The 57,671-nt window shown below is 62.2% G+C and carries 45 protein-coding genes and 1 pseudogene (1 of these 46 running past the window's edge); 22 read left to right on the forward strand and 24 right to left on the reverse strand.

Going from position 1 to position 57,671, the window contains the following annotated elements; translation table 11 throughout:
• Positions 1-228: 228 nt before the first annotated feature.
• The 4 genes from D8M36_RS09665 (at position 229) to D8M36_RS09680 (ending at position 3,659) form a co-directional block, all read left to right on the forward strand.
• Entirely contained in the window at positions 229-564 is a 336-nt protein-coding gene (locus D8M36_RS09665) for a DUF6507 family protein (protein WP_126848555.1), read from the forward strand.
• A 1-nt stretch (position 565) separates the two neighbouring features.
• Positions 566-2,617 carry a hypothetical protein gene (locus tag D8M36_RS09670; RefSeq protein ID WP_126848557.1) on the forward strand — a complete coding sequence of 684 codons (2,052 nt, stop codon included), beginning with the start codon at positions 566-568 and terminating at the stop codon, positions 2,615-2,617.
• A gap of 203 nt (positions 2,618-2,820) precedes the next feature.
• Entirely contained in the window at positions 2,821-3,216 is a 396-nt protein-coding gene (locus D8M36_RS09675; RefSeq protein ID WP_126848559.1) for a hypothetical protein, read from the forward strand.
• On the forward strand, positions 3,213-3,659 hold the full coding sequence (locus tag D8M36_RS09680) for a hypothetical protein (protein WP_126848561.1): 447 nt from the start codon (positions 3,213-3,215) through the stop codon (positions 3,657-3,659). The genes D8M36_RS09675 and D8M36_RS09680 overlap by 4 nt, the downstream gene beginning before the upstream one ends.
• 136 nt (positions 3,660-3,795) lie before the next feature.
• Here D8M36_RS09680 and D8M36_RS09685 read toward each other — a convergent pair whose 3' ends face one another.
• Positions 3,796-5,613: an alpha-glucosidase gene (locus tag D8M36_RS09685; RefSeq protein WP_126848563.1), complete on the reverse strand. Its 1,818-nt coding sequence runs from the start codon at positions 5,611-5,613 to the stop codon at positions 3,796-3,798.
• A gap of 251 nt (positions 5,614-5,864) precedes the next feature.
• Here D8M36_RS09685 and D8M36_RS09690 point away from each other — a divergent pair, with 251 nt between their 5' ends.
• Positions 5,865-7,568, forward strand: a complete 1,704-nt coding sequence (locus D8M36_RS09690) for a dihydroxyacetone kinase subunit DhaK (RefSeq protein WP_126848565.1) — start codon at positions 5,865-5,867, stop codon at positions 7,566-7,568.
• A gap of 139 nt (positions 7,569-7,707) precedes the next feature.
• On the opposite strand, the gene D8M36_RS09695 is transcribed toward D8M36_RS09690, so the two are convergent.
• From D8M36_RS09695 to D8M36_RS09705, 3 genes are read right to left on the reverse strand one after another with little or no spacing between them, the layout of a single operon-like run.
• Positions 7,708-8,637, reverse strand: coding sequence for a carbohydrate ABC transporter permease (locus D8M36_RS09695; RefSeq protein WP_126848567.1), 930 nt, complete (start codon positions 8,635-8,637; stop codon positions 7,708-7,710).
• Between the two features lies 1 nt (position 8,638).
• A complete protein-coding gene (locus tag D8M36_RS09700; protein ID WP_126848569.1) occupies positions 8,639-9,550 on the reverse strand; it encodes a carbohydrate ABC transporter permease in 912 nt (303 codons plus the stop codon).
• A gap of 12 nt (positions 9,551-9,562) precedes the next feature.
• Positions 9,563-10,813, reverse strand: a complete 1,251-nt coding sequence (locus D8M36_RS09705) for an ABC transporter substrate-binding protein (protein ID WP_074299717.1) — start codon at positions 10,811-10,813, stop codon at positions 9,563-9,565.
• Positions 10,814-10,943: 130 nt separating this feature from the next.
• On the opposite strand from D8M36_RS09705, the gene D8M36_RS09710 reads away from it, so the two are divergent.
• The 3 genes from D8M36_RS09710 (at position 10,944) to D8M36_RS09720 (ending at position 15,540) form a co-directional block, all read left to right on the forward strand.
• Positions 10,944-12,014 (forward strand): ROK family transcriptional regulator, encoded by a 1,071-nt coding sequence (locus tag D8M36_RS09710; RefSeq protein WP_126848571.1) that lies wholly within the window; start codon positions 10,944-10,946, stop codon positions 12,012-12,014.
• Positions 12,015-12,023: 9 nt separating this feature from the next.
• Positions 12,024-12,899, forward strand: a complete 876-nt coding sequence (locus D8M36_RS09715; RefSeq protein WP_126848573.1) for an SDR family NAD(P)-dependent oxidoreductase — start codon at positions 12,024-12,026, stop codon at positions 12,897-12,899.
• 1,147 nt (positions 12,900-14,046) lie between these two features.
• Positions 14,047-15,540, forward strand: a complete 1,494-nt coding sequence (locus tag D8M36_RS09720; protein WP_074299704.1) for a sodium:solute symporter — start codon at positions 14,047-14,049, stop codon at positions 15,538-15,540.
• Positions 15,541-15,560: 20 nt separating this feature from the next.
• Here D8M36_RS09720 and D8M36_RS09725 read toward each other — a convergent pair whose 3' ends face one another.
• The gene (locus tag D8M36_RS09725; RefSeq protein WP_202974889.1) at positions 15,561-16,889 is read right to left on the reverse strand and encodes an MFS transporter; all 1,329 of its coding nucleotides are present in this window, start codon (positions 16,887-16,889) and stop codon (positions 15,561-15,563) included.
• A gap of 232 nt (positions 16,890-17,121) precedes the next feature.
• Between D8M36_RS09725 and D8M36_RS09730 the strand changes: the two genes are divergently transcribed.
• Complete coding sequence (locus D8M36_RS09730) at positions 17,122-19,977, forward strand: FAD-binding and (Fe-S)-binding domain-containing protein (protein WP_164497593.1); 2,856 nt, start codon at positions 17,122-17,124, stop codon at positions 19,975-19,977.
• Positions 19,978-19,994: 17 nt separating this feature from the next.
• On the opposite strand, the gene D8M36_RS09735 is transcribed toward D8M36_RS09730, so the two are convergent.
• Positions 19,995-20,927, reverse strand: a complete 933-nt coding sequence (locus D8M36_RS09735; RefSeq protein WP_126848577.1) for a hypothetical protein — start codon at positions 20,925-20,927, stop codon at positions 19,995-19,997.
• Positions 20,928-21,040: 113 nt separating this feature from the next.
• Positions 21,041-22,732, reverse strand: a complete 1,692-nt coding sequence (locus D8M36_RS09740; protein ID WP_126848579.1) for a PHP domain-containing protein — start codon at positions 22,730-22,732, stop codon at positions 21,041-21,043.
• Between the two features lie 180 nt (positions 22,733-22,912).
• Between D8M36_RS09740 and D8M36_RS09745 the strand changes: the two genes are divergently transcribed.
• Entirely contained in the window at positions 22,913-23,755 is an 843-nt protein-coding gene (locus tag D8M36_RS09745; protein ID WP_126848581.1) for a hypothetical protein, read from the forward strand.
• Positions 23,756-23,827: 72 nt separating this feature from the next.
• Here D8M36_RS09745 and codA read toward each other — a convergent pair whose 3' ends face one another.
• The 3 genes from codA to D8M36_RS09760 all read right to left on the reverse strand — a co-directional run bounded on the left by codA (position 23,828) and on the right by D8M36_RS09760 (position 26,912).
• Complete coding sequence (gene codA / locus D8M36_RS09750; protein ID WP_126848583.1) at positions 23,828-25,063, reverse strand: cytosine deaminase; 1,236 nt, start codon at positions 25,061-25,063, stop codon at positions 23,828-23,830.
• Between the two features lie 106 nt (positions 25,064-25,169).
• Positions 25,170-26,483, reverse strand: a complete 1,314-nt coding sequence (gene codB / locus D8M36_RS09755) for a cytosine permease (RefSeq protein ID WP_126848585.1) — start codon at positions 26,481-26,483, stop codon at positions 25,170-25,172.
• A gap of 171 nt (positions 26,484-26,654) precedes the next feature.
• Positions 26,655-26,912, reverse strand: a complete 258-nt coding sequence (locus D8M36_RS09760) for a hypothetical protein (protein ID WP_065247027.1) — start codon at positions 26,910-26,912, stop codon at positions 26,655-26,657.
• A gap of 147 nt (positions 26,913-27,059) precedes the next feature.
• On the opposite strand from D8M36_RS09760, the gene D8M36_RS09765 reads away from it, so the two are divergent.
• Positions 27,060-28,358, forward strand: a complete 1,299-nt coding sequence (locus D8M36_RS09765; protein WP_126848587.1) for a carboxylate--amine ligase — start codon at positions 27,060-27,062, stop codon at positions 28,356-28,358.
• A 116-nt stretch (positions 28,359-28,474) separates the two neighbouring features.
• On the opposite strand, the gene D8M36_RS09770 is transcribed toward D8M36_RS09765, so the two are convergent.
• A complete protein-coding gene (locus tag D8M36_RS09770) occupies positions 28,475-30,085 on the reverse strand; it encodes an amino acid permease (RefSeq protein WP_074299691.1) in 1,611 nt (536 codons plus the stop codon).
• Between the two features lie 269 nt (positions 30,086-30,354).
• Here D8M36_RS09770 and D8M36_RS09775 point away from each other — a divergent pair, with 269 nt between their 5' ends.
• The 8 genes from D8M36_RS09775 to D8M36_RS09810 all read left to right on the forward strand — a co-directional run bounded on the left by D8M36_RS09775 (position 30,355) and on the right by D8M36_RS09810 (position 38,871).
• A complete protein-coding gene (locus tag D8M36_RS09775) occupies positions 30,355-31,722 on the forward strand; it encodes a glutamine synthetase family protein (protein ID WP_126848589.1) in 1,368 nt (455 codons plus the stop codon).
• Entirely contained in the window at positions 31,715-32,449 is a 735-nt protein-coding gene (locus D8M36_RS09780; RefSeq protein WP_074299687.1) for a gamma-glutamyl-gamma-aminobutyrate hydrolase family protein, read from the forward strand. Before D8M36_RS09775 ends, D8M36_RS09780 begins: the two co-directional genes overlap by 8 nt.
• Positions 32,446-33,804 (forward strand): aldehyde dehydrogenase family protein, encoded by a 1,359-nt coding sequence (locus D8M36_RS09785; RefSeq protein ID WP_074299685.1) that lies wholly within the window; start codon positions 32,446-32,448, stop codon positions 33,802-33,804. Before D8M36_RS09780 ends, D8M36_RS09785 begins: the two co-directional genes overlap by 4 nt.
• 32 nt (positions 33,805-33,836) lie before the next feature.
• Positions 33,837-34,634: a 3-oxoacyl-ACP reductase gene (locus D8M36_RS09790; protein ID WP_034371421.1), complete on the forward strand. Its 798-nt coding sequence runs from the start codon at positions 33,837-33,839 to the stop codon at positions 34,632-34,634.
• A gap of 33 nt (positions 34,635-34,667) precedes the next feature.
• Complete coding sequence (locus D8M36_RS09795; RefSeq protein ID WP_065247021.1) at positions 34,668-35,399, forward strand: FadR/GntR family transcriptional regulator; 732 nt, start codon at positions 34,668-34,670, stop codon at positions 35,397-35,399.
• A gap of 257 nt (positions 35,400-35,656) precedes the next feature.
• A complete protein-coding gene (locus tag D8M36_RS09800; RefSeq protein ID WP_074299684.1) occupies positions 35,657-37,024 on the forward strand; it encodes an ABC transporter permease in 1,368 nt (455 codons plus the stop codon).
• Complete coding sequence (locus D8M36_RS09805) at positions 37,021-38,238, forward strand: FtsX-like permease family protein (protein ID WP_126848593.1); 1,218 nt, start codon at positions 37,021-37,023, stop codon at positions 38,236-38,238. Before D8M36_RS09800 ends, D8M36_RS09805 begins: the two co-directional genes overlap by 4 nt.
• A 9-nt stretch (positions 38,239-38,247) precedes the next feature.
• Positions 38,248-38,871 (forward strand): ABC transporter ATP-binding protein, encoded by a 624-nt coding sequence (locus tag D8M36_RS09810; protein ID WP_016663589.1) that lies wholly within the window; start codon positions 38,248-38,250, stop codon positions 38,869-38,871.
• A 257-nt stretch (positions 38,872-39,128) separates the two neighbouring features.
• Here D8M36_RS09810 and D8M36_RS09815 read toward each other — a convergent pair whose 3' ends face one another.
• The 6 genes from D8M36_RS09815 to D8M36_RS09840 form a co-directional block, all read right to left on the reverse strand.
• Complete coding sequence (locus D8M36_RS09815; RefSeq protein WP_074299682.1) at positions 39,129-41,585, reverse strand: choice-of-anchor M domain-containing protein; 2,457 nt, start codon at positions 41,583-41,585, stop codon at positions 39,129-39,131.
• 131 nt (positions 41,586-41,716) lie between these two features.
• The gene (locus D8M36_RS09820; protein WP_074299680.1) at positions 41,717-42,097 is read right to left on the reverse strand and encodes a hypothetical protein; all 381 of its coding nucleotides are present in this window, start codon (positions 42,095-42,097) and stop codon (positions 41,717-41,719) included.
• A gap of 43 nt (positions 42,098-42,140) precedes the next feature.
• A complete protein-coding gene (locus tag D8M36_RS09825) occupies positions 42,141-42,923 on the reverse strand; it encodes a hypothetical protein (protein WP_074299678.1) in 783 nt (260 codons plus the stop codon).
• Positions 42,920-43,435: a hypothetical protein gene (locus tag D8M36_RS09830; protein WP_065247013.1), complete on the reverse strand. Its 516-nt coding sequence runs from the start codon at positions 43,433-43,435 to the stop codon at positions 42,920-42,922. The genes D8M36_RS09825 and D8M36_RS09830 overlap by 4 nt, the downstream gene beginning before the upstream one ends.
• A gap of 72 nt (positions 43,436-43,507) precedes the next feature.
• A complete protein-coding gene (locus D8M36_RS09835; RefSeq protein WP_065247012.1) occupies positions 43,508-44,758 on the reverse strand; it encodes a hypothetical protein in 1,251 nt (416 codons plus the stop codon).
• A 26-nt stretch (positions 44,759-44,784) separates the two neighbouring features.
• The gene (locus D8M36_RS09840; protein ID WP_065247011.1) at positions 44,785-45,123 is read right to left on the reverse strand and encodes a hypothetical protein; all 339 of its coding nucleotides are present in this window, start codon (positions 45,121-45,123) and stop codon (positions 44,785-44,787) included.
• Between the two features lie 229 nt (positions 45,124-45,352).
• On the opposite strand from D8M36_RS09840, the gene D8M36_RS09845 reads away from it, so the two are divergent.
• Both D8M36_RS09845 and D8M36_RS09850 read left to right on the forward strand, forming a co-directional pair.
• Positions 45,353-46,594, forward strand: a complete 1,242-nt coding sequence (locus tag D8M36_RS09845) for a Tm-1-like ATP-binding domain-containing protein (protein ID WP_074299676.1) — start codon at positions 45,353-45,355, stop codon at positions 46,592-46,594.
• Between the two features lies 1 nt (position 46,595).
• The gene (locus D8M36_RS09850; protein WP_074299675.1) at positions 46,596-47,423 is read left to right on the forward strand and encodes a phosphoenolpyruvate hydrolase family protein; all 828 of its coding nucleotides are present in this window, start codon (positions 46,596-46,598) and stop codon (positions 47,421-47,423) included.
• A 53-nt stretch (positions 47,424-47,476) separates the two neighbouring features.
• Here the strand turns inward: D8M36_RS09850 and D8M36_RS09855 are convergent, their stop codons facing one another.
• Entirely contained in the window at positions 47,477-48,418 is a 942-nt protein-coding gene (locus D8M36_RS09855) for a restriction endonuclease (RefSeq protein WP_074299673.1), read from the reverse strand.
• Between the two features lie 253 nt (positions 48,419-48,671).
• Between D8M36_RS09855 and D8M36_RS09860 the strand changes: the two genes are divergently transcribed.
• Positions 48,672-49,211 (forward strand): hypothetical protein, encoded by a 540-nt coding sequence (locus D8M36_RS09860; protein WP_126848596.1) that lies wholly within the window; start codon positions 48,672-48,674, stop codon positions 49,209-49,211.
• Between the two features lie 108 nt (positions 49,212-49,319).
• Here D8M36_RS09860 and D8M36_RS09865 read toward each other — a convergent pair whose 3' ends face one another.
• From D8M36_RS09865 to D8M36_RS09890, 6 genes and pseudogenes are all read right to left on the reverse strand, one after another.
• Positions 49,320-50,267: a cation diffusion facilitator family transporter gene (locus D8M36_RS09865; protein ID WP_074299668.1), complete on the reverse strand. Its 948-nt coding sequence runs from the start codon at positions 50,265-50,267 to the stop codon at positions 49,320-49,322.
• Complete coding sequence (locus D8M36_RS09870) at positions 50,260-50,616, reverse strand: ArsR/SmtB family transcription factor (protein ID WP_238638446.1); 357 nt, start codon at positions 50,614-50,616, stop codon at positions 50,260-50,262. The genes D8M36_RS09865 and D8M36_RS09870 overlap by 8 nt, the downstream gene beginning before the upstream one ends.
• 99 nt (positions 50,617-50,715) lie before the next feature.
• Positions 50,716-52,488 (reverse strand): DNA methyltransferase, encoded by a 1,773-nt coding sequence (locus tag D8M36_RS09875; RefSeq protein WP_342342902.1) that lies wholly within the window; start codon positions 52,486-52,488, stop codon positions 50,716-50,718.
• A gap of 310 nt (positions 52,489-52,798) precedes the next feature.
• Positions 52,799-54,026: pseudogene (locus D8M36_RS09880) on the reverse strand (IS256 family transposase).
• Positions 54,027-54,299: 273 nt separating this feature from the next.
• Positions 54,300-56,042, reverse strand: a complete 1,743-nt coding sequence (locus D8M36_RS09885) for an ABC transporter ATP-binding protein (protein WP_126848598.1) — start codon at positions 56,040-56,042, stop codon at positions 54,300-54,302.
• A gap of 14 nt (positions 56,043-56,056) precedes the next feature.
• On the reverse strand, positions 56,057-57,671 hold the 3' portion of the coding sequence (locus D8M36_RS09890; RefSeq protein ID WP_074299730.1) for an ABC transporter ATP-binding protein. 128 nt of this gene lie beyond the right edge of the window; 1,615 of the gene's 1,743 nt are visible here — the last part of the coding sequence; its start codon lies off the right edge, out of view — the gene reads right to left on this strand; its stop codon occupies positions 56,057-56,059.

Here is a 57,671-nt window from a genome sequence, read left to right on the forward strand (position 1 = left end):
CAAGACCACCATGGGCAAAAACGACGAAACCGCCACCAGCGCCCAACAACGCGCCGCCTCCGCCGTCTCCAACATCGGCTAACACCACCACACCACCAACGCCCTGCCGCCCCAGCGGCGGCAGGGCGTTGAGTAAGGCGCTAGTTCTCAAAGCCCATTCAGAATAAATCTCCCGGGCTGAACTGTACGCAAGCTAAAGTACCCTCTCGTCGACTTTAGGAACTTCTCATGTCACACGACATTGTCCCTTCAGGCGTTTCCTCGACTGCACAGCAAACTCAGAACGTCATTAGCGAGCTCGACACGGTTCTCCAAGGTGCTGGAGATGCAGATGCCGCGGCAGTCAGCGCCTTCCAACATAGCCCTTCAACCGCGGAGGCGGTTGCGAATTGCATCGAATACCTAATCGCTTACGAGGTTAGCCTTTGTCGCGAATACGCCGAGACCACGGTCAGTAGCACGATCGGTGCCTGCCACGCCTATGTCGAGGGTGATTCTGCAATGGCATCAGATTCACAAAATGCGCTTACCAGCATTCCGAAACTCGATATACCTGGAGCTTGAAATGATTAGTGTTGCAGATCTACCAGAAATCGATGAGCCGCAGCCCGTCGCGCAAGTCGCCGAGGACTTGAAGACACTCGGCAAGAATGCACTGACAATTGTCATCAACTCAGACGCCGTGTGGCAACGGATGCGCGAGTACTATCACGACAAGAACCAGGACAAGGTTTATGAAGGGCTTAGAAAACCCCGTGCAATCGCAGAAGCTCTGAACGAAAAGTGCACCCAAATACATGGCGTACTAAAATCTTACGCAGAACGCCTCGAGGATCTACAACGGCGCAAGGAAAAGCTTAAAGCTGAGATCGAAGCCGCGATCGCAGAACTCAGGAAAGCCGAAGATCTCGAAGAATACATCGAGCGGCCAGATCCTGATAACCCCGATGAAACTATCAGGGAAGAAAACGAAGAACGACAACGAGCTATCGATAAGGCGGAAGAGACCCTCTCGCGGCTTGCCGGCGAAGTCGAAACTCTACGCAACGACGTGATGCGGGAGGACAGGAGCACAGCAAGCACGATCCGCGCATACTCTAGCGGATCCCATATGCTCGAACAAGCCTCGGACAGCCTCACTCCGCTTAACCTTTTGACCGGCCTCGCCGATAGTCTTGGACCCCTTATTCGGCAGGCACTTCTCTTTAATCCCAATCCCGCAGTATCCATACCCGCCTGGCTAAAATGGGGAGATGACTTTCTCTTTGACTCTGCGGAGCTGGCGTTTGGGCTTAAAGAAACCAATGGCGGTGATCTGGCTAGGGTCTTGACGGAAGCAATTAATGAGCACCGGACACATCGCACAAATTCTTCTATTACGCGCCACACTCTCGCTTGGGCCGAAGGAAAGGCGACCGATTTCCAATACAATCCCGGATACGAGATTGGCTACGGGGCTGGTGAGGTTTCCACCTTTCTTATCCCCGGTGGAGTCGGGGCAGCCGCCAAGGGACTCAAGGGAATGGCCGTTTTCGAGAAAGCTGCAGTCTCGGCAAGCCGGCGTGCTGTCCGACACGCCTCAGCTGAAACTGTGGTGTCCGGTTATGGTGGCGCGATTTCAGAAGGAATGGCCCCCGAACATGCGCCTGCCCCGATCAGTGTATCCGCAGTCGAGTTCTATGACGGACAAGGTCGCCAAGAGCTCATCAACGCAGCCAATACCAACGGTGACGTCGAGCGGGCCAATGAACTTGCTCGCATGTCGGTAGACGAAATCACACTTGAGTACGGCGCCATGAAGTTCGATGGCGGCGGCGACCCACGATCCGCTTACTCAAGTGCCACTGGCTATTCCAACCCTTTCGGAGAGCTACCAAAAGAGTTGTGGACCGGCGACGTGGCACACAATGTGAACACGGGTGCATATGCCGGTGAGACAGACTTCCCCCAGGAGCTTCCTGATCGAATCGACCGCGCGCGGGGGGAAGCACCGGAACCGAAGACAACCGTGACCGACTACGTCAACGATGGTGTACGCGAAGTTCGAGTAGAGGTTGGGCAGAACACCACAATCTACCGCTACACTCCTTATTACGTTGAAACCGAATCGCAATTGAACGAGAAGTTCACGGCGGTCGACCGCAAGGATGGTCCCGCCGCGCGAAGCCGCATGCACGACCTAGGCCGAGTGGATGGCGACCAGGCGGGCCACCTGCAAGCGCATATGTTTAGTCCAAACACGGGAACTGGAAATTACCTCCCCCAAAATGGGGATTTGAACATGGGTGCCTACAAAAATATGGAGGAGATCCAGATGAAGGCTATCCAGGGGAACGATAGTACCGTGAGCAATACTACAAGTGCTTACCTTACCCCCTCGGGCCGTCCCTCTGAATACGATGTCGATTTCGATGTCTTCGACCGAGACACAGGTAAGCAGTGGCTCGAGGGCGACTTTGACTTCAAGAATGAGGCTGGTCAGAAGTTCTACCCCGATCCCGCAAAGTACTCGCAACCTTCTGAGCAACCAAACTTGACGGCCAAAAACATGGGCAACGTGAAGTCGGAAGGAATGGCTAACGGCCCCATAAGGATATCGAACCCTCAAATGCCGTAGCACATTGACTTTCACACTCGCGTATTTTCATAGATTTGTCAGCAATCACCACACATTCCGGTACTGATCTGATTGCAAAAGGCAACAGTGGGATGCCCTCCTTCGCCTTTCGCGATACTCTTCGACCGTATCGCAACCTTCGATCGACCTTTTTCAGGCTGTACCTTCAGCTCAACCTTTCACTCCGCAATTAGGATCTAAACGTGGCACTTATGCAAGCCCCTTGGGCGGGAACTCCCGTTGAACGATACGAGTACTGTGTCCGCAAGGGCCTCGAGAATATTGAACGCCTTGAAGTGCTGACCTCATTTCTTGTGCACACCAAGGCGGGGCAGCTCTTCGACACTTCTCTCGCGAAGTTTGAGGGCGAGGACCCCTACACAGTTGATTTGGCCTTCGCGAAGGACCATAAGAAGCTCCTCCTCGAGCTCTTCCTCGAAAAGCAGGTCTACAAGGACCGTGCAGCAACCCTCGCGGTTCGGTTCGACCGCCACGCCGACGAGTTCAACTACACCTACGTAGACAACTTCGGTGGCGACGAAGAGCCCGTGAGCGCTCGCGAACTGCTCGATCTTGCAGAGGAGCTGAACAAGCAATGACTCAAGACAATCCCGTGAGCAACAACAACAGCTCCACTGTTGAGCAGGAAACCCTGCGCGCACTCGCAGCGGCGGTGCAGCCCGAGGTCCACGACTTCACCCACGAATGGGATGCATTCAGCGTCATCTTCACCGTCGCCGCGGGTATTGATGGCCTCACGCTTCAGCAGATCGATCCGGTTTTCTACTTAGAATCAGGCGCCTTCACCCACGGCGTTTTCTCCCGGCACATGCTGGAGAAACCAGCCGTGAACTACGTGCAGGCACGAGCGAATGGTCGCCCGTTTGAAATGGCCGTAGCGTTCTTCACCTACGACAAAGAATCAAAGGGCATCGAGACTCGCGTGTTCTGGGATAACGAGGCCGTGACGTTCCTCGTGAACCCCGACTCGTGGGCGAGCGTGGCGCAGGCAGCGAATCCCTACCGCGAGAAGAAGGCCTAGGGCGTCTCGCGCGCCACTTCACGCGCCCTAAGCTGCGGCCCGCTGAGAAAAACTACGGGCTCGGCAAACCAATAACGGAGGCGCCCGACGGATCATTTCCGTCGGGCGCCTCCCCTATGCATCAACAGTGACGAGCTCACGCCTTGAGCAGCGTGAACTCCCATCCACCGAGCTTCTGCTCGCCGGCGCGCTCGCCTTCAGCGACGTTCGACAGCACAACCTCGGCGCCCTCGGGCCACACGTCGGAACTAAGCTCAACGGCCTCGCGCGAGAAATTGGCAACGGCGATGAGCGAGGAGGCGTCGGACCCCTCCCCCGCCGTGCCAGACCTGCGCACGGCCCACACACGCGACGGGCCGGACTGGCCGGGCAGACCTTCGCCCATGCTCTCGACCGGGCCGAGCAGCTCGAAGCCGCCAGAGACGAGGAGTGGCTCGCTCTTGCGCAGCGCGATGAGGGCGCGGTAGAACTCGAAAACGGAGCCTTCGACCCCCACCTGGTCGGCGGCGTTGACGCCCTCGGCGGCGGAGGGATTCACTGCGATCCACGGTTCGCTCTCGCCGAAGCCGGCGCCCGAATCCACCGCACCGGTCCACGGCATGGGCGTGCGGGCGTTGTCGCGGTTCATGTCGCTGATGCCGGGCAGGAGTTCCTCGAAGCTGCCGTGGCCGAACTGCTCGGATTCACGCACGTAGTTGAGGACCTCGATGTCGCGGAACTGGTCGAGGCGCTCCCATGGGAAGTTCACCTGCCCGAGTTCCTGGCCCTGGTACACGTACGGGGTGCCGCGGTGCGCGTGGAGCATGCCCGCGAGCGCCTTCGCGCTGCGCACACGCCATGCGGGGTCATCGTCGCCCCAGCGGGACACGGAGCGCGGCTGATCGTGGTTTTCGAAGTAGAGGGAGTTCCAGCCGCCTTCTTCGGCAACTTCGCGATCCCAGCGGGCGAGGTTGCCGGCGAGCTCGTGAAGCGGAAGCGGGCGCGACGGGTTGAACTTGTGCCCTTCGTGCTCGAGGCCAACGTGCTCGAACTGGAACACCATCTCGAGTTCGCCGCGCGAAGGTGTGGAGGTGAGGAGCGCGTCGTGGGTGGTGATCCCGGGGGTTTCACCAACATTGACGAAGGTCTTGGGGTAGCGGTCGAAGACCTCGCGGCGCATTTCCTGCATGAATTCGTGGAAGCGCGGGCCGGTCATGACCATTTCGAAGGCGGAGCCGAGGCCATCCTGGGTGGGCGGGCCGTCGGGGAGGCCTTCGGGCTTCGAGATGAGGTTGATGACGTCCATGCGGAAGCCGTCCACGCCGCGGTCGAGCCACCAGCGCATCATGTCGTACACGGCCTCGCGGACCTCGGGGTTTTCCCAGTTGAGGTCGGGCTGCTTGCGGGAGAACATGTGCAGGTAGAACTGCTCGGTCTTCTCGTCCCACTGCCAGCCGGGGCCGCTGAAGGCGGAGTCCCAGTTGTTGGGTTCGGTTCCGCGTTCGCCGGGCTTGAGGCCTTCAACTTCGCGGGCGTCACGCCAGATGTACCAGTCGCGCTTCGGGTTCGTGCGCGAGGAGCGGGATTCGAGGAACCATTCGTGTTCGTCGCTCGAGTGGTTGACGACGAGGTCCATGACGAGACGGATGCCGTTCGCGTGGAGCTTTTCGATGAGTTCGTCGAAGTCGCCGAGGGTGCCGAACATGGGCTCGATGTCGCGGTAGTTGGCGATGTCGTAGCCGTTGTCGTCTTGCGGCGAGGGGTAGATGGGCGAGAGCCACACGGTCTGGATGCCGAGTGCGGCGAGGTGGTCAACATGGTTGATGATGCCGCGGAGGTCACCGATGCCGTCGCCGTTCGCGTCGGCGAAGGAGCGCGGGTAGATCTGGTAGACGACTCCGTTCTTCCACCAGTCGGGTTGGTCGGCGCCGGGGGCGTCGGCGAGCGGGGGCATGGGGCGTAGGTTTTCGTTCATGGCACCACGATAGTCGTGATTTTTTCTTCGCAAAAGAAAGTCGGGAGAAAAGTTCGGCTCTTTTCGGTGAGGTCTTCGGTCCGACGCTCGCTGCGCCTCACCGTGCCGATATTTTTCACGGCGCTCCCGACACTCTCGCGGCACTCTCGACCGCCGCCACCCGGATCCTGTGTCGCGGTCCCATCAGCGGCGCTGAAGCCCCGGTTGTTACCGTGAAACCACCAGTGCACAACAACCACAGGAGGTTTCCCGTGCCGGCGTTTTATTCAGATTCCGCATCCCCATCCTTCTACGCGCTCACCGCGATCGCCGCGACCGCAGGTGACACCGTCGTCCTTTCGCGCGACCCCTATTTCGTGAGCGCCACGCAGCCCTCGCCCGAGCGCACGGTCGCGCTCGTGAGCGGTGGCGGCGCTGGCCACGAGCCTATGCACGCAGGATTCGTGGGCCGCGGCGGCCTCGATGCGGCCGTCCCGGGCGAGGTGTTTACCTCCCCGCATTCGCGCCAGATTTTCGAGGCGAGCCGCGCCGTGGCGAAGAGCGGCGGCGTGCTCCACATCGTCAAGAACTACACGGGCGATTGCATCAACTTCAATATCGCGGCGGAGCGTCTTTCGGCCGAAGGGATCGAGAGCGCGCAGGTCCTCGTCGATGATGACCTCGGTACCGATTCGGGTGCCGTGGGCCGTCGCGGCATTGCCGGCACGACCCTCGTGGAGAAGGTTCTTGGCGCTGCCGCCGATCAGGGCCTTGGCCTCGCGGAACTCAAGGAGCTCGGTGACGCGCTCGTCGCCGCCACGCGTTCGCTCTCGGTCGCGCGCCGCGCCCACACCTCCCCCGGCGCCGATCACCTCGCGTTCGATGTCGAGGAAGGCACGCTCGAATACGGCGTGGGCATCCACGGGGAAAGCGCGAAGGAAACAATCGCGCAGCCGACGCTTGAAGAGCTCACGCAGCGCATGATTTCCGAGTTGCGCGAGGCCCTCGCCGAGAAGCTCGAGGCGAGCGCGGGCGCGCTGCTCTTCGTCAACGGCCTTGGCGGCCTCGCCCCGCTCGAACTGCTGCACATCCAAACCGCGGCGCACGAAGCCCTCGCGGATGCGGGTGTCAACGTGCGCGTCGCGTTCTCGGGCAACTACACGACGGCGCTCGACATGGCCGGGTTCTCGATCACGCTCACGGCGCTCGAAGAGGAGTGGCTCGAGTACGTGTGTGCTCCGCATGAGACGGCCGCACTGCCCACGCCGCGCCTCGTGCCGGAAGGCTTCGACGTGCACGCGGGCCGCGAGGCCGAAAACGGGGGCGAAGACGCTGCTGAAGATGAAGCTTCGGCTGAGGCGAAGCAGGCGTCGGACTGGCTTTCGATGTTCGTGGAAACGTTCGAGAGTTCCCGCGCGGCGCTCGATGAGATCGACCAGAAGGCCGGCGATGGCGACGTGGGCACGAATCTCGCGAACGCGGCGAAGGCGACTCTCACGCGCGCGAGTGGGAAAGATGCGGATCTTGCGGCCGACCTCAATTCGATTGCGGAGGGCTTCCTCAACGACACGGGCGGCTCTTCCGGTCCGCTGTTTGGCCTCGCCTTCCAGGAGATCGCGGCGGCGGCGAAGAACGGCACCTCACTTGTGGAGGGCGTGAAGGAGGCCCGCGCGGCGGTCACGCGCGTGGGTGGCGCCGAGCCGGGCGACCGCACGATCGTGGATGTGCTCGAGGCTGTTGCAACGTCGGGAGCTGAGAAGCTGGATGCCGCGGCGATCGGCGCCGCCATCGACGGTGCGGAGTCCACGAAGGAGATGTCGAGCGGTCGCGGGCGTTCGAGCTACCTCGGCGATCGCGTGCTCGGCACGCCTGACCCGGGCGCACTCGGCATGGCGCTCGCGCTCGCGCTCGTCGCAGAAGCGGCGGGTGCCGATGTGAAGGCCGAACGCGAGAGGCTCGCCTCCCTCATCGGCTAGGCGCGCGGCACGACGGCGCGGCACGGCGGTCAAGCCGTTCCACTTCATCAAGAAAGTCGCTCCCTGCCCGCATGGCGCGGGTGGGGAGCGACTTTTTCTTCATCGAGAGCAACGCGCACCTGGCATGCGTGCGCCCGATCTACTTGGTCGAGCCTCGCATGACGCCCGAGATGATCCACTTCTGCGCGAAGACGTACACGAGCATCATGGGCGCGATTGCCATGAGGTAGCTCGCGAAGGAAACCGGGTAGTTCGTGTTGAACTGACCCTGGAACACGTACTGCGCGAGCGGCAGCGTCTGCGAGTCGGGGTCGGAGAGGATCACGAGCGGCAGCATGAAGTCGTTCCACGACCACAGGCACGTGAGGATGCCGACCGTCGCGTTCATGGGGCCCATGAGCGGGAACACGATCTTCCAGAACACGGTCCACGTCGAGGCGCCTTCGAGGCGCGCGGCCTCTTCGAGTTCCTCCGGCAGTGACTTCAGGAAGCTCACGTAGAGCAGGATGTTCATCGCGAGCCCGTACACGGTGTACAGGAGGATCAGGCCGGCTTCATTGTCGATGCCGAGCGCGGCCGTCTGCTTCACAACGGGCAGCATGATGATCGGGAAGGGCACGAAGAGCGCCGCCACAAAGAAGTAGTAGAGGAACTGGAAGCTCTTGCGGTGGAGGTTACGCGCGATCGCGTAGGCCACCATCGAGTTCGTGAGCAGCGTGACGATCACGGCGCCGACCGTGATGATCGCGCTCGTCATGAGACGCTTCGGGAACTCGGTGAGGCGCCAGGCCTCCACGAAGTTGTCGAGGTTCCACTGGTTCGGCAGGCCGAAGCCGCTCTCGGCGAGCTCGGGTGCCGTCTTGAACGCGGTCACCACCGCAAAGTACAGCGGCACGAGGATCGTCAGGGAAAGAACGGCCACGAGGGCGGTCGCCCACCAGTTTGTGCGGTGGAGGCGGTAGCGGCGCTTGCGGCGCGGGGGCTTTCCGACGCTTGCTCCGCCCTTCTCGATGCTTTCGTTCGTGGGTGTTTCTGCGGCACCCGGGGTGGGGATCGACTGGGTACTCATGTCAGTTGGCCTCCTTCGACTGGAGGAATCGCAGCTGCGCGAACGACAGCACGATGAGGATGATGAAGTAGATGACGCCGTTCGCCGTCTGGTAGGCGAATTCGCCGCCCTGGAAGCCGTTCTTGAAGATCAGGAACGAGATCGATTGGGTGGCGGTGCCGGGGCCGCCCTCGGTGAGGGCGACGACCTGGTCGAATACGCCGAGGGAGTTCTTGAAGCTCAACACGACGTTGATGGTGAAGAACGGCATGATCAGCGGGAACGTGATTTTCCAGAACTGCTTCCACTTGTTCGCGCCGTCGAGCGAGGCGGCTTCGTAGACCTCTTCGGGCACGGTTTGCAGGCCCGAGATGTAGATGAGGGTCGTGAAGGCGACGCCTTGCCACACGCCCACGAACACGATCGCGAGCCACGCGAGGCTCTCATTGGCAAGCAGCGAGGAGGAGAGCCATTCCCAACCGAGCCACTGGCCAATCAGCGGAATGTTGTTCGTGAACAGGTAGCTGAAGATGTACGAGACGATCAGCACGGGAAGCATGTACGGGAGGAAGAAGATTCCGCGGAAGAGGTTCTTCGCCTTGATCGCCGAGTTCAGTAGGAGCGCGAGAACCATCGCGATGACGTTCGTCGCGAGTGTCGAGGAGATCGCGAAGAGGAACGTGAAGCCGTAGCTTCCCCAGATCACGTCGTCCTGGAACAGGAACTTGTAGTTGTCGAGGCCCACGAAGCGCCAGTCGCCGTAGCCCTGGTAGTTCGTGAACGTGTAGAAGATGCCCTGGATGAGGGGCCATACGAGCAGGGCCACGAAGATGATGATCGCGGGAATGACCATCCACACGTGGGCGGGATCGATTCGCTTCTTTTTTGAGCGAAGTACCGGCGCGGAGCCGGATTTTGTGTGCGTTGCAGACACGGTGGCTTCTCCTTACGCCGTCGCGGCCATGCGCTTCGTGACCTTGTCCCACTGCGTGTCGAGCGTCTTGATGAACGCGTCGATGTTGTGGTCGATCAGGAACTGCTGCATGTAGTTGTTGAGGTTCACTCCCTGGGGGAAGTTGTGGTCGGAGTAGGTCGCGACGAGGTTGTTCGCGAAGTAGTCCTGGAGCCCTTGGAGCGCGGGGTCATCCGGCTCGGTGCCCTTGAGGGTCGGGTAGGCCACCTGCTCCTTGCAGTAGGCGAGCATGTTCTCTTCCCGCATGACGTAGCGGATGAAGTCGAGGGCTTCTTCCTCGTGCTCGGGTTCGACGCCCATCGTGAGGGCCACGTCCACGCCGGAAACCACGCGTGTGTCGGCGGGGTCATCGGCGGGGGTCGCGAAGGTGCCGAGGTTGATGTCGGGGTTGTAGGAGCGGATCGCGGGGATCGCGTAGGTGCCGTGCACGTAGATCGCGGCTTTGCCCTGGGCGAAGCCCTGGTTACCGCCGTTGTAGTCGACCTCGTACTTGTTCTTATTGCCCATCTTGGCGATCTGGTTCATCTTCTCGAGCACGGGGCGGAGGTCGTCGAAGGTCGTGTCGCCCTCGAGGCGCTTCTGGTACCACTCGGCAACGTTCGGAAGGAAGTTACCGGAGATCGACGAGAACATGGGCGCGCCGGTCCAGTTGTCGCGGAAGCCCCAGTAGAACGGGTCCACGCCGCCCGCGGCGAACTCTTCGGCCGCGGCGATGAGGTCGTCCCATGTTTTGGGCGGCTCGATGCCGAAGTCGTCGAAAATATCCTTGTTGTAGATCATGCCCGAGCCGTTCGTGGAGAGCGGCAGGCCGTTGACCTCGCCTTCCGCACCGGCGCCGAGGCTTGGGAGGATCTCGCCAACGGCTTCCTGGACGTCGCCGAGAAGGTCGGTCTTCGCGAAGTCGTAGAACACGCCCGAGCGGGCGATCGAGCCGAAGTTGTAGTCGCCGTTGATCGAAACGATATCGGGCATGTTGTTTTTCACGAGTCGCACGCGCAGCGCCGTGACGTTGTCGGCCTGGAAGTTTTGGCGCACGTGAACGTTGTTCGCTTGCGCGTTGAAGTTCTCGCAAATCGAGTTGAACAGGTCGATGGCCTCGGACTTGAACTGGAAGTATTCGAGCGAGGTGCCGCCCGAGTTCGAGCCGCCGCATCCCGCGAGCGCGCCGAGGGTCCCGAGACCCGCCATGCCCGCGAGGAAGCCGCGACGGGTGGTGGTCGCCATGGTTTCTCCTTGAGGTGCGTCTTCAATGACCCACTTATTTTCGTTATAAAATAAATCTCCGTCAAGCGCATTCCCCGAAGTGGGAGGCAAGTCGCGCTACACCCCGCAGCATCTGGCAAAGTTGAGTACCGTGAACACCCCAACCGTTCCCGAGCGCCTCACGCTCGACACGCTCCCGCCGTCGGCGCGCCGCGTGTACCTTGAGCTGCTCCGCTACGGGCCGCTTCCGCGCACGCAGCTCGCCGAGCGCCTCGGCCTGAGCGCTGCCTCCCTCACGCGCGTCACGACCCCGCTCGTTGAAGCGGAGCTCATGCTGCAGGGCGCCCCCGTTCCGAGCGAGGTGGGCCGGCCCGCAATCCCCCTCTCGGTGAACCTCACGAGCTTCGCCCTCATCGGGGTATCCATCACCCACGAAAGCCTCGTGGCGATCGCCACGGACGCGCGGGCGACCGTGCTCGACTCGCGCACACTCAACCTCACCGACCTGCAGCCGAACGCGGTCCTTCGCGAAGCAGGCGCCCTCATCGCTCAGCTGCGCGCATCGCTGGCCGCCTCCCACCCCGCGCTACCCGTCGCCGGAATCGGCGTGAACATCGGTGCACAGATCGACGGCGGGCGCATCGTCCGCGAAGCCCCGTTCCTCGAGTGGACAAACGTGCGCGCCGCGGATCGGCTCGAAGAGCTCACCGGTCTCCCCGTTCTCATCGTGCATGATCTGACCTCCCTTGCTGAAGCGGAAAACTGGTTCGGCGCGGGCCTTGAGGCCTCGAGGTTCATCGTGGTGACCGTCGGAATTGGCACGGGCTTTGCCCTCGTGATGGACGGGCGGGTGATCACGGACGAGAACACGGGTTTCGGCACGGTCACCGAGGCCATCCGGGGGGCCGACTGGCCTGATTTGAGCGGCGCCCGCCCCCTCACCGCCGAGGAGTCGGCGCGCGCGGCCCGCAAGGTGGGCCGGCTTGTGGGAACGGCCGCAGCGTTCACGATGCCGCAGGCCGTCGTGATTTCCGGCGAGGGCGCGCGGTTCCTCGCCGGCAACGAGGAGGAGCTTGACGCGGGAATCGCCGAAGTGAGGCACGTGAGCGCGAGCGGCCTCGACATTCAACTTCGCGAGCACGATTTCGCCTTCTGGGCGCGCGGCGCAGCGACCGCCGCGATCCAGTGGATCCTCGGCGTGGGCGAGGTGGCTGCTCGCTAGACTCGAAGCATGGCTACAAAGCGCATGGACAGCACGCAAAGCAACCCGAGCCCCCTCACCTCAGAACTGATCGTCATCACGGGCGCCTCCGCCGGCATCGGCGCGGCTCTCGCTCGACGGCTCAGCGATAGCGAGTGCCGCCTGATCCTGCTGGCCCGGCGCGAGGAGAAGCTCAAGCCGCTCGCCGCTGCGACCGGTGCCGCGTACTACCCCGTTGACCTTTCGGATGCCGACGCCGTCGCGGAGGTGTGCGAGAGGATCCTCGCCGAGCACGGCACGCCCGACATCCTCATCAACAACGCCGGCTCGGGGCGCTTCCTCAGCATCGAGGAGACGAGCCCCAAGGAGGCGCGCGAGCAGATGGCGCTGCCCTATTTCGCGGCCTTCGACATGACGCGCGGCCTCATCGAACCGATGCTCGCCCGAGGCGGCGGCACGATCTTCCAGATCAACTCCCCCGTCGCCCAGATCGCGTGGCCCGGCGCCGTGGGATATTCCGCCGCCCGCTACGCCGTTCGCGGCTTCACCGAGGCTCTGCGCCAGGACCTTCACGGCACCGGAATCAACGTCGGTTCACTGACCCCCACGCGCGTCCACTCCGACTACTTCAAGGCCAACCCCAATTCCGAAAAACGCGTGCCCAAGGTTGAGCTGCTCGTGGGCACGATGACCCCCGACGAGGTCGCCGAAGCCGCCGTCCACGCCCTCGAAACGAAGCCCAACAAGGACTCGAACGCCCCGTGGCGCTGGGCGCTCAGCGCCCCGATCGCGCGCGCACTGCCCGCGCCATTCCTGTGGCTTTTCCGGGCCACGGGCCACAAGCGCCCGCGCGGCCGGATCGGGGGCAGGCTTCTCGGGCGGGGCCGACGCCTGCCGCGCGCGTAAGTGTTCCCCTGAGTGAGCATCGAGCGCATCGCCCCGAGAAAAAGAAACCAACGAAGCAGGCTCACTGCACTAGGTTGCGGCGCGGGCACTAGGAGACTGATCGGTTGCTTTCGCTACCTCAGTCGAACGGTCGCCTTACATGCGAAAAGTATTACGGGAAGCGCGAGACACCGGATGCTCCTCCGCTCTAGACTTCACCTATGTCGCGGCTCACATTTTGGAGATTTGGCGGCCTTCCCGCAGCTCTGGCGCTCGCACTAGGCGCACTGGCGGGATGCGCACCCACAGCAGAGCAAGCTACTCCTGCGAGCACTACCGACGCGACACCACGCCCCTCCGTCAAAAACGCGACTCAAGAGAAAGAAAGCGATCCTGCCGGTCAGAAAAAGGATCCACAGAGCCAAGCCCCTCCAAAAGCAGAGTCCAGGAATGTCACCCCGGGGGATCCGCACTTTGCGCTAGAGATACTCCTTGGCACTCCTGGCGCAATAGAAGACCACCCAACACTGCCAAGCGGGGGGACTGCGGAGAGTTATGTTTCTTCCACTACGCCGTTCAAGGTCGAATCTGTGCTAGATAGCAGCGGTCCGCGAACGTTTCATTTTTACTGCACAGAGGAAGCTGCTCAGTTCACTTTCACAACCCAGACAAGTGACCTTGTGCGTTCCGGACCTTGCTCCGCCAATAGGGTCGTAAGCTTCACGCTTCCCGCGAGCGCCTATCGAGACGGAAAATTGGTCCTCAACATCGATTCAAGTATTGCTGGCACACCGGTAGAGGTACTCACGGAGAGAAAAAGCCAATAACACTCAAGATTTTCCTACAGTCATCCATAAGCGGATTTGCAGCCGTCGCTCTATCCTCATCACATCTCGCGACTACCACATGAATAAACGGCATTGGATTTCGTTGACGCCGGGGCCGAGCCTCAACGAGGACCTCGTGCGTGAACTCGTGGCGGAGTCCTCTCTCCTTGTTGTGGAGAAACTGCCTCGGGCACAGAGGCCGATCGATCCGCGCATAAAATTTTCTTCCAAAAACTAGGGATTGCCCGTACGATGGTTTCACGCGCAGCGTTGCGCACCTCCTGGTGAGCGGCGCACAGCTGTTTCTCTTGACCACGACTATGCACGCCCTAGGAGTTTTTATGCAGGTCATCGACATCGTGGTGGTGATCGCGTACCTCATCGCGACCGCCTGGCTCGGTTTGAAGCTCAGCGGAAAACAATCGGACGCCAAGGACTACTTCCTCGGCGGGCGCGACATTCCGTGGTGGGCGGTGTGCCTGAGCGTCGTCGCAACGGAAACGAGTGCGCTCACGGTCATTGGCATTCCGGTCATGAGTTTCGTGGGCGACATCAGCTACTTGCAGCTCGGCTTTGGCTACATCGTGGGCCGCGTGATCGTGGCCTACCTCCTTCTCCCCCGGTACTATGACGGCGAGATGGTCACGGCCTACGCCTACCTCGGGAAGCGTTTCGGTTCGGCCACGCAAACCACGGCGGGCGTCACGTTCCTGTTCACGCGCCTTCTTGCCGACGGTGTCCGCGTTCTCGCTGCGGCCATTCCTCTCAAGATCATTCTCGACGGGCTCGGGGTGCACACGAACTACTTCGTCATCATCGTCGTGCTTGCGGTCGTCACGATCCTCTACACGTTTATCGGCGGCATTCGCGCGGTCGTGTGGGTCGACGTGGTGCAGATGTGCCTCTATGTCGCGGGCGGCCTGCTCGCGATCATCGTGGTGAGCTCCTCGCTCGGCTTTTCGTGGTTCACGGATGCGGTCGAAGCCGGAAAAACGAACCTGTTTATCCTCGGCGAGAACCCGATCAGCGGCGCGTCGGGCCTCATTCCGTCGCTGCTGGGCGGCACCGTGTTCGCGATGGCCTCGCACGGCTCGGATCAGCTGATCGTGCAGCGCCTCCTCGCGTGCCGCACGAAGGCGGAGGCGCAAAAGGCGCTCATCGCCTCGGGCTTCGTGGTGGTTGTGCAGTTCGCGATCTTCCTCGTGGTGGGGCTCGCCCTATGGGGTTGGTACAACCACGCCACACCCGCCGAGCTTGGGCTCACGCGCGACGACGAGATCTTCCCGAAGTTCATCATCGAGGGCCTGCCTGCGGGTGTTTCGGGCCTGCTCCTCGCGGGCATCCTTGCGGCCGCGATGTCGACCCTGTCGTCATCGCTTTCGGCGCTCAGCTCGTCGACCGTCACGGATGTCGTCGCGAAGCTGCGTCGCACGCCCATGACGAAGGACGACGAGCTCACAACGGGGCGCATCGCCACGATCGTGTGGGGCCTTTTGTTCATTTTGCCCGCAACGTTCTTCCGCAGCGACGAGGGCAGTATCGTGGTGCTCGCTCTCGGCATCGCGGGCATTACCTACGGCGGGCTGCTCGGCGCGTTCGTGCTCGGCATCGTCAACAAGCGGGCACGCACGCTCGATGCGAATATCGCGTTCCTGTGCGCGGTGGCAACCAACGCGTTTTTCTTCGTGATGGAGAAGTACGTCGTGGGCGAGGTGTGGATCGCGTGGCAGTGGTATCCGCTGCTCGGTGTGCTCGTCACGCTCGCCGTCGGCGGCCTGCTCTCGCTCAGGCATTCGAGCCCGGCCGAGGTTGAACCCCTCGACCGGGCTGTGTAAGTCGCCGAGCAAAGCCTCGTTTACTCGTGAGCGCCGGGCAGGTGTGCCTGCCAGGCGAGCGCGACCTCCACGAGCGTGAGGATCGCAATCACGGCGCCGCCAATGAGCATCGCCGTGTAGCTGAAGATCGTGCTGAGCGCCGCGAGGAGCATTGGCACGAAGAAGCCGAGGTAGGCAATCGAGTAGAACACGGCGGTGAGGCCGGCAAGGTCGTCGGGCCCGGCGAGGCGCTGAACTTCGCTGAGGCCGGCCACGAGCGCGAGGCCGTAGCCGCAGCCGAGGGTCGCGGCGGCGATGAGGCCGATCGTGAGGCTCGTCGTGGAAGCAGCGCCGGCGGCGAACACTGCGCCGGTCGCCACGATCGCCATCGCGATCACGGAGGCACGCGCGCTTCGATGCGTGTCGATCTTCTTGCCAACGGTTTGAATACCCACGCCGAAGCCGAGGGTCACGGCGGTCATGATGCCCGCGAACGCGATCGGGTAGTCACCGGCGCGGTCTTTGAGCAGGGCGGGAAGAACGGCGTAGGCGGTGCCGCAGGCACCGAAAACCCACGGCGCGACGGGAAGCACCACGCGCAGGAAGCGCTTGTGCGCGGCCTTCGGAACGATGAGCTTCGACATGAGCGTCTCGGCACCCGAAGCGGGTTCATTCTCGGCAGGAAGGTGACCTGGTGTGCGCGTTTCGGGCGCGGTGAAGAGCCACAGACCGGTCACGATCGTGATGAGGATGTGCAGCGCATACGAGGTGCGGGTTGGCCACGGGCCCCACTGCGCGAGGATCGCGGCCACGAGGGCACCGGCAAGGAAGCCGGTAGTAAGGGCGAGCGACGCCCTGCGGGCGCCCGCGGCGGGGTTGGCTCCGGAGGCGTCGGAAATTTCCTTGATCCACGCGGTGCCGATCGCCATCACGAGACCGAGCGCGAGGCCGCAGAGGATGCGACCGATGCCGATCATGAGGGGCGAGCCGGGAGCAAGCATCAACATAAGGCTGCCGAGGAGGCTGAGCGGTGCGGCGGGCAGCAGAATCGGGCGGCGACCGTACACGTCGGAGAGAGGGCCACCGATCATGAGGGCGGGGACGATGCCGAGGACGTAGGCGCCGAGGAGACCGTCGACGACGAGGTCGGAGAATTGCGAGACCTCGCGGTACATGACGAGAAGCGGCGTGAACTCGTTGCCACCCCACGCGATCGCGAAAATCGACGCGGCGACCGGCCACCAGGCACCCGCGGGAAGGTTCGGCAGGGGGCGCGAGTCGGCGGGGAGGGTTTCGGGGGTCGCTTCGAGAACGTGGGCGTGGTCCGACGCCGGGACGGCCGGCATCGAGGCCGTGTCAGTGGCGCTCACTGGCTTAAGTCTCCTTGGGGTACGAGAAATGTGGATGGGATGCGACTTCGCCGGCGCCAGCTCGACTATCTTTACATTCATAACCACTTTACGGCTAGTGTTTCCTTCGTTTTGTATGTCACTTCATAACTACCGAGCGTTGTAGAAACACGCGGAGCACTCCATCACGGAGCGAGGGCCCGCTTTCTCGGGTCTAGGCTTAAGGCGTTGTCTACGCCTACCCGGCGCGCCCATGGAGGATTTCGTGAACACCGCCCCCGCATTCGTCACCGCTGCCGTGCGCGACGAAAGCCGCATCCAGACTCGACTGATCGACAGGGTGGCCGCCGCAAGCGACGCCTCCCACTACCTCTTCACCCCCGAGGCCGTCGTCCTTGCCGATACGGCACGCGAGGTCGCCACACTCCTCAAAGGCGCGAACGCCGCCAAGAGCCCCGTCGCTTTCCGCTCGGGCGGCACGAGCCTCTGCGGCCAATCCGCGAGTCCCCACGTTCAGATCGACGTGCGCCAAAACTTCCGCCACATCGAGGTTCTCGACGAGGGTGCACGCGTGCGCGCCGGATCAGGCGCCACAATCGCGCAGGTCAACGCCCGCCTTCGCCGCTTCAAGCGTCGCCTCGGCCCCGACCCGGCAAGCGAGGCCGCGTGCACGATCGGCGGCGTCGTCTCGAACAACTCGAGCGGCATGGCCTGCGGCACCACGTACAACACCTACAAAACCCTCGAATCGATGGTCATGGTGCTGCCGTCGGGCCTCACCCTCGACACGAGCGACCGCGAGGGGGCCGACGCTCGCCTGCGCACCAAGGCGCCCGAGATTCACGAGGGCCTCTCGCGCCTTCGCGAAAGGGTCGTGTCGAATCCCGAAAGCGTGCGGATCATCCGCGAACGCTTCGCCCTCAAGAACACGATGGGTTACGGCATCAACGCGTTCCTCGATGCCGAGCGCCCCATCGACATCCTCGAAAAACTCGTGATCGGAAGCGAGGGCACGCTCGCGTTCATCGCCGAGGCGACGTTCCGCACGGTCCCAATTCCGGCCCTCACGACGACCGCGCTCGCCGTATTCCCCACGCTCGATGCGGCCACCCGAATCCTGCCCGAGCTCGTGGACTCGGGGGCGGCGACGCTCGAGGTCATGGACTCGACCTCGATCGCGGTGGGCCAGCGGCTCGCCCGCGTGCCCGAGCAAATCCAGGGCTTCGCGCCGAGCACGGAAGCGGCGCTGCTCATCGAGTACCGCGACGATGAGCACGAAAAACTCGCCGCGGCTCAGCGCGCCGGCGAGGAGATCCTGCGCGCCCACGAGCTGCGCTCCCCCGCCGTTTTCTCCGAGGATCCGGTCATGCGCGGGGCCGCATGGGCTTTGCGCAAGGGCCTCTACGCCTCCGTTGCGGGCGCTCGCAAGAGCGGCACAACGGCGCTCCTCGAGGACGTCGTGGTCCCACCCGCAAACCTCGCCGACACATGCGGTGACCTGCACGAGCTCTTCGACGAGCACGGCTATGAGAACTCCGTGATCTTCGGCCACGCGAAAGACGGCAACATCCACTTCATGCTCACCGACCGCTTCGAGAGCGACGCCGCCCGCGAGCGCCTTGGCGCCTTCACCGAGTCGATGGTGGACGCGGTGCTTGCTCGCGGCGGCAACCTCAAGGCCGAGCACGGCACGGGCCGCGCGATGGCGCCGTTCGTGCACCGCCAGTACGGCGACGAACTCTACGAGGTCATGAAGAGCATCAAGCACCTCGTGGATCCCGCGGGGATCCTCAACCCGGGCGTGCTCATCGAGGACGACCCGAAGGCCCACCTTGAGAACTTCAAGCTCAACCCCACGATCGAGGTCGAGGCCGATCGCTGCGTCGAGTGCGGTTATTGCGAGCCGGTATGCCCGAGCAAGGACCTCACGCTCACGCCGCGCCAGCGCATCGTGGTGCGCCGTGCCGAGGAGCGCGCCCGCCAGGCCGGCGATGAGGCAACGGCCAAGGAGCTCGCCAAGGACTACGACTACGAAGGCATCGACACGTGCGCCGTGGACGGCATGTGCGTCACAGCCTGCCCCGTGGGGATCAATACGGGGCTACTCGTCAAGCGACTGCGCCGCGAGAACACGAATGCGGTCGAGTCCGGCGCGTGGAAGGCCGCTGCAGCGTCGTGGGGTGCGATCACGCGCGGCGCCGCGGTTGGGCTCTCGGTTGCGGATAAAGTCCCGGCGCCTGCCGTGGGGGCGGCAACGAGCATTGGCCGACGCTTGCTGGGCGAGGACACCGTGCCAAAGTACACGAAGGACCTGCCGGCCGGAGGGAAGGCTCGCGGCGCCCTCGGCGAGCGCGCAGAGCATCGGGCTGTCGGCTCGAACCTGCCCGGCTGCCTGTTCGGCGCGCCCAATGGCGAGGTCGCGGGCATCTATGTTCCCGCGTGCGTCAACACGATGTTCGGCGGTGCCGCACCGGGTGGGAACGTCGTCTCCGCGTTCGAGACACTCCTCGCGAAAGCGGGCCTTGCGCTTCTCATCCCGAAGGGCATCGACTCGACGTGCTGCGGCACCCCGTGGACGTCGAAAGGCAAAGCCAAGGGGCACGAGGTCATCTCAGCGAAGACCCGAAAGGTGGTGGACGCCGTGCGCGAGCTCGACCTGCCGATTGTGAGCGACGCCGTGAGCTGCACCGAGGGCTTCGCGGCGATCCTCGAGCGCGACGGTGCCGACGTCATCGACGCCGTGCAGTTCACCGCCGAACATCTTCTTGAGCGCCTCGACATCGACCGGTCAAGCGAACACGTGATTCTCCACCCCACGTGCTCCTCCACGCAGATGGGGCTCAACCCCGCACTCCTGCAGGTTGCCGAAGCGGCATACGCGAAGGTCACCGTGCCCGACGCGTGGGGATGCTGCGCCTTCGCGGGCGATCGCGGCATGCTTCACCCCGAGCTCACCGCCTCAGCGACGGCAGCCGAATCCGCCGAAGTGAAAGCTCTCGATGCCGACCACCATGCTTCCCTCAACCGCACGTGCGAAATCGGCATGACCCGCGCAACGGGAAAGACCTACCGCCACGTACTCGAGCTACTCGCCGAGCGCGCGCGGTAGGCCTTCGAGGTTATTCCTTAGGCGGCGCCGCGCTCGAGCAGGAACGCGCGCAGCTCAGCGAGGTCATCGGCGCCCACGACGTCGATGCCCGCATCGAGCTGCATCTGCCACAGGATCTCGCGACGCTTGGGCAGGAGCTCGGGAACACCCCACAGGCGCGAGCGCGCGCCGATCGCGTGGGCACCGTCGGAAAACTCCTTGAGTGAACGGAACTGATCCTCCGGGCGCTCACCGAAGCCCTGCCAGCCCCACGTCTCCCAATCCTCCGAGATGAGTGGCATGTCGAGCGAGCTGATCTCACCGCCGAGGTCACCCTTGTGGCCGTCGGCCGAGCCGAACCGCACCGGGTTGTCCTTGATGAGATCGTACGGGCGACCTCCCGTGTAGACGACGCGCACGGGATTCTCGACGACGGTGCCGCAGCGATCCACGTGCCAGAACACGTCGCTGTAGGGCGCGAGCATGGTCTCGATCGCGGGAAGCTGCTTCTCCCCCTGGTCCTTAATGTCGATGAGGAGCTGGAACGGGCCGTCGTAGCCTGGGAACACGTGACCGCCGTTGGAGCGCACGAGCGCCGCGAGCGGCTTCACGTAGAACTCCTCGAGGGAGCGGCCGTTCACCGTACCGAGGCGAGTGTGGCCAAGGAGGATCTGCCCGCCTTCGAACCACACGTCCGCCTCAACCGAGCAAAAGCCCTGCGCAAGCGCATCCCACAGCGGGTGCGTGTGCAGGTAGTCATTGTGGGCGTGAGCGCGAGCGAGCGGGCTCTTCGGCGCCCATCCCTCGGGCGCGGGATTCTTCAGGCGCGCATCGAAGGGGTCGTCGAGAAGGCGCGGGGTGTCGTTCTCGTCGCGCTCAAAAAGCGGTGACGCGCTCGCGGGCGCGAGGGTTGCGGCACTCGCGGCGGTCGCGGCGGCTGCGGTCAGGAAGGTCCGACGGTTGAGGGCCATGCGGGGTGTCCTTTCATGCGGTGTGTGTCCTGGGCGGGCAATGGGAAAGGGGCTCGATTCCGCGGGGCATAACCCCCGCGAAACCGGCCCCACTCGTGTTCACGAAACCGTGATCACTCGACCTCGAAGAAGATCGGGTTGGTGTACATCCACGTGTCGATCCACGGGCTTCCTGCGCCGTTCTCGCCACCGTGGGGAATCGGGCCGGCCGGGTCAACGTCGGCACCCATCGGGCCGACGCCCGAACGCTTGCCGTCGCTTCCGCGCAGGCGAATGTAGCCGCTTTCCTCGACGGCGCCGAGGTCGAATTCGACCGTGAACTTCTCAAGCCCGTGGCCTGCGGTGTCCTTGCGCTCAACGACCTTGGTGTGAGGGGTCGTCGTCGTGTTGACGTCCTCGACCGGGCCAGTGATAAGGCCGCGGATGAGGTCGATGTGCGCGAGCTCCGGGAGGATCCCAGCGGAGTTTTCCTTGGTCGTGGGCGTCACGCTCACGCGCAGGCCAAGCTCGGTGCCGACCTTGACCTTGAGGGTGCCACCGAGAGTCACAGGCTCGACGCTGTCGTCTTTCGCGAAAAGGACGACCTCGAGACCGGAGATGAGGTGGCCGTGCTCGATCCAGATGCGACCGGCGCGCATGGCCTCCATGACCGCCTCGTAGGAGCGGCTCGTGGCACCCACGTGCGTGCGGGAGAACTGGCCGGGCCAGTAGTCGCTTCCGCCCTGAGCTTCATTCGTGTTGACGGGAACGGGGCGGCGACCCGCACGGTTGAAGTTGCCGAGGCTCGCACCTTCCTCCCAGCCGTCACCCTTCGGGTAGTCGCCTACGCGGTAAGTGTCGTGGGTCTTGAGGTGGAAGTCGGAGTTCGAGGTGATCCAGTAGCGGCGGCCCTCAGAGAGCAGCGAGTCCCACATGCCACCCACGACCGAGGTGAGGTAGTCGAAGCCGCCGCGCGTGCGGAAGGCTTCGTCGGGGTAGTGCGGCGAGGAGTCCGGGCGACGGTTGTTCTCGTATTCGCCGCGCTGGAACTTCGGGTCGCGGTTGAGGCCGAAAGCCGAGCCCTGGGCACCGGGGGCACCTTCCATACCGAGGTAAATGTCGCGGTCCGCGTCGTGCCACGCGCGAAGCTCGAGCGGCGAGTCGATGCAGTAGCGGCTCGGGTGGTTCGCGATCACGATCGCGTCATCGATGAAGCCTTCGCGCTTCTGCTGGCCGAGCCACGCGATCGCCTCAACAGCCTTTTCCTGCTGGGATTTCTCTTCTTTCGAGTCGAGAGCGGGCTTTTCCCAGCCGTTGAGCTTGCCATCGAACTCCAGCTCGAAGGTGCGCAGCACGCGAGCCTCGTTGATGCCGGGGGCAATGAGAACGGTGCAGTGCTCGGCTGCGGGGATGTACCACTCGATGCCCTGGAGCACCATGAGCTTGCGCTCGTCACGGGCCTTGCGGATGAGGCGGTTTGCTTCCCACACGCCACCCTTGTTGGCGTGGCCCCAGTTGGAGTGCTCGGTGAACGCGATGACGTCCACGCCGAACTCTTCGGCCTTGTCCATGATCATTTCCATCGTGTACTTCGCGTCGTGGCTGTAGAGCGAGTGCACGTGGTGGTCAACAACGAGCCACTCAAGCCCGGTTTCGGCGGGAGCGAGATCCTGGGACTCGGAGGCGGGGGTTTCTTCGGCAATCGCGGAGCCGGTGCCGGCAGCCGCGGTGGCACCGAGGGCACCGGCGGCAACGCTGCCGCGAAGAACGGCGCGGCGGCTCGGGGTGGTGAGGGAGGAGGCGTGAGGGGAGCGGAGCTCGGTCATGGGGGAATCTTTCTCTCAGGGCGTCGGGGAGACCAATGAGAACGCTAGAGGGAGGAAGTGAATAGCGGGTAACGAGTTGGGGGCGAAATTCGACACCAACTAGTTACCCATCGTTCACTGAAGCCTGTCACAGTTGTCCTCGCTAACCCACTCCCCGTGCCCCAAGGAATGTGTAGAACCATGCAGCTCTCCTCCTCCCTCCGCCGCCCGGTTGCCCTTGCCGGCGCCGCTGCGCTCCTCGCCCTCCCCACCGTCGCTTCCGCAGAGACCCAGGTCAACGTCGACGACACCGTGAACGCGACCATCGAGACCACCGACGGTATCCAGAAGCAGGGCCCGCTCGAGGCCGATCCCTTCACCTACACCGTCAAGTCGCGCGTGAAGTGCGATGCGCCCTACGTCGATGGCGCCCGCACCTCCTTCCTCCAGGGCGCTTCGCTCGAAGAAATCCCCACCAACGACATGCCCGTCGTGATGTCCGGCATCGACGATCTCGTGGACGGCAAGGCCGTCAACCCGATCGATGCGAGCTTCGTGGACTTCGCCAACAAGGGCGAAGCGAAGCTCCTCATCGAATGCGTGAAGATCGACAACGGCATCCCGCAGGTTGCCCCCAACCCGATCGTCCAGGACCTCACGATCACGGAGAAAGAATGGCAGATGAAGGGTATCTCCTTCACCGAGGTCGCCGATCCCGCCCCCGCGCCGAGTGACAACGGTGGCGCTGACACCGGTGAAGATGATGGCGGCACGGGCGAAGACACGGGCGCAGTCGCCCCTGCTGAGCCGCCCGCTGCGGCTCCGGAAGCGTCCGACGGCGGCGAAGCCAACGGCCCCGGAAAGACTGAACCGTCGAAGCAGGCCCCCGCGAAGCCCTCGAAGCCCTCGAAGGGCTCGGGTCAGGCGAGCGGCGCTCACGGCTTCATGCCGCGCACGGGCGCTGAGATCGCCGCAACGGCCATCCTCGCTCTCGCGCTCATTGGCGGTGGCGCCTTCGCCGTGATCCGCATGCGCAAGAACTAAACAGCACGAGGCATAGGGGAGGGCCCGGGCAATTGCCCGGGCCCTCCCCTATCGCGATGAGGTGTGCAGCGCCTAGCCCCAGAAAACCTCGCGGGTCGCCGGCTCAGTCTTCGCCACCAGCTTGCCGTCCCTGTAGGAACGGACCACGGGCGCGTTGAAGTTGAGCGCCTCAACCCAATCCGGTGCATCGAGCACAACGAAACGGGCGGGGTTACCCACCTCGATGCCGTAATTCTCAAGGTGCAGCGTGCGCGCCGCATTGTGAGTCACGAAATTGTAGGATTCCGCGATCTGCGGGTACCCCATCATCTGCGTGACATAAAGCCCGTTCAGCACAATGTCGCGGAGGTTCCCCGTGCCAAGCGGGTTCCACGGGTCGCGGATATCGTCGGTCCCGAAACTCACGTTGATGCCAGCCTCCGTAAGCTCCTTGACGCGCGTGACGCCGCGGCGCTTCGGGTAGGTATCCATGCGGCCCTGCAGGTGGGTGTTCACCATGGGGTTGGAGACGAAGTTGATGCCGCTCATCGTGAGCAGGCGCAGCAGACGCACGAAGTAGGCATTGTTGTAGGAATGCATCGCGGTGGTGTGCGACGCGGTGACCTTCTCCCCCATGCCGAACTCGAGTGCACGGGTCGCGAGAGTCTCAAGGCCGCGCGAGGCCTCATCGTCGATCTCGTCGCAGTGCACATCCATGAGCAGGCCGCGATCACGCGCGAGCTCGCACGCAAAGTTGAGCGAGTCCACCGAGTACTCGCGCGTGAACTCGAAGTGAGGAATCGCGCCGATCGCATCGACGCCCATGTCAGCGGCCTTGACCATGAGGTCGCGGCCGTTCGGGAAGGAATCGATGCCCTCTTGCGGAAACGCCACGATCTGGAGCGTGATGAGGTCGGTGAGCTCCTCGCGAAGCTCAAGCATCGCGCGCAGCGCCGTGAGTTCTGGATCCGTCACATCCACGTGCGTGCGCACGTACTGCACGCCGAAGCTCGCCTGGTCGCGCGCAACGCGGCGCACGCGCTCCTTGACGTCCTCGACACTCAAGGTCTTCTTCCGTTCGCTCCAGCGTTCGATACCCTCGAAGAGCGTGCCGCTCATGTTCCACTTCGGCTCGCCCGCGGTGAGAACCGAGTCAAGGTGAATGTGGCTCTCCACAAAAGGCGGGAGCGCGAGGCGGCCCTCGGCGTTCCACGTCTCTTCGCCGGGTTCGGCGGTGAGATTGGGTTCGATGTGGGTGAAGCAACCGTCGGAAATGCGAAGGTCAACCGAGCCCTCCCGGCCCGGTAGCGTGACGTTCTGGATGAGCACGGGGCTGCCTTTCTATTGAAATGGAGTGGGACGGGCGGGCAACGCCACCCTGGAAAGTGGCGGCGCGGCTCCTCGACGATGCAGGCCGCGCCGCCCGCAGAAGGTGTTAGCGGCGCTTCGTCAAGGCTACGCCGAGGAGGTGAATGGCAACCGCCACCGCAACCGCGTTGAGTGCCGAGATTCCCCACGGCACGAAGTAGCCCACGAGGCCGCCGGCAATCACGCCGATGACCGCGTGCGGAGCGATCGTCTGCTCCTTCGCGTTCGGGTCGAGGTAGGCGTGCTTACGCACGAAGAAATCCACGATGAGGATCGCGCCAATCGGCGGCAGTGCCGCGTTGAGGAAGCTCAGCCAGCCCACGAAGTTCTCGTAGAGCCACAGGGCGCTCACCGTGCCGAAAATGCCCGCAATGAGAGTCATGGGGCGGGTGCGCACGCGCGTGATGTTCGAAAAGCCCAGGCCAGAGGTGTACAGGGCGTTGTTGTTCGTCGTCCAGATATTCGCGCCGAGCACGAGAATCGCGGGAATCGCGAGGCCCTGGGCGATCATGACGTAGAAGATGTCGTCCTTGCCGGTGAACGCGCCGCCCACCGCGCCGAAGCTGAACATGAGGGTGTTGCCAAGGAAGAACGCGATCACCGTGGTGATGACGGCAACCTTCGCCGAGCGAGCAAAGCGTGTGAAGTTCGGGGTCGCCGTGCCACCCGAGATGAAGGAACCCACAACCATGCCGATGCCGGTCACGATCGGCATCGAGCCGTCGCCGAAGACCTCCACGAGGCCACCGGCCTTGCTGGTTGCCGTGACCATCGAATAGGTGCCGAGGATCGCGATGAGCGGAACCGAGATGAACGAGACAATCTCGATCGCTTTCATGCCGAAGAAGGCGGAGGCGGTCATCGCGGCGCCGGCGGCGATCACGATCCACCAGGGGCTGATGTGAAGGAGGTCAGCAACGGGGATGCCGAGCATCGCCACGCCCACGCCAAACCATCCCATCTGGGTCAGGCCCACGAGGGCGGAAGCCAAGAGCGAGCCGCGACGGCCGAAGGCGCGGCGGGCGAGGAGGTCAAGCCCCATACCGGTTTTCGCGCCAAGGTAGGCGAGGCCACCGGTGTAGATCGCGAGCACAAGCCCGCCGATCGCCGTGGCCCACACGAAGCCGCCAAGATCAAGACCATTGCCGATCTTCGCGCCCACGCTCATCGAGGCGGAGAAGAAGGTAAATCCGAGCATCACGAAGCCCACGGCCCAAAAACCGTGACGCGCGGATGGGGGAACGGGGGTGAAGCTGAAGTCGGCATCGTGGCCGGTTGCTTCGGTCGGGGCCTGCCCCGAGGCCGTCACTGCGGACTCGTTCGTGGCGGGGCGGGCGGAAATGGGGGTGGTTGCGGGGCGCTCAGGCGCTATGGTGCTCATGCACATTCCTCACGTGAAAACGGGACAAAGGCATGGCTGTACCCGGATCACATGAAGTGCTCGCATGGCTCTCTGTCCATGTCCGTGCACAACCTTTCGAAGGCTAGCACCAATCTCGGCGACGTGGAGGCGGTCGGCGACTTCTAGTGGCGCGGCTCGCCTTTTAAGCGCCTATTTTGCTGCTTCGCCATCCGCGTCGCCGTCACCCTCGCCACCGAGCTCATGGGCCTTGTCCTGCGCCGCTCCCGCAACGTCCACAACCTTGTCGGTCACACCCTTGGCCTGCGGGAATTTCTCCTCAGCCTTCGCGGCAAGGTCCACCACGGCGTCAGCCGCCGCATCAACGCCGGCGGGGAGCTTCTCCTTCGCCGTGTCCGCGAGCGACTGCGCGGCATTCTTGACCTTGTCGAGGGGGCTGTTCTCGTTCATCGATGCTCCTTTGGAGATGTGCGCCCTGGGGGCGCTGCTTTAGCAATGAATGATTTTACGAACACTTTGTGCGAGCAAACAGAGAGCGCCAAAATTGCCGTTCGATAAACTCAAGCGCCGGATGTTTCCCAGCGAAAGGCGTTTCACGTGGCCATCTCGAACCTCACTGTCTCCCAGCCCGGCCCCACAACGGGGATCAGCAAAGGCGGCACGGAGTTCGATGTCGTGATCCTCGGCGCGGGCCTCAACTCGCTCAACGTTTCGATTGCCTTTCACAAGGCCTACGGCATGCGTTCACTTACCGTGATGCGCACCCCCGTCGCCATGAACGAGCGCACTGTCACGAGCGCTCACGTCGCTCTCGGTGCTGAGGCAAGCGACTGCGATCTCAAAGAAGCGCTCGTTCAGCTCGCGAAGGACAAACCCCTCAAGCGACCCACGCTCTTGCTCGCAAACGCCGATTCGTTCATCTCCTTCATCGACACGTACCGGGCCGAGCTCGAGGAGCACTACCTTCTCGCGCAAGTCGATTCCGCCTCCCTTGCGAAACTGGCCGATAAAGCCCACTTCCAAGAGGCGTGCAACGAGCTCGACATTCCCACGATTCCCACTGAAGTCGTGGACTTCTCCCGGTACGGCGAAGCCGATTTTGACGCGCCCGAGCAGCTTCCGTGGGCCTACCCGATCATCGGCAAACCCGCGAACACCGCCGACTATTCGCGCGTCAAATTCCCCGGCAAGCGCAAAGTATTCGTGCTCAAGTCACAAGCCGAGTACAAGGAACTCGTGGCAAAACTCGGGGACGCTGGCTTCACGGGACGGTTCCTCTTCCAGGAGCTCATCGAGGGCGACGACACCTCCGAATACTCGATCACCGGATACCGCTCACACACCGGCGGCGTGACTTTGACCTGCGCGGCCCAGGTGCTGCTCGGCGAACACACACCCGATGCGCTTGGGCGCCCCGCCGCCATGCTCACCGGTCCTCACCGCGGAATCGTCGCGCAGTTCGAAAAGCTCCTCGACCACGTGGACTACGTCGGCTTCGCCAATGTTGATCTCAAGGTCGACCCGCGCAATGGAACGGCCTACTTCCTCGAACTCAATCCGCGGCTCGGCCGCAACAACCACTACGTCACCGCCGCAGGCGGCTCCTACCCCGAGCACATTGTCGCGGACCTCATCGACAACGCCCCCCTTGAGCGTGTGCGCGCCGAGGAGCAGCACCTCTACTCGATCCTCCCCACGCGCCTCGTGAAGCACTATGTCACCGAACCCGAGCTGCGCGCTCAGCTCGATTCCGCCGTTCGTGCCCACGGCGTGGACAACCCCTACCGCTACGCCCCGGAGGGTGCGTGGATGAAAGGCTTCGCCCTCGTTTCGGGTCTCCGCCAGGTGCAAAAGTTCCGGAAGTACTACCCGAAGGCGACGCGCACGGGGTTCTAACCGCGCGCGAACCTCATGGACGATCCGGGGAGGCCGTAGGGCTTCCCCGGACCGCTTCGTATGAGCAAAAAATGAGGGACGGCCGTGAGGCACGAATGAGGAACGCCCGTTGAGCCCTAGTCTCGAGCGGGTGATACCTCGCCCTCACTGGGCTGGTCGTTATGGTCACCGTCATCCACGAGATCGTCGAGGTTCACGACGTCGAGGCCGCCCGAGAGCGCGTACTCCTCTTCGGGACTCAGAATCAGCCGGTGGCGACCCCACAGCCAGAAGGTAATGAGCATAACCGCGTAGATCACGATGATCGCGATGATCGCGGGCAGGTAGTCAGGGTTGAGGAGGAAGCCCAGGAAGATGAGCGCGGAGATGAAGGCAGCAATGATTGCACCAAAGTTTCCCCACGGCGACTTGTAGGGGCGCTTCGCGTTCGGGAACCGCTTACGCAGCACAAGAAACGACACCATTTGCATGAGGTAGGCGACGACGGCACCCCAGGCAGCAATGTTGAGAACAACCGCACCGGCGATTCCGCCCTCGCCGCCGGCAAGGTCGACGCCCACAAGCGCGCAAAAACCGATGACGGCACCGGCGATAAGGGCAACCCACGGCGTTTGCGTGCGCCCCGTAAGCGAGAGAAACTTCGGGTAGTAGCCCGCTCGCGAGAGCGAATACATGTTGCGCCCGTAGGCGAACATGATGCCTTGAAGTGAAGCAAGCAGCCCCACGAGTGCAAAGAGTGCGAGGACGGCAGCGAGGCCGTCGCCTACGATCGCGCGGAAGCCGTCGAGGAGCGGTTCGCTTGCCGAGGCGGTCGTTTCTGCGCCGAGCACGCCGGTGTTCAGAACGAGCACGAGAAGACCGGTGACGACGAGTGTGAAGCGCGCCCACAGTGCCGCCTTGGGAATGTCACGGACGGGGTTGTGGGCCTCTTCTGCTGCGAGTGGCAGCTCCTCGATACCGAGGAAGAACCACATGGCGAAGGGCAGGGCGAACAGGATCGGCAGGAAACCGTGAGGCAAGAAGGCCGAACCGCCCGCGTCGGGAACGATGTTGAAGAGTGAATCCCATGAGAAAGCCCCGGAGAAGAGCGCCATCGCACTGAAGACGAGCAGGATCACGATCGAAATGATCGACACCAGAATGGCGAACCTGAACGAGACCGCTGCGCCCGAGGAGTTCAGAGCCACGAAGATCGTGTAGAGGATGAGCCACCACACGGGTTTTGGCAGGTCAACGCCGAGGAGCTGCGATACCACCGCGTCGGCGTAGCCTGAAGAGAAGTAGACGATCACGGCGGTTGTCGCCACGTACTCAATTGTTTCGGCAAGGCCCGTCACAAAGCCCGCGTACGGGCCCATGGCTGCTCTCGCGAATGAGTACGCGCCGCCGGTGTGCGGCATGGCGGCGGCCATTTCGTTGATCGAGAAGATGAGGCCGTAGTACATGACGATGAGAATCGCGTAGGCGATGAGCATCCCGCCGAAGCCCGCGAAATCCACGCCAAAGTTCCAGCCGGAAAAGTTACCGGAAACGACCGCGCCGACCGCGAGGCCCCAGAGTCCGAAGATGCCGGCCGCGCGCTTGAGCTGGCGTTTTTCAAAATATTCGGTGTCCGCTGTTCGATAGGTGACGCCACCGACCTTGGTGACTTCCCCCGATTGCGTGGAGGGCGAGGCGGGTGATGCTGCCGTTGGTTGAGGAGATTGACGATCGCTTTGATCAGCCATTGCATACCTTCCGTAGTGACGAGACCACGTTGACTCGTGTGTGCTGCCCCACAGTACCCGCCTAATGGTTGGATTTCCATGCTTTTGTCGAAATTCGTTAACTGAACTCGAGGGGCACCACCTCGGAATGCCCAGAGTTTTGCCAGGATTTCGGGTTGCGTAGCTCACATCATGTGATCTAATGGTTGCCAGACCGATGTTTAGTCAATGGCTTGCATCGCCACGTAAGGGCCCCGCCAGGCCACACCGAAGCACAATGAGGAGCTTCCATGTCAGGCAACGAAGGAATGCTGACGTTCTCAGAACTCACCAACCGCATCCACGCCGGCGATATCGACACCGTGATCCTCGGATTCACGGACATGCAAGGCCGACTCGTAGGCAAGCGCATCTCCGCTCGTCTCTTTCTCGACTCCGTCGCCGAACACGGAGCTGAGTGCTGCAACTATCTCCTCGCCGTCGACATCGACAACAACACGGTGGACGGCTACAAGATTTCCAGCTGGAAGAGCGGCTACGGCGACATGGTCATGAAGCCAGACATGGCCACGCTGCGCCAAATCCCGTGGATCGAGGGCTCCGCACAGGTCACCGCGGACCTCCTCACGACCTCGGGCGAGGAAGTCGCCCCCGCCCCGCGCAGTGTCCTCAAGAAACAACGCAGTCGCCTCGAAGAGCGCGGCTGGACATGCATGGGCGCGACGGAACTCGAATTCCTAATTTTTGACGACACCTACCGTGAAGCGTGGGCCAAGGGTTACAACGACCTCACCCCCGCAAGCGACTACAACACCGACTACGACATCCAGGCCTCCACACGCCTCGAACCTCTCCTTCGCGACATCCGCAACTCCATGGATGCGGCCGGCATGTACTGCGAGGGCGTCAAAGGCGAATGCAACCCCGGTCAGCAAGAGATCGCCTTCCTTTACGACGATGTGCTTACCACGTGCGATAACCACAGCCTCTACCGCACGGGCGCCAAGGAAATCGCCGAAAGGCACGGCAAGTCCATCACCTTCATGGCGAAGTTCAACCAGCGCGAAGGCAACTCGTGCCATATTCACATGAGCCTGCGCGACAAGGATGGCAATCCCGTGTTCGCCGATGAATCCCGCGAAGGCGGGCGCAGCGTCATCATGGATCAGTTCCTCGCGGGGCAGATCGCCGCAGCGCGCGAACTCGCCCTCATGTTCGCCCCCAACATCAACTCTTACAAGCGCTATCAGCCCGGCACATTCGCACCGACGACACTCGCGTGGGGCCTCGACAACCGTTCGTGTGCCTTCCGAGTCGTGGGTCACGGCAAATCGCTACGCTTCGAAAATCGCATTCCCGGCGGCGACGTCAATCAATATCTCGCGATGGCCGCGATGATCGCCGCGGGTCTCCACGGCATCGACAACGAACTCTCCCTCGAGGACGAGCTCGTGGGCAATGGCTACGAAAGTGACAAGCCGAGGGTGCCCACGACGCTCCGCGAAGCCGCCGATCTGTTCGAAAACTCCGAGATTGCCAAGGCTGCCTTTGGCGAAGACGTCGTCGAGCACTACACGCGGGCTGCCCGGGTCGAACTCGAAGCGTTCGATGCGGCCGTCACGGATTGGGAGCGCGTGAGGGGCTTCGAACGTGGCTAGTGCACCCATCATCGGTATCTCGACATACCTCGAACCCGCCACGTGCGGGGTATGGGATACGCGCGCATCCTTCCTGCACGAGGCCTACCTTCAGGCGGTCCTCGATGCCGGCGGTGTTCCCGTCCTGTTGCCCCCGCAACCGTCGGAAAGCGATCGCGCCGCCCAGGTAATCGCGAAGCTCGACGGGCTCATCCTTGCCGGCGGAGCCGACGTCAACCCGGCCCGCTACGGCGAACAGCCACACGAGAAAACTGGGGCGCCGCGCGATGATCGTGATGACTGGGAAGTCGCTTTGTACGTGGCGGCACGCAGCGTCGGGCGTCCCATCCTCGCAATTTGCCGAGGCATGCAGATAGTCAACACGGTTCACGGAGGCACTCTCCTTCAACACCTGCCGGACATTGTGGGATCGGATCTCTACCAACCGGCACCAGGGGTGTTTGGCTCGGTCGACATCACCATCAGCGAAGGCTCGGCACTCGCGAACATCCTCGGCAGCAGCGCGCACGATATCCCCGTGTACCACCATCAGGCAGTCGGGAAGGTCGGGAGCGGACTCGCGGTCACCGCGACGACGTCCGACGGCACCATCCAGGCACTCGAGTGCCCATCTGCACTGGGTTTCTTCCTTGCCGTCCAATGGCACCCCGAACAGCAACATCACGACCGCAGACTCTTCGAAGCCCTCGTCAATGCCACGCCCCACACCTCTAAGGAGCGCCCATGACTACGTTCGACATCATCAACCCCGCAACCGAAGAACTCATTCGCAGCATCGAGCTCGTCGACGTCGAGGCGACTGATGACGCCATCGCCAAGGCCGTCGTTGCACAAAAACGCTGGGCGGCCACCGCTCCAGCCTCGCGAGCACAGGTTCTCCGGAGTTTTGCCCGCATCGTCGCCAACCACAACGAGGAGCTCGCGCAGATCGAGGTTGCCAATGCCGGCCACCCCATTGGGCAAGCTCGGTGGGAAGCACAAAACGTTGCGAATGTCCTCGAGTACTACGCAGCAGCGCCCGAAAGGCTCATCGGCGAGCAGATTCCCGTCGAGGGCGGCGTGAACGTGACCTTCCACGAGGCGGTAGGCGTCGTCGGCATCATCACCCCGTGGAACTTCCCCATGCCGATCGCCGCGTGGGGCTTCGCCCCCGCACTCGCGGCTGGCTGCGCCGTGGTTCTCAAGCCCGCCGAATGGACACCGCTCACCGCGATCCGCATTGCCGAGCTCGCCCTCGAGGCCGGCCTTCCCGAGAACCTTCTCACGGTTCTTCCCGGCAAGGGCTCCGTCGTCGGCAACCGGTTCGTCACGCATCCCGACGTGCGAAAAGTCGTGTTCACCGGTTCAACAGCAACGGGAAAAACGATCATGCGCGGCTGCGCCGAACAGGTTAAGACCCTCACGCTCGAACTCGGGGGAAAGAACGCGAACATCGTGTTTGCCGATTCCGACCTCGAGAAGGCCGCCGCAGCAGCCCCCGCCGGGGTTTTCGACAATGCCGGGCAGGATTGCTGCTCGCGCTCGAGGATCCTCGTCGAAAAATCCGTGTACGAGAAGTTCATGGAGCTCTTCGAACCCGCCGTCAAGGCATTTCGAGTTGGTGATCCCGCGAACGACGACACCGAAATGGGGCCGCTCGTGGCGAAAGCCCACCTCGACAAGGTTACCGGATACGTGGACGACGAATCACTTGTCGCCTTTAGAGGGAGTGCACCGTCGGGCCCCGGCTTTTGGTTCCCGCCCACCGTACTCACGCCCGAGCGCACGCACCGGACGGTACACGAGGAGATTTTCGGCCCTGTCGTCACCGTGCTGCCGTTCGAGGACGAGGCCGATGCACTCGCCCTCGCAAACGACACCGAGTACGGGCTTTCGGGGTCGATCTGGACTCGCGACATCGGCCGCGCGCTTCGCGTGTCGCGCGGGGTCGAGGCGGGAAACCTCTCCGTCAACTCCCACTCGTCGGTGCGGTATTCCACGCCGTTCGGCGGGTTCAAGCAGTCCGGTCTAGGCAGGGAACAGGGGCCCGACGCTCCCCTCGCCTTCACCGAAACCAAGAATGTCTTTTTCGCGCAGGACTAACCAACATCCACCCCTTGTAGAAAGGTTTTGACATGTCAGAGACGACTATCGACAAGATTGATCTCACCCAACGATTGAAGGGCAAGGTTGCCGTGATTACGGGCGGCAGCTCCGGTATCGGGCTTGCAACCGCGCGCCGATTCGCGGCCGAAGGCGCCACGGTCGTCATCGGCGATCTCGATGCGACAAACGGAGAGGCGGCTGCCAAAGAGGTCGGCGGCCTCTTCGTCGAAACGAACGTCACGAGCGAAGAGCAGGTCAACCACTTGTTTGACGAAGCAGCTCGCGTGTACGGCTCGGTCGACATTGCCTTCAACAACGCCGGGATTTCGCCAGCGGATGACGATTCGATTGAGACGACCGAGCTTCCCGCGTGGGAGAAGGTGCAGGACGTCAACCTGAAGTCGGTCTACCTGTGCTCGCGCGCAGCGCTTCGCCACATGACGAAGCAGCAGTCCGGGTCGATCATCAATACGGCTAGTTTCGTGGCAGTGATGGGTTCGGCAACCTCACAGATTTCCTACACCGCCTCGAAGGGTGGGGTGCTCGCTATGACGCGCGAGCTCGGCGTGCAGTTCGCCCGTCAGGGCATTCGCGTCAACGCCCTGTGCCCGGGGCCCGTCGCCACTCCCCTCCTTCAGGAGCTTTTCGCCAAGGATCCGGAGCGTGCGCAGCGTCGACTCGTGCACGTTCCCGTTGGGCGATTCGGTGACGCAAAGGAGCTTGCGGCCGCCGTCGCGTTCCTGGCGAGTGACGACGCCTCCTTCATCACGGCGTCCACTTTCCTCGTCGACGGTGGCCTCAGTGCCGCCTACGTCACGCCACTCTGAGCCGCCGCGACACTTGTGACAAGATGTTGAGCGATGACTGATCTGCCTGATCCCGCCCCCGTGCTGAACTCCTGGGTTCTTTTGAAACCCGGAGCAGCCTCGAACGCTTTCGAGGGGACCGTGCACAGGCTTGTTCAATCGCTCAAACTTGGACTCGTTGCTCCGGGGGAAAAACTTCCCCCGGAGCGCGAGCTCGCCTCGATGCTCGGGGTGTCGCGCGACACCGTGCGCGAGGCCATCTCTGCTCTCGTTGAGGCGGGTTACCTCGAAGCGAAACGGGGCCGCTACGGCGGGACGTTTGCAAAAAATCCGCTTCCCACTTCGAGCGCGCTTTCGGAGACCTCGAGCCGAGTCGCGTCCATCATCGACACACTCGCCCTTCGAGCGGTTGTCGAAGTGGGGATCGTGCGCAGACTCGCCCACCAGGAGCTTCCACGCGAAAGCCGCGAACGGCTGTGGCGCGCCCACGAGGAATGCCAGGCTGCCGATCTGGCCGACTACCGCGTGTATGACACCCGCCTGCACCTGCTCATGGGGGAGCTCGTTGACGCTCCCTCTCTCGTTCCAGTTCTCGCCGATATCCGCATGCGGGTCAACGAACTCCTTGACCAGATTCCCCTGCTCCAGCCCAATATTGAGCATTCGTGCGAGCAGCATCAAAGGATCGTCCAGGCCATTCTTCGAGGGCGGCCAGATGTGGCCTCAGTCGAGATGGAGGAGCACCTCGCGGGAACCGAGGCGCTCCTGCGAGGCTTCCTCGACTAGTCGCCGCTCACTTCCCCGCGGCGTTTTAGGGGATTGATCCGGGATCGCCCGCGTTCTCGCTGGAAACGGGCCTTTTTCGGGACCTTTTACCCATTTCAATCCCGGAGTTTTCCCCGAGGACATGCCGATTTCACCGGCGTTTCCCACCTCAAGCTGGGAACCATTCCAGACTGCTTCGTTAGGTTCTTTCGTCGTTGCCGCACGCTGTTACGTGGCGGCTCAAACACCTTATGTTGCCTTCTGGAAAGGATCGTTCCGTGTCGTCTTTCGGCCGGGCCTGGCGCTACGTTTCACGTCAACGCGTCAAGTCGTTCATTATTTTGGGAATTTTCGCGGCGATGATGTCGGCGCTCATGGTTACCGGTTCGGTGACGCGCGCCGCCGATGCGGCGGGAGCACAGGTTGATCGGCGCACGGGTGCGGGTTTCGTGCTGCAAAACAACCCGCAGTTCAATCAGGGAACACCCCGCGGCGCCGGCACCGTGAAGGGTGCGGATATCGAGAAGATCGCGAAGCTGAAGGACGTCGAGAGCTACGTCGCTCGCCAGAACGTCACGGCGGATCTCGTGGGCGCGAACGTCAAGAAGCTCGATCACCACGAGTACGACGAGCAGAAGGAAAAACAGTTCGGGAACGCCGCGAACGTGTGGGGCGTGAACGGCTCTGAGCTGGAAAATAGCTTCCGCGGTGGGGCTCTCACCCTCACGCAAGGCCGCCACCTGCGCAGCGGGGACTCGCACAAGGCTCTCATTCACGAGGATCTCGCGAAGGCGAACGGCCTCAAGGTGGGCGATGAGATCACCGTGAAGGGCAACCAATTCGATGTGGATAACCAGAACAAGTCCACGACCGAGGTCACAACGGAAATCGTCGGCCTTTTTTCGGGAGATAACCCGAGGCCAGTCGCCCAGCGCAGCGAGCTTTTTGCCAATACGCTCTTCACGGATCTTGACACGACGCGCGAGCTCTATGGCTGGACGGCAAAGACCGAGATTTATCAGGACGCTAACTTCTTCGTGAAGAAGGGCGCTGAGCTCAAGGCGGTCGCGGAGGAGGCGAGCCGTCTCGGCATCGACTGGCGCAACTATCAGCTCGCCCCTTCGACGCAGTATCTCGCGGGCATCACCGGTGCGGTTGATGGCGTTCGCTCGATCATGAACGGCGCGAAGGTCGCGACTTTTGTCCTGGCCATTGCGCTTTTGAGCCTCATGCTGTTCCTGTGGCTCGGTGAACGCAAGAAGGAAACGGGTGTGCTCCTTTCGGTGGGCACCACCAAGGGCGGAATGCTGCGCCAGTACTGGATGGAGCTCGGGCTCATCGCCATTCCGGCGATCGGACTCTCGTATCTCGTGAGCACGTTGATCGCACAATCTATTGGCTCTTCGGTGCTGGGAAGCGTCAATTCTTCTGCGCAGAATGGTTTTGCTCCCGGGCAGCAGGCCGGCGCCGATCTCGAATCGTCGAGCGCGCTTAAAACTCTCGATTCATTGCACGTAAGCCTCGGCAATCAGGATGTTGCTTACGTCGCGATCGCAGCGGCCGTCGTCATTATCGTGTGCGTGCTGCTCGCCGCACTCCCGATGCTTCGCACGGCTCCGAAAAAGCTTTTGGTGGCACTCAAATGAGAGGCCTTTCTTCGGCGCGTCTCGCCGTTCTTTCACTGCGCAGGCGCCCCGCACGCAGCATCATTCTTCTCCTGCTCATGACCTTGATTTTCACGGGGCTCGTGGCGCAATCAGGCGTGCGCGCCACGATGGGCGATATTAGTGGCGCGATCGATCGGAACGTCGGGGCTGGTTTCACGGCGCAGAATTCCGACGCCAGCCTCGCCCACACCGATGCCGACGCTCTCGCGAAACTTCCCGGCGTAACCTCAAGTGCGTACGAGACGGATCTTCTCGTGAAACCGAAAGGTCACCGTCCCGTCTCGGCGGCCGGGGCGGTGCAGCTTGACCCGGAGTTCGCAAATGAAATGACGGCGACGGCGACGACTAATTCGCAGTTGAATCCGCTGTTTCAAGGCAAGCTCTTCACGCTTGAGCAGGGCGAGCACCTGAAGTCTTCGTCGCACGGCGCCCTCGTGCACAAGGACTTTGCGGCGCAGAACCATCTTTCAGTGGGAAGCGCGATCACGCTCGTGCGTGACGGCAAGCTCGTGCGTCTCGTCGTGACCGGCATCTTTAGCGGTCGCGCGGAGAACCCGTCAGGCCTTCCTGCGGGCGCCGCCGAGAACCGTATTTTCGCCGCGGCCGACGATATGTCGCCCCTGACCGATCCGGCGTCGTTGACCCTCGCGCGATACAGCACCGCGAGCGCTGAGGCGCTTCCCGCTGTGCTCACGAAGGCGCATCAGGCTCGCCCGCACCTGAGCCTCGAGGATAATTCGGCGCAGTTTCGCACCGTCCTTGCGTCGATCGCAGGCGTGGAACGTCTTCTCACGTGGCTCGTTCTTGGACTGAGCGGAGTGAGCATTGCGGTGCTCGTGCTCGTGCTCGCGTTTTGGGCGCGCGGCCGCCTTCACGAGATCGGGATTCTGCTCTCCCTTGGCAGGTCGAAGGGGAGCATCCTTCGTCAGTTCCTCGCGGAGATTTGTGCGCTCGTAGCCGTCGCAGCGGTGCTCGCACTCGGGTTGGGGTTCCTCGCGACGAATGTCGTGAGCGAGGCTCTCCTGGCTCACTCTCACGATCCGGTTCTCGAAGCCCTCTCCCCTTCCGCGAGTCCACTCGCGGCCCTGGCCGCGCTTGGCATCGGCGCCCTCATCGTCACCATTGCTGTCGCAGCGGTTCTCATTCCTGTTTTTCGGCGCAGCCCGAAGTCCATTCTCGCCTCTATGAGCTAGGAGCACATCATGAGCATTCTTCACCTTGATCACGTTAGCTACACCTACGAACAGTCTCGCGGCCGGGTTCTCGAGGATGTCTCGACAACCTTTGAGCTCGGGAAGCTCTACGCGATTGTCGGCGCCTCCGGTGCCGGAAAATCCACTCTGTTGAGCCTCCTTGCGGGCCTTGAAGCGCCCACCGGTGGCACGGTGCGGTTCAACGGAACCGATATCGCACAGACGGGGTATTCGAAGCATCGCCGCGAGCAGATCTCTCTCGTGTTTCAGAACTACAACCTGATCGACTACCTCACTCCGCTCGAAAACCTTCGTCTCGTGGATAAGAAGGCAGGCGTCGAAAGCCTCGAAAACCTCGGTCTCACGAAGGACCAGGCGACCCGCAATGTGCTTCGCCTTTCGGGTGGGCAGCAGCAGCGCGTGGCGATTGCGCGTGCGCTCGTATCGAAGGCGCCGGTGATTCTCGCGGACGAGCCCACGGGCAACCTTGACGAGGACACGGCGGAAGAGGTGATCGAGATTCTGCGGGGCGCGGCAAAAGCCGGTAAGTGCGTGATCGTCGTGACCCACTCGAAGCGGGTCGCGGAATGCGCCGACGTGCAGCTGCGCCTCACGAAGCGAACCCTCGTCTAGAGGCGGCCCTCTTCTCGATGCCCCCAGGTGGCGCCACCTTCTGGGCTTCCCAGGTGGCGCCACTTTCTCGACTCCCCGAAATGCCGTCACTCTTTATAAAGATTCGGCGGTGCGCCCGGCCCGGCACAGCGCCAAATCCCGCTTTTCTTCATGATGTGGGACGGGGAGAGGCAAGAGGAGTGGGACGGGGAGAGGCAGGAGGAAGGGCCCGCGCCTCCCTGGAGAAGCGCGAGCCCCTTTTCTGCAGTTGTGAGCGGTTAGCTGTTCTTGCGACGCCTCGTGAGTGCCGCACCGCCGGCCGCGAGCGCACTCGCGACAGCAACGGTCAGGCCAACGCTCGCGCCGGTGCGCGGGAGGCCGCTCAGCAGATCGTCGCCGCCTGCATCGGATGCACCGGCGTCGGAAGCCGCGGGAGCACTGCTACCGGCATCCGAGGCACCGGCACCCGCGGAACCGCCTTCGGCTCCGGTCCCATCGGCGGCACCGGCATCGCCAGCGGGGTTAGCTGGCTGGGCCGGGTTTTCGCTCGACGGCACCTGGCCCTCCGCATCGCCCTGATCGCCGCCCGGCTGCTCGCCCACAACGAAGGTGAGGCGCTGGGTCTGCGCGGTAGCCTCCCCGCTCTCGGCGCTGCGCTCGCCGTTACTCGCCTGCTTAGCGTGCGCCGTGACGTCGATCGTGTACGTACCCGGCTTCGTAAAGGCCCACGCGGTGTGCATGTGGGTGCCGGGCGGAAGCGGGATGTCGGAAGCCTTCTCGCTCGTGGCGTACATCTTCTGGATCGTGCCGAGGTTCTCGGTGTACGCGAACCACTTACCGCCTTCGGGGGCGCTCACGGGGGTGAGCGTCATCGTCGCCCCCTCGGGGTATTTGTCGCGATCGAGTTCTTCGCTCGAGAAGCCCGGCCACACGCGCCCCTGCTGCTGGGCCTGCGGGAGAATGTACAGCTCGCTGCCCTTCGGGCCGAGCACGTCGTAGCTCTTGTCGGCAAGGATGTTGCCGCCGCGCGTCGCCTTCGCGAGCTTCGTGACCTCGAGCGTCACCGAGTCGATTGTGCGAGTGACGGACTTCTTCGCGTGCTGGCGCGAGTCGTCGCCGAGGGCGACAGAGAAGCTTCCGTCGACGTCCATGACGCGCAGGTCCACGTGCCCGTTGTTGATGGTCACGGGGGTGTTGAGGAGGGAACCGTCGGCCCCTTCATCCCCGGCGCCCGGGTCCGACGCATCTCCGCCTTCCGGCGCGTCCGGGGTACCCGTTGCGCCGTGCTCGGAGAACTGGGTCGAGATTTCCTTCCCTTTCGCGCTCACGGGCCCGAAGTCCGCGACTTCAGTGTTGCCGATGGCGGCACGCGGAAGCGGCTCGAGGGTCAGGCGGAGATCATACTGGTCGCCCATGCATGCTTCGCGGTCGATATCGAAGCTGCGGCGGCCGGGGCCGCTGACAACATCAACGTCGCACGTCGCGAACTGGGAGCCCTTTTCGTAGAACCCGCCGGAGACGTGATAGGTGAGGGAGTCGTCGGCAGGTTTCGTGGAGAGCTTCATCAGGGTGTCGTTCTTGCCAGCCTTCGCGCTCACCGAAACGTCGCGTGAGCTGACCTTCACCTCCCCCTTGGGGAAGCCGGTTGCGACAGTGTCGGGGGTTTCCGTGGGGAAGTCGCCCGCGTCCTTCGTTGACGTGGCCGCTTGGCCAGTGCTCGAGGTGAGCGGTGCGCTCACCCAGCGAGCAGCGCCCTTCGTGGGCACGAACACGGCCTGGAAGGTCGACTTTTGCGAGCCGATCATCTCGCTCCACGTGGCCTTGCCGCCCTTCACGGGCACTTCGGCGAGGTGGTAGCCGTCGATGTAGAACACGACGGTGCCTTCGGCTTCGGCGTTACCGGCATCGAAGGTGAGGTCGGTGAGGCGCTCGTCGCCGTCCTTCTTCTTGCCCGTGTGCGGGGCGATTGTGAAGGTCGGGGTGGATTCACCGGTCACTCCAGCGGCTTTGTCGTAGGCCGTCTTGACGTCGCCGAGCTTTTCGTCGGCGGGGTTGGTGCCGCCCACGCGCCACACCAGTGTGGTGGGCTTCGAGGCGGTGAAGGTGCCGTCGGACTTCCGGGCGCTCGCCTCGTAGGTGAGCTCGTACCGGCCTGGTTTCGTGAAGGTCGTGAAGTTGTGGGTGTGCGTGCCCGGGTCGAGCCACACAGCGCGTGAGACCTTGTCATGCGAGGAGAACAGGTGCGTGACCGGCAGGTTGCCGTAGCTCGAGTAGTTGAACATGTTCATCTCGCCGGGGCCGTTGAAGCCAGTCAGCTCGATGGTGAAGTTCTCGTCCTGAAACTCTTCGATGGGCACTGCTGTGTCGGCGCCGAAGCCGGACCAGATCGGGGTGTTGCCTGGCCCGGGGCTGTGGGGCGCCATGTAGAGGTGGTCGCCTTCCTTTCCGAGGAACGCGAGGCGCGGATCCTTCGTCACGTCAAAGATGTAGCTTTGCGTGCCGTCGTCCTTGTAGCCACGTCCAACCCAGTTGGTGGTCTTGTCCAGCGGGAGAGTTTTCCCGTTGGATTGGGAGTTGATCTGGAATGTCTTGGCGTCTTTGTCCCAAAAGACCTTGGGCGCGTCGATGTGCGCGTTCGTCTGGACCGTACGGTCGCCGTCGGGCCCCGCGAAGGCGGGCGCAAGGGCGAGCGTGAAAGCCGCGAGCGTGGCGCAGGTGGAGCGGAGAATCCGCATGAACCCCTCCTCGAATGGTAACTGTTCTCATTTACAGTACAGCTACCGGCGCCCCGCCGCCACCTGATCGACGCTAGAGGTGGGCACAACGACTACTAGGCACTACGCGAGTGAACTCCGACCCGAGGGATTTATGCGCCGGAGGTGGTGCGCTTTCGTGCGGCGCGGTCCTTCTTGCGGCGCTCCACGACCCAGCGCGGTGCAAGCGGCCACGGCAGCGGCACGCCGACGCCGCCGAGAATGCCAATGGGGATCATGAATACGGTGATGATCCCGAGGATCCGCAGCGGCTCAGCCACGAATGCGCCTCCCGGACCCCCCAGCTCGTCGTAGATAATCTGGAGCGCACCCACGCTAAGCACGGGCGTGCAATAGGGCAGAATCCACAGGTTGGGGATCTCACGGTAGTCGTCGTACCACTCGGCGTTTTCCTGGTAGCGCACGTGAAACATGTAGAACGCAAAGATCGCCGTGGTGACAACGAAGATGAGGGTCCACAGCAGAATTTTCATGAGAGCACGCGTCTCTCAGGTAGCTGGCGCCATTTTCCGCAGCTCACCAAGTAGAAATCTGCTGAGCGCTCGGAAGCTGATGAGAGGCCATCATGAACAGCACCCACGCCTCGGTTGGCTCGAGGTAGTGGGAGCTACCGAAGAGTTTTCGCGGCTCCGAGAAGAACGACACGTAGCCGTGCGGGGTTGCCACCCACACCGTTGCGATCGGTGCCGAGCCAGTGTCGGTTTGCTTCTCAGATGCCACGACCACCTGCTCGTAGAGGCCCTGGGTGATGTCGCTCGCCATATCCTGGGAGATCGCGCCGAGTGCTTCGGCCACATCCTGCTGGGCCTTGTGATGCTTGCGTTCCTCACCGGGCTCGAGGACCAGGTTCTCCCAGGCCTCCGCTTCGATCTGCACCGCTTCGGTTGACGTAACGTCCTTCTCCGCGATGGGAGTGAGGTCCGTGAGGTCGAACAGCACGGTGTAGCGGCTCGAAAGAGGGTGGGACTTCAGCACGAAGCTCGGCGGAGTGGAGACTTCGCTCGTGAGCACGGTCTGGGCGCTCACACACCCGTTCGGGCCGAGCCACAGGAAACGGTTGTCCTCCGCGCCGTTGCCGGCGATCGAGGTGATCGTGAGCTGGTAGCGATGATTTTTAAGGGTGTCCCAGATGGCCTCGGTGCCGTCGGCAACGTGGTGATCGCTCGCGACGACCCGGTCGTTGACGTCAACGACTTCGGATCCGTCGCTCGGGACCCCCTTCTCAAGCAGCATCATGAAGCTTTCGAAGCCGAGTTCCACCCCGGTGTTCTCGCTGCCCTTGGTGTTGTGCTCCGTCATTTCGCCGACTCCTTCCACAGCAGGCCATGCCCCATGTTGAGGATGAGCTGCGCGCGCTCGCCCAGGAGCTCGGTGGGGTAGGTGATCGTGAGGTCAACGTGCGTGCCATTGTGCACCGCGATCCACTGGAACATCGTCAGCGGAATGCCGTCGGGATTTTGATACGACGCGATCCGCTGAAGCCCGGGCACGCCCTGAAGGCCGACGGTGTCTTCGCCCAAGTGCAGCAGCCGGTACTCGTCGAGCTGCTCGCCGAACGAATCCTCGACTTCCCCCTGGGTGGCCGCGAGCTTGTCGAGCGACTCGGTTCCCGGCTCGGCCTCCCTCTGGATGAGCACGATGTTCGGGCGAAATTGCTCGTTCCACACATCATCCGAAAGGTAGATGAAGAGTCCCCGGTCAGCCCCGGACGTATCTTCCTCCCACCCTCGCGGTGCGTACACGTCGACGACCATGTCCGGGTGGGTATAGGTCGTCACTTCCGCGGGTGTTGCCTCGCCAGATCCGGGCATTGCCCCTCCTAACGTCTTTTCGTCCACTCACACACTCTATGAAAACCGCTGTTCATCAGCGATTTCTGGGTGTTACTTGATGCCTTGGCTTAGGAATTTTTCGTTGCCCTTCTTCGCTAGCCAGCTACCTGCCGAGCCACCAGCGACACCGCCGATGATGCCGCCGACAACACCGCCCGCCACGGTACCAATCGGGCCGCCGAAGGAGCCGATCGCGGCGCCCATGGCCGCGCCGGCCTTGCCACCAGCCCAGCCGCCAACCCCCGCGCCGGTAGCGAGGGCACCCGCACGCGCACCCTTTTGCACATTACCCATGTCCGGGTTTACGTGAGAGTCCGTCTGCCATGAATCCACACCGGCAGCGGCGGCGCCGATGTAGTTTCCGGACTTCGACATGAACTTTGCGGTTCCCTTGATGCTCTTCCATTTTCCGTCGGTGACGGCCTGGCTGTGTTTGTGTGGGACTCGCGATGACTCACCCTGGAGCTTGAGCGTACTGCGCGCCACAAACGCCTGAAGAGTTCCGGTGGCGGTCGTTGGCTTTGCCAGCGGACTCAGCGGATTGCTTTCCGGAAGAACGGCTTTCGGATCCACAACATTGCTCGCGTCCCAGCCTGTAAGACCTTTGACGAGCCCCTTACCGAACTTACCTTTACCAGCAAGTCTCTTCAGGTACTTTGGCGCCCAATCCTCTTTGATTTCAATCGTACCGTTGGCATAGAAAAAGCTCATGCTGCGGTACTTGTAAAAATCGGTACCGAGCTTAAGCCCCTGAAGACCTGTTCCAGCGTCACCTTCAATATCGTTGCCGCGGGTAATAGCCCTGAGAAACTTCTTGCCTATGGCATCGCCGGTACTTTCTACGATGCCGCTAATCGAGCCGGCACAATCCTGGTCGGCGTGATCACGATCCAGCCTGAGCTGTCGACACTTCTCGTGCAATTCGGCTTCGCGAGCAGCGAGCGCTGCGCTGGCTCCAGGGAGACCAACAGTAGCGGCCAATTTTTCGGAGACGAACTGCGCAATTTCGATTTCAAGCTTAGCCTTGCGAGCCTGCAGCAGATCTAATTCAACCGAGTAGGCATCGAGTCGGGCGGCAATTTGTCCTGCGGATGCCTTCACTTCAGCTGCCATCTGCTCGGGCGTGTCCATTGCCTGATGAACTTGAGCAGCCTCGGGCGCATCATACTGGCCACGGATGGGCTGCCATGCGCCCGCGGTGTCCTTCATTCTTTTCTCGACCGTTTCGCCGGCGGTACGGATATCGGCCGCGCCAGAAGCGACGACTGCCGGGCTTTCGATCTCTGGGACATCAAAAATCATTGCTGTTCCTCACTCGTCGATCGTGCTTAGTTGATGCCGGGCATGTCGGTCACGTAGGCCTGCTGCCGTCCCGCATCGGCGAGCGTACACATCTGGTTGTCACCATCGATGTACGACTTCACCGCATCCGACGACGACTGGAGGTTGTTGTTCACCATCCCCACGAGGGCTTCACCCGCTGCCTCAAAGGCGGTGGCAACATCACCCGTGAGGGCGGCCGCCGTTTTAGGGCTGTGCGTGAGCCTGCCCCCCAAACTCGACGCATCATCCTTCAGGTTCGTGTCGGCAGATTCGATTTCTGAGACGGTTCCGGCCGTTTGCGAGATAGTGGCCTGGGCTGCCCTGTCGTCGATGTCGTAGTGCATGTCGATCCCCCGTTTTCTCAATCCTTCACGTACACGTTCTTCGGGATTTTCGTACGTGCCCCAGTAAACATCACGGACTGATAACGAACCTGGGCGTTCTTAGCCACACATGTACGCGTAGCCCATGAGTGGTCTCGAAACCGTAAGGGCCGGCTGAGGAGGTGGCTTCCTAGCCAGTGCCCATCCCAGAGATCTACCGTGGAAGAAGTCGATGACGAAGGAGTGCATAATGACGACCATTGCCTTGGTAGGAACGCTCGATACAAAAGCCGAAGACTATGCCTGGCTGAAAGGGCGTCTCACAGAATTGGGAGTCAACGTGCTCGCCGTCGACGTCGGCTCGTTTTCCACGGCCGATTTCGCGGATGTCTCTTCCGACGAAGTTATCGAGGCCGCCGGCGAGGATGCCGCGAAGCTTAGGGAGCGCCGCGACCGCGGAGAAATGATGGCGGTCATGGGTCGCGGTGCCGCCACGATCGTGCAGAAGCTCGCGGAAGAGGGCCGCATTCACGGTCTTCTTGCGGTCGGTGGCTCCGGTGGGTCGTCAGTCGCGGCACCGGCGATGCAGGCAGTCCCGGTTGGTTTCCCGAAGCTGCTGGTGTCGACAATGGCGTCGGGAGATGTTTCTCCATACGTCGGCGAAACCGACACGACACTCATGTATTCGGTCGTGGATGTTGCCGGCATCAACTCGATTTCTGCGATGGTACTCGGCAATGCGGCCGCAGCAATCGCAGGAATGGCGAAGGAATTCGAAGCACGCACGAAGAGAGCCCCTGTTGAGCACCGCCCTCTCGTGGGACTCACGATGTTCGGTCTCACCACTCCCGCAGCAGATGAGGCTCGCAAGACTCTCTCGGATCTCGGCTACGAAGTGCTCGTGTTTCACGCGACCGGCACAGGCGGCCGGGCAATGGAAAAGCTCATCGAGTCGGAATTGATTGTTGGCGTGTGCGACCTGACGACAACGGAACTCGCCGACGATCTTGTGGGCGGAGTGCTCAGTGCCGGACCCGACCGGCTCGAGATGGCGGGCCGTACGGGAACGCCGCAAGTGGTAAGTCTTGGCGCCCTCGACATGGTGAACTTCGGTCCAAAAGACTCGGTCCCGAGCGAATTTGAGGGCCGCACATTCCTCGTGCACAACCCGACGGTCACTCTCATGCGCACCTCCCCCACCGAGGCAGAAGAACTGGGTCGCCGCATCGGCACAAAGCTTGCTGCCGCGAAGGGGCCCACCGAGCTTTTCATTCCCACAAAAGGCTTGAGTGGCATCGATGTTGAGGGTGGCCCCTTCCATGACCTCGAAGCAGATACCGCACTTTTTGACGCCGTGAAGAAGAGCCTCGACGGCAGCACCGTTGCCGTTCACGAGCAAGACTGTGCCATCAATGACGAGGGCTTCGGCCGCGCGATGGCCGAGCGCCTCCACGAACTTATCCGCAACCAATCGGGAAAGAAGGAGAACTGACATGTCCCGCAAAGAAATCCTTGAAGCGCTGCGCGCAAAGGTCGCGAGCGGCAAGCCGATTATCGGCGGCGGTGCCGGTACCGGCATTTCAGCGAAGTCGGCGGAGGCCGGCGGGATTGATCTTCTCGTCATTTACAACTCCGGCCGTTTCCGCATGGCGGGCCGCGGTTCCCTTTCGGGCCTTCTCGCCTATGGCGACGCGAACGGCATCGTCATGGAGATGGCGAACGAGGTGCTCCCTGTTGTGAAGCACACCCCTGTGCTCGCGGGCGTGAACGGCACGGATCCGTTCCGCGTGATGCCGCATTTCTTGAAGCAGGTCAAAGAAATCGGTTTCGCGGGCGTACAGAATTTTCCGACGGTTGGCCTCATCGACGGTGTTTTCCGCGCGAATCTCGAGGAAACCGGCATGGGCTTTGGCCCCGAGATCGACATGATTCGCATGGCGAATGAGCTAGATCTCCTCACGTCCCCCTACGTCTTCGACATCGAACAGGCGAAAGAAATGGCCGCTGCAGGCGCCGATATTCTCGTGCCCCACATGGGCCTCACGACCTCGGGCACGATCGGGGCGCAGACCGCGCTCAGCCTCGAAGAGGCAGCGACAAAGGTTCAGGAACTTGCCGATGCTGCTCGCAGCGTCAACCCGGACATCCTGTGCCTGTGCCACGGTGGCCCCATCGCGAATCCCGAGGACGCCCAGTACATCCTCGACAACACGGAGGGCATCGTCGGATTCTACGGTGCTTCCTCTATCGAGCGCTTTCCAACCGAAACGGGCATCCGCGAGCAGACGGAGAAGTTCACGCAGATCACGTTCTCCAAGTAAGAGCTCTGCCCTTGCCTCTCGGCCCGCTGCGCGGCAACGCTTGGCGGGCCTTTCTACTGCATATCTTCTTCGAAGTAGTCCTCGTCCACGGAATAGAGCGTGAACTCGTGGGCCTTCTCGACGCCGACGCCGTAGGCGAGCATCAGCTTCGTGAGGCGCAAGCCGTCGATCAGCACGATCCGCCCGTGACGGTAACCGGCAGCGGTAACTTTCGCTCGGTCTAGAAATGTTGAGGTCGTGATGAATACACCGAGGTTGGCACCCTGTGCATCGAGAGAGCCGATGAAGTTACGGATCTCGGGTTCTCCCACCCTGTTGGTATCCGCGTAGCGCTTCGCCTGGATATAGACATTCGTAAGGCCGAGGGCATCCTGGTGGATGATGCCATCAATCCCGCCATCGCCCGAGCGCCCAACATGCTGCTTCTCGCCATAATCGCCGCCGTAGCCCATTGCCCACAACAAGTCGATGACGGCTTTTTCGAAGAACTCTGGCGAGTTTTCCTGGAGGCGCTTCCGGAGGTCGGTTTCAACCTGAGCGTTGAAGTCACGTGTGCGCGTAGCGATGGCCTCGACCGGATCGGTCGCCTGTTCGATCTCGGACACCGGAATAGCAGAGGATTCATCAGCAGACCTACGCGCAGCGACCTCATTCTGGTATTCCCGCCACGCGTGCCATTCCGCAAGATCCTTTTCCGTATAAGTCGCAAGCTTGCGGCTGGCAACCGTCAGCCCGTTGGGGGTGATGCGATAGGTTCCTCGCTTCGGGCGTTCGAGCAGTCCGGCCTTAGTCATGGCTGAGCACGCCCAGCCGATGCGGTTCTTGTATCGAGAATCGCCAGAATCAACTTTTTCGCTTCGCGCCTGAGTACTCAGTCCAACGAAGTCGGCAACGAGTTCGCAGAGCTCACCAAATCGGCGGTCTTCACCATCAGCAAGAACGGTTAGTACAACCGGGCGGAACTCGTCAATGGTGGGGATGCGATCGGTGGCCATAGAGATGGTCCTTACGAAATTGGGGCTGGTTTCGTCCAACGCTACCCTGAGAGCCAACCAACAGAAGACTCAACCATCGAGGTGCCCGTCAATGGACTACGACGTTTACGAATTGATGCGCACCCGATACGGTCTCTGCGGGAGTTGGGCCGTGTGGAATGAATCGACTTGGCACCCCGACCCCATCCGGGCTCCGCAGCTAATACTCGATTCCGTCGTTCGAACTTTCGCAGGCGTGCGAAGCCAACACCACTTGGATACCGAGCTCCCCTCGCTACGCACAGATCTTGTACTCGTCGCCCTCAACTTTGCCGAGAGAGCGGCGGGCATCACCGCCGTCACTGATCGCTTAAGCTTCGCCAGTTTTCATGAAGAGTGTGGTCGCACAAGCGATAGGCGTCTACGTGAGGCATGCAAAGGCAATGGACTCGAGGGCGCGTACATTACCGATCTCGTGAAAATGCGAAACGGTACGCTCGCGCCGTTCCGAAGCAGCAAGTCGATGCCCATCAACACGCTTCTACGGGATCCACGCTTCGTGCGCGAGCAGATCGAGGGCCTGTGCAAGGAACTCCAAACCCTCGGTAGCCACGACCCACTCATCATTGGTCTTGGTGCAGAGGCCTTCAGAGCACTTCATGATCCCGCATCCCTGGGCGCACTTCGGGAGTGTTGCGGAGATGGCACTCAGGTCGCTCGGATCACTCACTACTCGTCAATGACAGGCATGGCGCTGCCGACGTACATCTCTCGCGTCGGCCAGGAACTGGCGGACTTTCGCGATTATCTATAGAGCCCAGGCACTCAAGTTCACGCTCATCTCGTTCGCCAAGGAGGAACTTTGCTTGCAGGCACCCCTTCCGTTGCTCGGGAGAGTGCCGGATCAGTGCTCCTTGCCGGCTCAAGGGTGAACGGAGAGTTCTTTTGACCCGTGATGAGGCGGCTCGAACTGGAAGGTGGAGTGTTCAACGTCAAAATGTCCCGCGACGCAGTGCTGCACTTGGCCGAGTAATTCGGGAATATGTCCGTCGGTAAAGCACTCGTCGTCGACAACAATGTGGGCTGATAGTGCCGGCAGGTCGCTCGCGACGCTCCACACATGCAGGTCATGCACGCGCTGCACGTGGGGAAGTTCAAGAAAGTGGGTGATGACTTCCTCGAGGTCAATTCCTTCCGGGGCTGCTTCGAGCAGAATTCGGCCGACGGCGCGCAAGAGATTCCACGCTGCGTGCACCATGAGGGCACACACCAGAAGGGACGCAATGACATCGGCAAGAGTCCACCCGGTCACCATGATGATGAGCGCGGCAACAATGGTTCCGAGGAAGCCGTAGAGGTCTGTGAGAATGTGTTGGTAGGCACCTTCGATATTGAGGCTTGAGCGATTGGCGCGAGCAACCAACCACGCGACGACGATGTTCACGACCACCCCGACCAGGGCAACGATGAGCACGGGGCCACCGTCGACCTCGGGTGGTTCGAACAGACGCCCGACTGCCTCCACAGCGATGACTCCAGCCACGATCAGGAGCGTAATGCCGTTGACCGCGGCGGAGATGGTTTCCACGCGTTTGAGGCCCCAGGTCCACGCCCCTTGGGCAGGCCGAGCGGCGAGGCGAATGGTCCATAGCGCTAGCCCGATCGCTCCGACGTCGGACAGCATGTGCCCGGCATCCGACAGCAGTGCGAGGGAGCCGGTCAGGAGGCTGACGATGACTTCGGCGACCATAAAGACGCTCAGCACAATCAAGGCCACCCACAGAGTCGTGCGGTCGGCGTCGGCAGAGATGCTGTGGTCGTGTGCTTCGTGAGAGTGCTTGCGCCTGTGCGACACGGATGGTTTAGTCATGGCTCGTGCTCTCCGGCTGCGAGGTTTGCCTCAGTTTTTCGGTGCCGTCGAAGAAGGCCTTTGCCGCCGCGAGAAGCGTCTTCGTTTCCTCGGGATGCGCCAAGGTGTAGTACGTCGCGCGGCCATGCGTGTGGCTTGCGAGGAGCCCACTTTTTCGCAGCGAGGCCACGTGCGTTGACACTGTCGATTGCGCAAGACCCACGTGCTCGACGAGGTCCGTCACGCGGTGTTCGCCTAACAGCAAATGCTGGATGATCTGAAGCCGATGGCCATCGGCGAGACTCTTAAAGAGAGTCACCCAGTTCTCACGTTCTTCGAGGGAGGTTTCTTCACCCATATACATCGCCATGGATCGATAATATCGCCTTTAGTCGATGTTAGCCATGCAGGGTCGATCGGCAGAAGCCGCCGCGACCGCCAAAGTCGCGCTTTGACGCCCGCAAAAGCACTACCGCCGCGAGCCTTCGTTTTCAGCGGCGGTCATCTCAGCGTAGCGCTCGAAGAGGAGGGCGAGGCGTTCCTCGTTCGAGTGGAGCGGCTTCTTCGCGCCGAAGGCTTTATCCACGACACGGTCGAGGGCGGCATGGGCCTTGAGAAGCGCGGGGCTCATCGCGAGGGGGTTGTAGTGCTCGGCGAGGGAGCGCTCGGGGTGCAGCTCACGCGCCGCGATCACGCCCTTGCCAGCCTCGATGACCTTCTCGCGCAGTTCCGGTCCGACGGTTGGAAGCGGAAGGTTGTTCCACACGACGGTGTTCGAGAAGCGCAAACGGGACTCGAGCGCCCCACCTACCGCGCGCTGCCACGTAATGAACATCGACGAGGAGATCACGCCGAAGAGGAAGCCATCTGGGTCCTCGGCAGTAAAAAGTTGGTTCCCGGCTATAACTGTTTCCGGGAGATGTTGCACGGTGTAAAAGTTTCTGGTTTCCGAAACCACCGCGGGGATCCCTACGTACGGAACGAGCGGTCGGTGTTTATTCCCCCGGAACAAATGCGGAGTATCGCGAAGCTTGTACGTATCGCGAAGCTTGTACGCATCACCGCCCGTAGATTGCTGTGACCGCCATGCACGACAGGCTTCGACCCGTTCCTTCAGTACCGGCGAACGCTGAATGTCGCTCGGTTCAAAATCTTCATCGGCCATCCACAGGCACCAACGATCAAGCCCTCGAACAACTTCGCGACCTTGACGAAACTCTCGTAGATATTTCGCTGCGATGGGGTCTGCCGCGACTGCGGCGTGCTCGCCAGACTCAACGATGAGGTTGCCCCCATCCGCCGGCATGGTCCCAAAACTCACCCTCGACAGCATCGGGCTAAGAACCTTGGTTCGTTTACTTACGAGAAGATTCGGTCCATCCACGAGGTAGGCATTGATCTGCCTCGCGGGAACCTGCTTTGGCTCGCCCTTGACGTTGTCGTAGGTAAACAGTTGTGGGGCGCTGCGTTCGTGCTTGTCGTAGCCGGTGATCACGCAGTGAACGGCGGCACTTCCGGGTGCTTCGCTTTGCCACGCAAAGGTCTGGTGGGCGAAGCGGAGGCGCCAGCCGGCGTCGAAAAGCGGGCCGAACAGTGGCGCGACTCCCTGTCCTTGCGCGATCGAGTTCGTGGACACGAATGCGAAGCGGCCGCCGGTCACGGGACGGAAGAAATCACTCGCCTTTTTGAACCAAGCGGTCACGTAATCGAGGTAACCGTCGTAAAGGTCCCCCCACACGAGCTTCATATCCTCGGTTTGATCCGCTGCCTTTGTGTACTGCCCAATGAACGGCGGGTTACCCATGATGAACGTATCCGAGCCCACGGGCAAGAGCCTTCGCCAGTCAAGGCGAAGGGCATTGCCAACGGTGATCTGGGCGGCGTCTTGGGGGGGACGCATCGGCTTCGAATAGCCGAGGGTGAGGATCATGGCCTGGTTTGCCTGATGTTCCATGAGGAACATAGCGGTGCGGGCAATCATCGCGGGCCACTCCTCGATCTCGATGCCGTGGAATTGGCGAAGCCGCACGCGCACAAGATCCTCGGCCATGAGGTCCAACTGAACGCCGCCGCTGTTCAACTCCTGGAGCCGCTCGTGAATCTTCAATTCGAGGGCGCGCAGCTCGCGGTAGGCAATGATGAGGAAGTTTCCGCAGCCACACGCCGGGTCGCACAACTGGTCACGATGGATACAAGACCCCAGTGCGGAGCAGGGCCATCGAACAGCTTCGATACCGGCTATGAACTGGGATTTCCGGCTGCCGCGGACGTTTGGAGATTAGCCTGCTGTACCGCTGAGTATCTGGCACGTCACTACCCGGCTGGCATCCGTAGAGGGGGTGAACCAGTCGGGATCTCGCGCGCAAGAATAGACGCGGGGTCTCGACAAATGATGCGGGTAGCACCTCTACCTGTAGACGATACCGCTTGCTATTCGTTCTTGCAGGTGGGCCGACGACCATCCGCACTCCTAGTCAACTACAAAGCTTTTAGCAAGTTGGGGGTCAAGTCCCTTGTAGTGGTGTAACGGTGTTTTCCTCTCGTTTGGGGTTTTAGCCTGCGAGTGCGGGCATGTCGGCATCGGTCGTGGTTGTGGGTGTGGTGATCAGGTTGAGGCGGCTCTTGGCGAGGACTTCCAGGCCGAGGTAGCGGCGGCCTTCTGCCCATTCATCGGTTTGCTCGGCCAGGACGGCGCCGACGAGCCGGACAATCGCTTCCCGGTTTGGGAAGATCCCAACCGCATCGGTGCGGCGCCGGATCTCGCGGTTCAGCCGTTCGGTGGGGTTGTTCGACCAGATCTGCTGCCAGACCTCGGTCGGGAAGCTGGTGAACGCGAGAATGTCAGCGCGGGCGGCATCGAGGTGGTCTGCGATGTCGGGGAGTTTCTCGGCGGTGTAGTCCAGTAGCCGGTCGAACTGGGCGTGAACAGCATCGGCGTCAGGCTGGTCATAGACGGAGTGGAGCATGGCCTTGACCGCCGGCCACAAGCTCTTGGGAGTGATGCTCATCAGGTTCGCGGCGTAGTGAGTGCGGCAACGCTGCCAGACGGCACCGGGCAGGTTCGCCGCGATCGCTTCCACGATGCCTTGGTGGGCGTCGGAGGTGACCAGCCGGACCCCGGACAGTCCTCGGGCGACCGGATCGGCGAAAAACTCGTTCCAGGCCGGGCCGGTCTCGCTCGTGGCGACCCGCATCCCTAAGACTTCGCGATGCCCGTCGGCGTTGACCCCGGTCGCGAGCATGGCGACCGCGTTGACCACACGACCTCCCTCGCGAACTTTCATCGTCAACGCGTCGGCGGTCACGAACGTGAACGGCCCAGCATCGCCTAGTGGGCGGTGTCGAAACTCGGCGACGTGCTCGTCCAACTCGGCGGCCATGCGAGAGACCTGGGACTTCGACAGCCGGTCGATTCCCAACGTCTTGACCAACTTGTCCATCCGGCGAGTACTGACTCCAGCGAGATAGCAGTCGGCAACAACAGTGATCAATGCGGACTCGGCGCGCTTGCGACGCTCCAGCAGCCACTCAGGGAAATAGGTGCCCTGGCGTAGTTTCGGGACCGCGATGTCCAAGGTCCCAACACGGGTATCGAGAGGCCGGTGGCGGTAGCCGTTGCGCTGGGCCCGTCGGTCAGGATCTGGGCGGCCGTACTCGGCACCTGCAACCGCATCAGCATCCGCAGACAGCAACTCGTTGATCACAGTCTGCAACAGGTGACGCCTCGGCAAGCAGTTCGCCAAGCAGCCCGGCAGGGTCGACAATATGGGTAGCGGTCATCGTGTGGCCTTTCGCGAGTGAGTTGTAGGGGACGAAACTCGAGGATCACGCGGTGACCGCCCTGCTGTCCAGCACGACCACCCCGCTACACCACTATGAGGGACTCAACTCCCTTGGTGATTAGTAGCGCCCTCGCTCATCAGCGAGATGCTGTTCGCACATGATCCCACTAGCGCCATGTTCGCGACAGCACCACGTGTGCCAAACGTGTCGAGGTACTCCGATTCGAGCTGTGGGTTTAGGGCTTGGCGCCTGGCACCGGGACCGCGTCCGCTAATCTGAGGTGTGTCTCAGCTGCCAACGAGACGACGTATCGGCGGCAGCCACGAAATCGTGGAACCGTCCGGGCCGACTAGACAATTCCTTAGGCGTGCCGGTTTCGGCGACGATAGCACCGTCCGCTAAGGGTTCGAGGAAGACCACCTGATCGGCGCTATCTATGGTGGATAGTCTGTGCGCTACCACGATCACAGTGCGGCCCTCAGATAGTTGACTGATGACGTCGCTAATCGCCGATTCATTCTCGCCGTCCAGCGCCGAGGTAATCTCGTCGAGCAGCAGTATCGGAGCATCCTTGATGAATGCCCGAGCGATTGCCACTCGTTGGCGCTCACCTCCAGACAGGCTCTGCCCGGCAGGCCCCACTTCGGTATCCCAACCGTGAGGCAGCGCCTCAATCACCCGATCAAGTCTCGCCTTGCGAGCTGCTTCTTCCAACTCGGCGTCCGTCGCATTGGGACGGGCAATCCGCAGATTCTCCCGGATCGTGGTGTCAAACAGGTAGGTGTCCTGGAACACCATCGAGGTCAGCTCCATGATCCGCGTGGTTGGAATCTCGCGCACGTCCACCCCGCCGATGGTCACGCTACCGGCGTCGACATCCCAAAACCTTGCGGTGAGACGCAAGATCGTCGACTTCCCGGCCCCTGACGGCCCCACTAGTGCGGTGACTGCTCCCTGCGGGGCGGTGAGCGAGATATCGTCTAGGACAGGCCGGCCTGACTCGTAGGAAAACGACACTCCTCGGAATTCAATCGACGTCCCACGCGGTTCCCGTGCCTGCTCGGAATCAGGTTCGGCAAGTGGCGCGGCATCAAGGATTATTCCCATCTGGCGCAACGCTACTGCGGCGTTATCGACCTCAGATGCGTAGAGCGCGGCTTTTGTGAGCGGCAGCAGCATGCGCGCACTGACCGCCGCGATCACCAGATACGCAATCGGGTCCAGACGCGCTCCGGTCACGAACGACAGCCCCAAGGCGAGCACCACCGCGAAAGTCACGTTAGCGATGAGGTTGAATCCTTGGGCAGGTCGGCCCTTGATCCGAAGCCCGGCCAACGTCGCCTCAGAGTCGGCTTGCAGAGTCTCTTGTACGGGGTCCCACGACGTCGCGGCACCCGTGGCTCGAAGCACCGGTTGTAGCCTGGCGAACTCAATCAACCGGCCGGCTGCGGCGGCCGAGGTACGGTCTTCCATGTCATTGGCTCTGGTTGTTGCCGCCGACATTTTCCGCCACGTGAGAATAAACGGCAAGATCGACACTGCCATGACCACAGCTAACGGCCACTCAATGAATGCGGTAGCAACGAGCATCACCAACGGCACGATGAAGGCGTTGCACAGGTTCGGGATCACCATTGATGCCAGATGCGACAGTGTGTTGATCTCCTTGGATGTCGCATTAGCCACGTCCGCTTCGCGTTTGGCATTAAACCACCCAAGCGGCAGCTGCAAGACATGATCTGCTACGCGATCAATTAAGGTATCGCATACTTCATAGACGCTGATCCGATAGGAGCGGTACATCGCGAAGGTGTCGACCGTCACCGTGATCGCGCCGAGGATGGCAACAACGACGAGCCAGGTGCCAAGGGTTTCAGAGCGGGAGAATAATGCCCGAAGGAAGGGGATCATCAACGCCAGTGTGATGCCTTGTAGGACAGCGGAGAAGGCGAACCAGCCCACCAACGTACGCAACTCGGCCCTGTTGACGACCCTGATCATTAGTTTCCACATGAGCGTGTCTCTCCTTAGGCCATGTAATGGAGTTCTTGGGCCCGCCACATCTCGCTATAGGTCCCCGCTTGGTCGACCAAGTCCTCGTGCCTACCACGCTGAGTGATGTGGCCGTCCTCAATCACGAGGATCTGGTCGGCGTCTCGGATGGTGGCGAGTCGATGCGCGATGATGATCACCGTGCGCCCGGATGCCAAGGTGCTGAGCGCTTCGTGGATCGCACGCTCCGACTGGGGGTCTGCTTGCGCGGTGGCCTCGTCGAGAATCAAGATCGGCGCATCCTGCAAGTATGCTCGCGCCAGGGTGATGCGTTGCCGCTCACCGCCCGAGAGGAAGCCACCAACCTCGCCAAGCACGGTGTCATACCCCTCGGGCAGACGCATAATGCGATCGTGGATGCATGCCGCACGGGCTGCTGCCTCGACCTCGGCGCGCGTTGCCGACGGTTTCGACAGCGCGATATTGGTATGGACCGAATCGTTCGACAACGTTACGTCCTGTAGGACGATCGCGACGCGGGAAAGTAGCCACGAAAAACTCGCCTCGCGCACATCCACACCGCTGATGCGTACCACGCCATCATTGACGTCGTAAAAGCGCGCAATCAGCCGGGCCAGTGTGGACTTCCCTCCGCCCGACGGGCCCACCAGAGCCGTGACCGTTCTGGGCTCAGCCGTAAAGGAGACACCGTGCACAACGGGCACGTCAGGCTCGTAGGAGAAGGAAACCTCACAGACCTCGACTTGGCCGGGGTTTGGGCCCTCTTCTTGGGTGCGGCTGCCTTCGGGCATGGGTTTCTCGGAAAGCAGCTCTGCCGTGGTGCGAGCCGCCAGCTGCGACTCATAGATATGCTGCATCAGACCGACTAGCACCGTGAACCCCTCCGGGATGCCGGGAGCGATCAGGAAGAATGGCAGCGTCGCCGACAGCGTGCTCCAATCCTGCGCGACGAATAGCGCCGCCAGTAACGCGACCGTGACGAAGACCGTGGCTGGACGCAGTAGCGAACCGAGCAGACTAATCGCTCTGCCGGAGCGACGAACCCAGTCGAAGGAGATGGCAGAAAATTGCTGGCGGGCGGCGTTAAAGCGCGTTCGGGTGGCATCGGTGGCCTGGAAATTCTTGATCTCCTTAATGCCCTCAAGCATTTCGACGGTGGCTGCGGCCAGTGCGGTCTGGGCATGTCCGAATCGCTTGGTGATATCGCTATAGCCGCGCATGGTCGTGCTGACGATGATCATGATCGCTACGGCCCACGTTCCAAAGAGCGCGAGCGCCAGTCGCCAATCGACCCACACGAGATACCCGAGGCCTACGACCATCGAGACCACGGCGTTGGTGACATCACCGGGAACATGCGCAACGAGAGTATGGATGGCTGCGGTATCGTCACACACCATCTTGCGGATGGCCCCATGCGGCACCTGCGAGACCCTACCCAAGGGCAAACTGCCCAGCGCTTGGACCACATTGCCGCGCAACCGATGTCGGAGCTTGGCTTCTGCCTCGTGGGTGACACCCAATCCAAACAGGTAGAGCAATTGGCCCACGAACAGCGAAAGCACCGCTATCACGGCCCAAACCCACGGCTTTCCGGTCCAGCCGGTGCGCACCTGCCCGTCAAGCCAG

Origin of the sequence: Dermabacter sp. HSID17554, assembly GCF_003989295.1 — a bacterium.
Classification (GTDB): Bacteria; Actinomycetota; Actinomycetes; order Actinomycetales; family Dermabacteraceae; genus Dermabacter; species Dermabacter vaginalis.

Bases quoted from the DNA above. Each gene is read 5' to 3' on its own strand.
- D8M36_RS09680 (WP_126848561.1), top strand. From the start codon at position 3,213: ATGACTCAAGACAATCCCGTGAGCAACAACAACAGCTCCACTGTTGAG.
- D8M36_RS09840 (WP_065247011.1), bottom strand. From the start codon at position 45,123: ATGCACTACGACATCGACGACAGGGCAGCCCAGGCCACTATCTCGCAA.
- D8M36_RS09720 (WP_074299704.1), top strand. From the start codon at position 14,047: ATGCAGGTCATCGACATCGTGGTGGTGATCGCGTACCTCATCGCGACC.
- D8M36_RS09790 (WP_034371421.1), top strand. From the start codon at position 33,837: ATGTCAGAGACGACTATCGACAAGATTGATCTCACCCAACGATTGAAG.
- D8M36_RS09760 (WP_065247027.1), bottom strand. From the start codon at position 26,912: ATGAACGAGAACAGCCCCCTCGACAAGGTCAAGAATGCCGCGCAGTCG.
- D8M36_RS09695 (WP_126848567.1), bottom strand. From the start codon at position 8,637: ATGAGTACCCAGTCGATCCCCACCCCGGGTGCCGCAGAAACACCCACG.
- D8M36_RS09745 (WP_126848581.1), top strand. From the start codon at position 22,913: ATGCAGCTCTCCTCCTCCCTCCGCCGCCCGGTTGCCCTTGCCGGCGCC.
- D8M36_RS09775 (WP_126848589.1), top strand. From the start codon at position 30,355: ATGTCAGGCAACGAAGGAATGCTGACGTTCTCAGAACTCACCAACCGC.
- D8M36_RS09665 (WP_126848555.1), top strand. From the start codon at position 229: ATGTCACACGACATTGTCCCTTCAGGCGTTTCCTCGACTGCACAGCAA.
- D8M36_RS09730 (WP_164497593.1), top strand. From the start codon at position 17,122: ATGGAGGATTTCGTGAACACCGCCCCCGCATTCGTCACCGCTGCCGTG.
- D8M36_RS09865 (WP_074299668.1), bottom strand. From the start codon at position 50,267: ATGACTAAACCATCCGTGTCGCACAGGCGCAAGCACTCTCACGAAGCA.
- D8M36_RS09820 (WP_074299680.1), bottom strand. From the start codon at position 42,097: ATGAAAATTCTGCTGTGGACCCTCATCTTCGTTGTCACCACGGCGATC.
- D8M36_RS09845 (WP_074299676.1), top strand. From the start codon at position 45,353: ATGACGACCATTGCCTTGGTAGGAACGCTCGATACAAAAGCCGAAGAC.
- D8M36_RS09670 (WP_126848557.1), top strand. From the start codon at position 566: ATGATTAGTGTTGCAGATCTACCAGAAATCGATGAGCCGCAGCCCGTC.
- D8M36_RS09770 (WP_074299691.1), bottom strand. From the start codon at position 30,085: ATGGCTGATCAAAGCGATCGTCAATCTCCTCAACCAACGGCAGCATCA.
- D8M36_RS09870 (WP_238638446.1), bottom strand. From the start codon at position 50,616: ATGGCGATGTATATGGGTGAAGAAACCTCCCTCGAAGAACGTGAGAAC.
- D8M36_RS09885 (WP_126848598.1), bottom strand. From the start codon at position 56,042: ATGTGGAAACTAATGATCAGGGTCGTCAACAGGGCCGAGTTGCGTACG.
- D8M36_RS09715 (WP_126848573.1), top strand. From the start codon at position 12,024: ATGGCTACAAAGCGCATGGACAGCACGCAAAGCAACCCGAGCCCCCTC.
- D8M36_RS09850 (WP_074299675.1), top strand. From the start codon at position 46,596: ATGTCCCGCAAAGAAATCCTTGAAGCGCTGCGCGCAAAGGTCGCGAGC.
- D8M36_RS09815 (WP_074299682.1), bottom strand. From the start codon at position 41,585: ATGCGGATTCTCCGCTCCACCTGCGCCACGCTCGCGGCTTTCACGCTC.
- D8M36_RS09835 (WP_065247012.1), bottom strand. From the start codon at position 44,758: ATGATTTTTGATGTCCCAGAGATCGAAAGCCCGGCAGTCGTCGCTTCT.
- D8M36_RS09685 (WP_126848563.1), bottom strand. From the start codon at position 5,613: ATGAACGAAAACCTACGCCCCATGCCCCCGCTCGCCGACGCCCCCGGC.
- D8M36_RS09855 (WP_074299673.1), bottom strand. From the start codon at position 48,418: ATGGCCACCGATCGCATCCCCACCATTGACGAGTTCCGCCCGGTTGTA.
- D8M36_RS09805 (WP_126848593.1), top strand. From the start codon at position 37,021: ATGAGAGGCCTTTCTTCGGCGCGTCTCGCCGTTCTTTCACTGCGCAGG.
- codB (WP_126848585.1), bottom strand. From the start codon at position 26,483: ATGAGCACCATAGCGCCTGAGCGCCCCGCAACCACCCCCATTTCCGCC.
- D8M36_RS09740 (WP_126848579.1), bottom strand. From the start codon at position 22,732: ATGACCGAGCTCCGCTCCCCTCACGCCTCCTCCCTCACCACCCCGAGC.
- D8M36_RS09810 (WP_016663589.1), top strand. From the start codon at position 38,248: ATGAGCATTCTTCACCTTGATCACGTTAGCTACACCTACGAACAGTCT.
- D8M36_RS09785 (WP_074299685.1), top strand. From the start codon at position 32,446: ATGACTACGTTCGACATCATCAACCCCGCAACCGAAGAACTCATTCGC.
- D8M36_RS09705 (WP_074299717.1), bottom strand. From the start codon at position 10,813: ATGGCGACCACCACCCGTCGCGGCTTCCTCGCGGGCATGGCGGGTCTC.
- D8M36_RS09795 (WP_065247021.1), top strand. From the start codon at position 34,668: ATGACTGATCTGCCTGATCCCGCCCCCGTGCTGAACTCCTGGGTTCTT.
- D8M36_RS09830 (WP_065247013.1), bottom strand. From the start codon at position 43,435: ATGCCCGGATCTGGCGAGGCAACACCCGCGGAAGTGACGACCTATACC.
- D8M36_RS09735 (WP_126848577.1), bottom strand. From the start codon at position 20,927: ATGGCCCTCAACCGTCGGACCTTCCTGACCGCAGCCGCCGCGACCGCC.
- D8M36_RS09825 (WP_074299678.1), bottom strand. From the start codon at position 42,923: ATGACGGAGCACAACACCAAGGGCAGCGAGAACACCGGGGTGGAACTC.